The sequence below is a fragment of the Bradyrhizobium sp. Unk1 genome (genome assembly GCF_059512345.1).
Map to the genome: position 1 here is coordinate 1 of NZ_JCAMOP010000020.1, position 54,104 is coordinate 54,104.

Here is a 54,104-nt window from a genome sequence, read left to right on the forward strand (position 1 = left end):
GCGACCACGTTCAAGGCCGAGCTGAAGAAGGCCGGCGTGATCTTCATGCCGATCTCGGAGGCGATCCGCGAGCATCCTGAATTGGTGCAGAAGTATCTCGGCTCGGTGGTTCCGACCTCGGACAATTTCTACGCGACGCTGAACTCGGCGGTGTTCTCCGACGGGTCGTTCGTCTACGTGCCGCCGGGCGTGCGCTGTCCGATGGAGCTGTCGACCTATTTCCGCATCAACGAGCGCAACACCGGCCAGTTCGAGCGCACGCTGATCATCGCCGACAAGGGCTCCTACGTCTCCTATCTCGAAGGCTGCACCGCGCCGCAGCGCGACGAGAACCAGCTGCACGCGGCCGTGGTCGAACTCGTCGCGCATGACGATGCCGAGATCAAATATTCGACGGTCCAGAACTGGTACCCCGGCAATTCGGAAGGCAAGGGCGGCATCTACAATTTCGTCACCAAGCGTGGTGACTGCCGCGGCAACAATTCCAAGATCTCCTGGACCCAGGTCGAAACGGGTTCGGCGATCACCTGGAAGTATCCGAGCTGCATCCTGCGCGGCGACAATTCGCGCGGTGAGTTCTACTCGATCGCGATCTCGAACGGCTTCCAGCAGGTCGATTCGGGCACCAAGATGATCCATCTCGGCAAGAACACCTCGAGCCGGATCATCTCCAAGGGAATCGCGGCCGGCAAGTCGCAGAACACCTATCGCGGTCTCGTCACCGCGCACCGGAAAGCGACCGGCGCGCGCAATTTCACCGCCTGCGATTCCCTGCTGATCGGCGACAAATGCGGCGCGCACACCGTGCCGTATATCGAGGCCAAGAACTCGTCCGCGACGTTCGAGCACGAGGCGACGACCTCGAAAATCTCCGAGGACGTGCTGTTCTACTGCATCCAGCGCGGCCTCAGCCAGGAAGAAGCCGTCGGCCTCGTCGTCAACGGTTTCGTCAAGGACGTGCTTCAGCAACTGCCGATGGAATTCGCGGTGGAAGCACAGAAGCTGATCTCGATCTCGCTTGAAGGGTCGGTCGGCTAATCGCCGGCCCTCGCGGTGCGCTACGGCGCTCCATGCATCATTTGAATGGACTGGACACCAAGATGGCTTTGCTTGAAGTGAAGGATTTGAAGGTTCGTGTCGAGGAGCGTGAGATCCTCCACGGGCTGACGCTGACCGTGAACGAGGGCGAGGTTCACGCGATCATGGGGCCGAACGGCTCCGGCAAATCGACGCTCTCCCACGTCATCGCCGGCAAGCCCGGCTATGAGGTCACCGACGGCCAGATCCTGTTCAAGGGCGAGGACCTGCTGGAGATGGACCCCAACGAGCGCGCCGCGAAGGGCGTGTTCCTGGCGTTCCAGTATCCGGTCGAGATTCCCGGCGTCGCCACCATGACCTTCCTGCGCACCGCACTGAACGCGCAGCGCAAGGCGCGCGGCGAGAGCGAATATTCGACCCCGGACTTCCTGAGGAAGGTCCGCGAGGTCTCGAAGTCGCTGAACATCCCGCAGGACATGCTCAAGCGCGGCGTCAATGTCGGCTTCTCCGGCGGCGAGAAGAAGCGCAACGAGGTGCTGCAGATGGCGCTGTTCGAGCCGAGCCTGTGCATCCTCGACGAGATGGATTCGGGCCTCGACATCGACGCGCTGCGCATTGCGGCCGACGGCGTCAACGCGCTGCGCTCGCCCAAGCGCGCTATGGTCGTCATCACCCATTATCAGCGGCTGCTGAACTACATCGTGCCCGACGTCGTGCACGTGATGTCGAAGGGCCGTGTCGTGAAGAGCGGCGGCAAGGAATTGGCGTTGGAGCTGGAAGCGTCCGGTTACGCCCAGTTCGAGGATGCCGCGTAAGGAATTTTGCGATGAACGTTGCTGTGGCAAAGACCGGAAACGGCCGTGCGGTGAGCGATCTCTTCGCCAGCGCCGAAGGCCGTCTGCCGGGTTCGCCTTCTGTGATCGCGGTACGCCGCGAGGCGTTCGAGACCTATGAGCGTCTCGGCCTGCCGCATCGCCGGATCGAGGAATGGAAATACACCGACCTGCGTGCGCTGGTCGGCGAGGTGCTGCCGCTAGCGGCCAGCCCCGATGCGGCCGCGTTGAAGCGTGCAGCTGACGCGATAAAGGCGCATGCAATCGCAGGCGCCCGCAAGCTGGTGCTGGTCGACGGCGTGTTCGTAGCCGATCTCTCCGACGTCAAGGCGCTTGCCTCCGAGGCGGGCCTCAGGACGTTGCGGGAAGCGCTGGAGAAGGACGCAGGTCTCCTGGAGGCCGCGGCCACCGATGCCGTGATCGCACTGAATGCGGCGCTGGCAACCGACGGCGTCGTATTGTCGATCGCCGACGGCGCGCAGCTGTCCGCGCCGATCCAGATCATCCACATCGCGACCGCTTCGTCCGCGTCGGCTTTCAGCCGTTCGCAGATCGCGGTCGGGAACGGCGCTCGCGCCACTATCATCGAGAGCTTTGTGGCGGCCGGTGCCAAGGCCTACCAGGTCAACGACGCCGTCATCGTCTCGGTCGGCGACAATGCCGACGTCGCGCATATCCGCCTGTTGGACGATGCGCCCGACGCGGTGAACGTGACCTCGCAATTCGTCACGGTCGGCGCGAACACGAAACTCAATTTCTTCAACATGACGACTGGCGCTGCCGTCAGCCGCCTCCAGGGCTTCATCACGCTGGCAGGCGAGGGCAGCGATCTCTCCATCAACGGCGTGAACCTGCTCCAGAAGACCGAGCACGGCGACACCACGCTGGTGGTCGATCATGCCGTGCCGAACTGCGTCAGCCGCGAGGTCTTCCGCGCCGTGATCGACGATCGCGCCCATTCGGTGTTCCAGGGCCGTATCATCGTCCGTCCCGATGCGCAGAAGACCGACGGCAAGATGATGACCCGGGCGCTGCTGCTTTCGGACGAAGCCGAGGCCGACAACAAGCCCGAGCTCGAGATCTTCGCCGATGACGTCTCCTGCGGCCACGGCGCCACTGCCGGCGCGCTCGACGACAGCCTGCTGTTCTATCTGAAGGCGCGCGGTCTGCCGGAGAAGCAGGCCCAGGCGCTGCTGATCCAGGCTTTCGTGGGCGAAGCGATCGAGCAGATCGCCGATGACGGTTTGCGCGAGCACGTGATCGGTATCGCCGAGCGCTGGCTGGAGCGGCGCCAATGAGCATGCATCCCGCAGTCAAGAACGGTGCCTACGACGTCGCACGCGTGCGCCAGGATTTTCCGGCGCTCGCCATGCAGGTCTACGGCAAGCCGCTGGTCTATCTCGACAACGCCGCCTCGGCGCAGAAGCCGAGCGCCGTGCTCGACCGCATGACGCAGGCCTATACGTCCGAATACGCCAACGTGCATCGCGGCCTGCATTACCTCGCCAATGCCGCCACCGAGGCCTATGAGGGCGGTCGCAGCAAGGTTGCGCAGTTCATCAACGCGCAGCGGACCGAAGAGGTCATCTTCACCCGCAACGCGACGGAGGCGATCAATCTGGTCGCGTCGTCCTGGGGCGAGCCGAACGTTGGGGAAGGCGACGAGATCGTCATCTCGATCATGGAGCACCACTCCAACATCGTGCCGTGGCATTTCCTCAGGGAACGCCATGGCGCCGTGATCAAGTGGGCGCCGGTTGACGACGAGGGTAACTTCCTCATCGACGAGTTCGAGAAGCTGCTGACCGCGAAGACCAAGCTGGTCGCGATCACGCAGATGTCGAACGCGCTCGGCACCATTGTCCCGATCAAGGACGTTGTGAAGATCGCGCATGCGCGCGGCATTCCCGTGCTGGTCGACGGCAGCCAGGGGGCGGTGCATCTGCCTGTCGACGTCCAGGATCTCGGCTGCGATTTCTACGTCTTTACCGGCCACAAGGTCTACGGGCCGACCGGCATCGGCATCCTCTGGGCCAAGTACGACCACCTCGTCGCGATGCGGCCCTATAACGGCGGCGGCGAGATGATCCGCGAGGTCTCGCGCGACATCGTCACCTATGGCGATCCCCCGCACAAGTTCGAGGCGGGCACGCCCGCGATCGTCGAGGCCGTGGGCCTTGGCGCGGCCATCGACTACGTCAATTCGATCGGCAAGGAGCGCATCGCCGCCTACGAGCACGATCTCACCACCTATGCCCAGGACCGGCTGCGCGAGATCAACTCGCTGCGGCTGATCGGCACCGCCCGGGGCAAGGGCCCGGTGATCTCCTTTGAACTCAAGGGCGCCCACGCCCACGACGTCGCCACCGTGATCGACCGCCAGGGCATCGCCGTGCGCGCCGGCACCCATTGCGTGATGCCGCTTTTAGAGCGGTTCAACGTGACTGCCACCTGCCGGGCGTCGTTCGGCATGTATAATACGCGGGAAGAAGTCGATCATCTGGCACAGGCGCTGTTGAAGGCGCGGGATTTGTTCGCATGAGTGACACGGCCGAAATCAAAGCCAATCCGATGGAGACCCAGTCGGCGCTGCCGCCTGAGGAGACCGAGCGTCTCACCACCGAGATCATCGCGGGCCTCAAGACCGTGTTCGATCCGGAGATCCCGGCCGACATCTACGAGCTCGGCCTGATCTACAAGGTCGAGATCAAGGACGATCGCTCGGTCGACGTCCAGATGACGCTGACGACGCCGAACTGCCCGGCCGCCGGCGAGCTGCCGACCATGGTCGAGAACGCGGTCGCCAGCGTCCCCGGCGTCGGCGTGGTCGACGTCAAGGTTGTCTGGGAGCCGCCGTGGTCGCCGGAACGCATGAGCGACGAGGCCCGCCTCGTGCTCAACATGTGGTGACAGTCTCAGCTCGGATTGAATTCGCTTCGCAACGGACCACATGGATAACATGACCCAGGCAACACCAGCTTCGACACCAAAGCCCCGGCGGCCGCGCCCGCAGGTGATGCGGCTGACGGATGCCGCGGCCCAGCGCATCAGCGAGCTGACCCAACGCGCCGATTCCGAGATCGTGGGTCTGCGCGTCGGCGTGAAGAACGGCGGCTGCGCCGGTCAGTCCTACACTGTCGAATACGCCCATGATGTCCGCCCGACCGACGAGGTCGTCGAGGACAAGGGCGTCAAGATCCTGGTCGATCCCAAGGCCGTGCTGTTCCTGCTCGGTACCGAGATGGACTACAAGGCCGACAAGATGCAGGCCCAGTTCGTCTTCAACAACCCCAACCAGGTCTCCGCCTGCGGCTGCGGCGAGTCGGTCGAGCTGCGGCCCGCGAAGATCGACGGGTAAGCCGCTGTCGTCCCGCGAACGCGGGGACCCATACCGCGTGATCTGGCGATGACGCTCGGTATCAGTACCAAGCTTTCCTGGCTGGTAGTCTTCGCTAAACTGCTCCCTGTGGTTATGGGTCCCCGCGTTCGCGGGGACGACCTTGGGGAGACAGCTTGGCTATGGACCGCGAATTCCTGATCGACCTGTTCGCCGATTTCGGCCCCGTCGCCATCCGAAAGATGTTCTCCGGCTACGGCATCTCCGCCGACGGCATCAACTTCGCGCTCGCCTTGCGCGCGGGCCTGTTCTTCCGTGCCGACGAGGTCACCATCCCGGACTTTGAAGCGGAAGGCTCGAAGCCGTTCCAGTATTCGACCCGCGCCAAGACCGTGCTGGTGAATTCCTATTGGGAATTGCCGGCGCGCCTGTTCGACGATTCCGAGGAGCTTGCGCAATGGGCGAGGGCAGCGCTTGCCGCCGCCCAGCGCGCCAAGGTGAAGAAGCGGCCGAAGGGGAAGAAGGCGGCGGCGAAGAAGGTCGTGAAGAGGCCGCCGGCGAAGAAACAAGCAACCAAGAAGGCGGTACGTAGGGTGGGCAAAGCGAAGCGTGCCCACCGTTAGGTTCAGTCCACCGCCTTGGTCAGTCCGACCCTCATATCCTTGGCCATGAAGACGCAGGTGCCGTCGGCAAGCACGCGACCGTCGGCAATTCCGAGCACCAGCTTGCCGCGGCGGACCATGCGCATGGCGACCTCGTAGCGCACGCAGCCCGTGCCGGGCGTGATCGATCCCGTGACGTCGACCTCGCCGACGCCGATGGCGCGGCCCTTGCCCGGTGAGCCCGACCAGCCGAGCCAGTAGCCGATCATCTGCCACATCGCATCCAGGCCGAGACTTCCCGGCATCATTGCGTCACCACGATAGTGGCAGTCGAAGAACCAGTGGCCGGGGACAATATCGAGCTCGCCGACGATGTGGCCCTTGCCGAACGCGCCGCCGTCCAGGCTGATCTCGGTGATGCGATCCATCATGAGCATCGGAGGGGCCGGCAATTGCGCGTTGCCCGGGCCGAAATAGCCGCCGTCGCTCGATCTCAGCAGTTCGTCCCTGGTGTAGGACGGTTGCGGTGTGTGAAAGTCATGGGGATTGGGCAAGACGACAAATCCTCTCGACGCTCGCAGTCGGGCGGCGGGGAAGATGTCGTTCGGCGGGTTGGAATGTCAAGCGCCGGCCGTCTCTTCGGCGCACTGCTTCGGCGTCAGGCCACCCGGCTGTGCGACTCGATCGCGAACTCCGGATCGGCCTCGCAGATCACGCGGTTGCGGCCGTTGCGCTTGGCGGCATAGAGGCAGGCATCCGCACGTTCGATCAGCGCGTCGGGGTCGTCGCCCTGCTTGAGCATGGAGACGCCGACGGAGATGGTGACGCGGCCGAGTATCTCGCCGGTCGATTTCTTCTTCAATTCCTTCGCCATCACGGCGCGGCGGATGTGATCTGCAACGGTGAGGGCTTGGCGCAGCGCCGTGTTGGGCAGCAGGACCGCGAATTCCTCGCCGCCATAGCGCGCGGTGATGTCCTGTCCCTTGATGGTCTGCTTCATGGACAGGCCGACCAGCCGCAACACCTGGTCGCCGGTGAGATGGCCGTAGGAATCGTTGAACGATTTGAAATGATCGATGTCGAACAGCAGCAGCGACAGCGGCTCGCCCGAGGCGAGCGCGCTCTGCACGGCCATGCCGATCATGCGATCGAAATATTTGCGATTGCCCAATCCCGTCAGCGGATCGGTCAGGCTCTCGGCGCGGATCGCCTCCAGGCTCTGCTGGAGATTGCTGATCTCGTTCTTGGACAGGGTCAGCCGGTCTTCCAGCGCCTTGTTGGTCTCGCGCATCTCGCTGGTCGAACGCAGCAGCGTCTCGACGATCGACTTGATCTGGTCGCGGTTCTTGGCCGCCGACAGTCGCTCGGTCGCGCCCGACAGGCTGGCATCGTAGGAGCCGGTCATCCCGAGCGCCTCGCTCAGCACCGTCATCACGTCGTCGATCTCGCCGATGACGCGCGCGCCGACCTTGTCGATGCGGTCGGTGGTCTTGATGTGGGAAAGATAGGTCTCGTAGATCTGCTCGAGATCGCCTTCGGTCAGCTTGCCGTGGCGCGCAAGCGTCTCGTTGATGATCTTGTTGAGCGGTGCGTTATAGCCGGTGGCGTAGACGTACCAGATCTCGTAATTGCGGGGAATTGCGGTCTGTCGAAGCGAACGGATCTGACCGAGAGCAACTTCGGCGAACGCCATCGTGCGTTCGTGTTCGTCGAGCACCTTGACCACTGAACATACCCCACAGCGGTCGGTGCGCCATCGACCGCAGCAATGCTTTAAATTATGTTCGTAGGCTAACGGACGATCATGAACGCTCTGTAAACAGAGGTTCGCGAATGCATCAGAAAAAGTGTGAGGCGGCGCTTTTCAACCGAAGCTGAATCGCGCCGGCGCGTCAGGCGCCGGCGGGAGAACGCACTGGCCGGAGCAGAAACGCCGGAAGGTGCGAGTGATCGCCGGGCTCGGTATCGGCCTCGCGCTGGCGGCGCGGCTCGGGGCGGCCGATCGACGGCACATGCGACGCACTGGCCTGCTGGCGCGAGCCATGACGCGGTTCGGATGACGGCCTGGCTTCACGCGGAGGCCTTGGCTCGCGTGCGGGCCTCGCCTCGGGCGCGGGCCGTGCTTCGGCCGAAGGCCTTGGTTCGGAAGCGTGTCTTGTCTCGCCACGCGGTTCGCGCGGCTCGTGGCTGCGCTCACGGTCGCGACCGCCGCGCTGCGGCTTGGCGCGTCCGCCGCGCGAACGCTCGCGGCCGCGCTGCTCGCGCGGGCGCTCGGTCGCATCGCCAGCTTCAGCGTGGATCTCGTAATCGCCCTCGGCGCGCGGAATGTTCTGGCCGATCAGCTTCTCGATCGCCACCATCGACTTCTGGTCGAGCGGCGTCACGATCGAGATCGCGGTACCGGTGCGGCCAGCACGGCCGGTGCGGCCGACGCGATGGACGTAGTCGTCCGGATGATGGGGGACGTCGAAATTGAAGACGTGGCTGACCTCGGGAATGTCGAGGCCGCGGGCGGCGACGTCGGATGCGACCAGCAGCGGCAGCTCACCCTTGCGGAATTGTTCGAGCGCCGCCATGCGGGCCGGCTGGTCCATGTCGCCGTGCAAGGCGCCGACGCTGAAGCCGTGCTTCTGGAGCGATTTATGAACGATCGCGACCTCGCGCTTGCGATTACAGAAGATGATCGCGTTCTTGAGATCCTTGGCCTCGCGCAGCAGGCGGCGAAGCAATTCGCGCTTCTCATGCGCCTCGCGCCCCGCGGGCACCTGTGACTGCGTGACTGTCACGGCGGTGGTGGCGGGCTTGGAGACCTCGACCTTCTGCGGATTATGCAGGAAGGTTTCGGTGATACGCCGGATTTCCGGCGGCATGGTCGCGGTGAAGAACAGGGTCTGCCGTGTGAACGGGACCAGCTTGCAGACGCGCTCGATGTCGGGAATGAAGCCCATGTCCAGCATGCGGTCGGCTTCGTCGATGACGAGCAGCTCGACGCCGGTGAGCAGGAGGCCGCCGCGCTCGGTGTGGTCGAGCAGGCGGCCGGGGGTTGCGATCAGCACGTCGACGCCGCGCGTCAGCTTGGCATCCTGGTCGCCGAAGGAGACGCCGCCGATCAGCAGGGCGACGTTGAGCTTCTGGCCGGCGCCGTAGCGGTCGAAGTTTTCCTTCACCTGCGCCGCGAGCTCGCGGGTCGGCTCCAGGATCAGCGTGCGCGGCATGCGCGCGCGGGCGCGACCCTTTTCGAGGATGGTGAGCATCGGCAGCACGAAGGCCGCGGTCTTGCCGGTGCCGGTCTGGGCGATGCCGAGCACATCCTTGCGTGCGAGGACGTGGGGGATCGCCTGTTCCTGAATGGGGGTGGGGGTGGTGTAACCGGTGGCCGCCACTGCGGCGAGGACTTTTTCGGACAGTCCGAGATTTGAAAAGGACATTGAGCCTCTGGTCGAAACCGCCGTTCGGAATCGAGGGTAATTAAGGCTGTCGCGTTCCACCCCGAAACGGCGCGCTCTCAAAGAAGCTGGGGGTGCTGACTCACGCGAACAAAGCGCAAGGCTCAAGAATCGGTCTTCGATCTGAGCCGCGTCGCCCCGGAACATAGGCGGGAATCGGCCAAAGTCAATGGAGCGGGCGCGGGAAGACCCTAAAAAACCTGAGGTTTTTGCCCAAATAGCGGGCCCGGTTGGGCTTTTCCGCTTCCACCGTTAACCGGGCGATAGCGGCCGGAGGGACGGCTAACGCCCTTCCGGGCCCTGCGCCCGGAAATCGCCGGGGGCCATTCCGTAGGCGGCGTTGAAGACCCGGTAATAGGTCGCCAGGCTCTCGAAGCCGCAGGAGGTCGCGATGTCGGCGATCAGCCGGTCCGGCGCCTCGCGCATCAGGCGGCGGCTCTGTTTCAGGCGTTCATCGGTCACGGTCTGCGAAAAGCTCTTCGCTGCGGTTTCGAACAGCATGTGCAGGTGACGCACGGACACGCCGAGCTGGTCGGCCACCATCGCCGGCGCCAGATCGGGGTCCTGCAGGTGGCGCGCGATCAGGCGACGCGACTGCGAGAGCCGGGCGGTCCGCAGCGCGGCCTGCCCACGGCGGCTGCCGGGCCGCACGATGCCGCGCTCGATCAGGGCCAGATGGGCCAAGGCCTGGACGAGCGAGGCCTGATCCAGGGAGGCTTGATCCAAGGAGGCCTGGGCGACTGAGGTCGCATCAGTGGCACCGTCATCACCCGCGGCGGCCTCATCGAGGTCGGCGAAGCAGGCGCCGAGCAGGGGCGCCAGGCCGGGATCGCCGAACGTCCGGGGCGCAAGCTCGCGCATGCGCCTGTCCTGCGTGGAGAGGCTGCTCACGGGGATCTTCAGGATGCGCAGGTGGAAGCCGCCTGCGCCGAGCGGCGCGGTACGATAGGGCTGGTCGGTATGGCTGGTGGCAAAGCTGCCGTTGGCGATCGCAAAGTCGCTCGCGCGCATGCCGCCGAACCAGCCGCCGCTGCCGAGCTGCTGGTAGACGCAGATGCTGTCGCCGGGCGCGTAGGCGATGTCGGAGTTGCTGCGCTCGACCGTGTAGTGCGAGGCCTTCAGCTCGACGAGGCCACCGCCGCCGAGCTGGCGCAGCGAGAATTCGCCGTAGAAGTCCGCACGGCGTTCGCGCTCGAGTTCAGCGGTGACGCCGAACAGGCCCTTGGACCGGACCTCGCGCCAATAGTCGAACCGGTCATGCGACTCGACCTCGTCAGTACACCATCGATACACGGCAGCCCCCGCTTGCAGCGCAACTGCCCTAGAAAAAAGCAGATTCCGGAGGAATCTGCCATAGTGCTGATGACGGAACCCGAGGGCTATCGGTGTTGAACCGTCGACATGGCTGGACCGACTATCATCAACGGCAGAGGGTTCCCATGAATCGCTGCTCGAGGGGGTCCCGGCGGAGCGCCGTTCTACAACGGGAATTTTACGATGACGCGTCGGCTTTTCAGAATTCTGGCGGCCCTTGGCCTTGCGGCGAGCCTGAGCGGCTTTGCGCTGCCTGCACAAGCCGAGAAGCGCGTTGCGCTCGTCGTCGGCAACAACGACTACAGGAACGTCCCCAAGCTCCTCAAGGCGGTCAACGACGCCCGCACCATGGGCGATACGCTGAAGCAGCTCGGCTTCTCGGTGATGGTCGCCGAGAACCAGAGCCGGCAGCAATTCTCCGAGACGCTGCTCGCGTTCGACAGGGCGATCGAGCCCGGCGACACCGCATTCTTCTTCTACGCCGGCCACGGCTTCGAGATCGCGGGGCAGAACTACCTGCTGCCGACTGACGTGCCGGCGGCGACCGAAGGGCAGGAAGAGCTGGTGCGCGACGCTTCCATCCTGGCCGACCGCATCGTCGAGCGCCTTCAGAACAAGAAGGCGCGCACGTCGATCCTGGTGTTCGACGCCTGCCGCAACAACCCGTTCGAGCGCAAAGGCACCCGCGCGGTCGCCGGCGGCGGCGGCCTCGCGCCGATGGTGCAGCTGCCCGAAGGCGTGTTCTCGGTGTTCTCCGCAGGTCCCCGCCAGACCGCACTCGATCGTCTCTCCAACGACGACGCCAATCCCAATTCGGTGTTCACGCGCACCTTCGCCAAGGAGCTTCTCCAGCCCGGCGAGAACCTGGTGCAGGTGGCGCAGCGCACCCGCCGTCTCGTCAGCGAGACGGCCGACACCGTCAAGCACCGGCAGGTGCCGGTCTATTTCGACCAGATGGTCGACGACGTCTTCCTGAGCGGCGTTGCCAAGGACGCGACGGCCGCTGCGCGCCCGGCCGATCCGGCGCCGCAGAAGCTTGCGGCTCTCCCGCCGGTGTCGGTACCGCGCGTGCCGAAGGAGGAAACCACCAACGCGCCGATCGCCAGCTTCTCGCGGCACAATGGCGGCTGGAGCGTGGTGTTCTCCTTCGCCGACCCGACGCTCAGCATTTCCTGGCGCATGGCCGGCAATGGCGATTTCCGCGAGACCGGCTTCATCGACACGCTCGATCCGCGCACGCGCAAGCGGATGCCGAACCCGTCGATCGAATTGCCGCCGGATGCGCAGGCCGGCACCATCGAGGTCCGCTATGTCGATCAATCCGGCGACATGCAGGGGCCATTCCCGATCAGGTTCGATCCCGAGGCCGCGCTGATCCGCGACCAGCGCAAGATCCTCGACATGACCGCGACGAGCTGGCTGTCGTTCCGCGAGTTCAACGGGCTGCTCGTCTACTACACGCACCTCGTGTCCTACCGCTGCGCCATCCGCGAGGTGCGTATCGGCATCGACACCGCCGTTCCGAACCAGGTGTTGAAGATGCCGGGCTGCGACATGCGCGATCCCAGCGCGATCAGCGCCGGCATGCCGCTCTACATGAAGCTTGCCCCGGCTACGCAGTTCGTCTCGGTGGAACTGACCTATCGCGACGGCAGCGTGTCCGAAATCAAGAGTTTTCGGGCCGCGAACCGCAGCAACAACTGATCACGGGAGCCTCGGCGCCTCTAGAGCGCTGCCAGAACATGACTGATCCTTAGTCACACCCGAACGGTACCGAATTTGGCTTCGGGGTTACCCGAACCGTTGCTACGATGGCCCGAACCTCCCGGACGACAACTCACATCGCGGCCGCAATGACATCTGACCAGCCACCGGACCGAACGACGAAAGTGCGGTGTTGCATCGTCGGCGGCGGGCCGGCCGGCATGATGCTCGGCTATCTCCTGGGACGCGCCGGCATCGACGTCGTGGTGCTGGAGAAGCACGCGGATTTCTTCCGCGACTTTCGCGGCGACACCGTGCATCCTTCGACGCTCCAGGTGATGGACGAGCTCGGCCTGATCGATGGGTTCCTGAAGTTGCCGCACCAGCGCCTGCAGACGATGGACGGCCTGTTCGGCGGCACACCGGTGCGGATCGCCGATCTCCGCCGGCTTCACACCAAATACCCGTTCATCGCCTTCATGCCGCAATGGGACTTCCTGAATTTCCTGCGCGAGGCCGGCCAGCGCTTCGCCTCGCTCAAGGTGATGATGAATACGGAAGCCGTCGATCTGATCCGCCGCGGCGAGACCGTTGCCGGCGTGCGCGCGATGACGCCGGAGGGGCCGATCGACATCGAAGCCGATCTCACCATTGCCTGCGACGGCCGGCATTCGACGGTGCGCGAGCGTGCGGGGCTCCACGTCGAGGAGATCGGCGCGCCGATGGACGTGCTGTGGTTCCGCGTCGGCCGCAAGGCGGACGAGACCGAGAACCTGTTTGCGCGCGTCGAGCCCGGAAAGATGATGGTCACGTTCGACCGCGGCGACTATTGGCAGTGCGCCTATGTCATCGCGAAGGGACAATACGAGGCGGTGAAGGCGAGGGGATTGCAGGCGCTGCTCGACGACGTCGTGCGCATGGCGCCGATCCTTCGATCCGGCATTGCCGATGTGAAGAGCTTTGACGACGTCAAGCTGCTCACCGTCGCGATCAACCGCCTGGCGCGCTGGACCCGGCCGGGCCTGCTTTGCATCGGCGATGCCGCGCATGCGATGTCTCCGGTCGGCGGCGTCGGCGTCAATCTCGCCGTGCAGGATGCAGTCGCGACCGCCAATCTGCTGGCCGACAAGCTTCGGCAGGGCTGCCCTTCCGATGACGAGCTCGATGCCGTGCGGCGCAGGCGCGAGTTTCCGGTGAGGATGACGCAACGCATGCAGGTGATCGTGCAGAACAACATCATCAGCGGCGCCCTGCAGGGCGGCGATCGGCCGCTGAAGGTGCCGCTGGTCGTGCGCCTGATCACTGCGCTGCCCTGGCTCCAGGGCATTCCGGCGCGCCTGATTGCGCTCGGCGTGCGGCCCGAGCACGTGCGGTCGAACGCCGCACCGGCATCGTAGTGCAGGAGGTCGGTAGGGATAACGCGGCGTTAAATCGCGTGCCGCGCGTTGCGTGCGTGCAACAGCGCAGACGGATTCACGGCGCGCGGCTTGGCAATCCGGCATCTTAACTTTCTTGATTCAAATTTGAGTAAGACCTGCGTGTGACCGTGCACCCATCAAAGGACACGGGGTGTACCATGCGTAACAAATTGATTGCCGCCTTCGCCTGCACGACCGCTCTGGTTTCGACCGGCGCTGCTTCCGCTGCTGACCTCGGTGCGCGCTACACGAAGGCGCCCGCCTATGCGGAGCCGCTGTTCAACTGGACCGGTTTCTATGTCGGCGGCCATATCGGCGGTGCATGGACCAACGAGCAGTTCATCAACAACGGCACCGGGGCGCCGTTCGGCGATCTCTCGCCCGGCGAGGGCTTTCGTCAGCGCAAGTCGGGCATCATGGGCGGCGCCCAGATCGGCTACAACTGGCAGGCCAACAACTACGTGTTCGGCATGGAGGGCACGATCTCCGGCCTCGACAACAAGGGCTCGATCACGAACACCGTGTTTGGCGCCGGCCTCGACGATCAGTTCAGCTGGCGCGCAAACGTGCTCGCGACGGTCGTCGGTCGTGCCGGCTTTGCCGTGCAGAACAATTTGTTCTACATCAAGGGCGGCTATGCTGGCGTGAACAACCGTCTCTCGGTGGTCGACAACGTTCCGAATCCGGCGACCGGTTCGGGCGGTCAGACCCACTGGGCCAACGGCTGGACCGTCGGCGCCGGCTGGGAATACGGCATCACCCGCAATTGGATCGTCGGCCTCGAGTACAATTACGCGGCCTTCGGCAGCCAGACCTATCAGCTCGGCGGCACCTCGGGTAACTACACCTTCGATGCCAAGCCGCGCGACATCCAGTGGGCCGTCGTGCGCGCGAGCTACAAGTTCGACGCGCCGGTCATCGGCCGCTACTGAGCAACGAACGACCAATCAGCAAAAAAAGACGATCACTGCCAAATTCAAAAGCCCCGGCATCGCCGGGGCTTCTTTTTTGCGTGCAAGTTTTCTTGGGTACAAGACGGCTTCAGGCCATCACGGAGAATCCACCGTCGACGGGGATCGCGGTGCCCGTGACGAAGTTCGAGGCGGGCGAGGCGAGGAACACGGCGATGCCGGCGAAGTCGTCGATATCGCCCCAGCGACCCGCGGGCGTGCGTGCCAGCACGCGCTCGTGCAGTCCCGAGACCTGCTGCCGCGCACCGCGGGTGAGGTCGGTGTCGATCCAGCCCGGCAGGATGGCGTTGACCTGGATGTTGTCGGGCGCCCACGCATTGGCGCACGCGCGCGTGTACTGGACGATGCCGCCCTTGCTGGCCGCATAGGCTGTGGCGAAGCTCGCGCCGAAGATCGACATCATCGAGCCGATATTGATCACCTTGCCGTTGCCCGACGCCTTCAGCGCCGGATAGGCCAGCTTCGAGCACACGAAGGCGCTGGTGAGGTTGGTGTCGATCACCTTGTTCCACTCGTCGAGCTCGAGCTCGTGCGGCGGCTTGCGGATGCTCATGCCGGCATTGTTGATGAGGATGTCGATACGGCCGAGTTCCTTGACGACGCGGTCGATCATGGCCGCGACCGCCGCCTTGTCGGTGACGTCGGTGGTGACGGCAATCGCCTTCACGCCGCGCTCTCTGAGATCGGCAACGGCAGCGGCCGATTTGGTTTCGTTACGTCCGACCACGGCGATATCGGCGCCGGCATCGGCGAGTCCGTGGGCGAGGCCAAGACCGATGCCGCCATTGCCCCCTGTGACGATCGCGACTTTGCCGCGGAGATCGAACCGGTTGGATGTCATATTTGTATTCCCTGGTTTCTTCTATTGGTTGCTCTGCCAGATCAGGACCAGTCCGAAGCCGGCCATGGCTACGCCGTAGCCGGCCCATTGCAACTGGTTGACCATGAAGCTCGACCGCGGCCAGGCGACGGTGCCCGTTCCCTGTCCGATCCAGAGCAGCCCGACGGCGAGGGCAAACAGGCCTGCGATCAGCAGAAATCTGCGCATGCATTCCTCCCCGTTGGTTTGCTTCTGTCGTGGCCCACGGCATCAACGATCGCCGCTTGTCACGAAAACTTCCCGCCAGACTAGCCGTAGCTTCGGTTTGGATACAATGGCTGCGGATGCAGGGTCGCTGGGAGGATCCATGTCCGTGCGGAAGATGATCCTGGGCGGGGATCGAGAACCGGCTTGAAGAGCGTACCGATCCCTGAAGGCGAGCGTGAGCCGCCGACAGTCCGGCAACGAAAAAGCCCCGGACGATGCCGGGGCCTTGACGTCTCTGGACTTGTCTCAGGAGTTGGGTCGCTTCAGTTGAAGCGGTAGACCAGCGACGTGCTGATGGTCTGGACCCAGGGCTTGAAGGTAATTGCGGTGCCCGTCAAACCCACCGCCGGCGCGCCGAAGTTATTGCCCGGAGCAAACGTCGTGGGCCGGGAAATGCGGTCATAGTAAGCCGAACGGTATTCGGTTTTCATGAACCAGCCGGGCGCAGCAATTCCGAAAATGTCGAGGTTGTTCTCGACGCCACCGCCAACGAAAAAGCCATTGCGGTGGAAGGAGCCAGTGGTCGTCTGCGTCGCGGTACTGGCGCCCGGTCCCACACCCAGAAACGTCTGAGACGTGCCGGACCATTCCGAACCCGAGTAACCGGCGTTGACGTAGGACAGGACATTGGGCGCAACGAGATAGCCTAACCGTGCGCCGGCCGCGTAGCTGGTGCGAAGCTTTTCGCGGCCTTCGGTTTGCCAGAAGGCGGGGTCGCTCAGCGAGCCACTGATGTCACCGAACTGTCCGTCAGCAAACACGCCGGCCACCCAGCGGCCGTTGAATTGCCAATCGTAACCGGCGCCGACGGTTCCAAACCAACCGCTGCCACCCAGGCGCGTATCGCGGGTCAGAGCGGTGCCGGCAGGCCCGAAGGCACCGAACCCTCCAGCAACACCGGTGCTCTGGATGTTGCTGTCAGCGGACCACAGACCGCCGCCGCCACCGCCGAAGATGTAGAAGCCGGTCCAGCTATGGACGGGCGCGGGCGCCTGAGCCTTCACATAGGGGCGGGCCCCAAGGTCGGCCGCCGAGGCCGAACCGGTCATCGCCGCCATTGCCGTCAGCGCGAGCAAAAACTTCTTCATGATAAAACCCCCAACCTTGGTCTGTTCGGCGCGAGCGCGCTGAACTTCGAGTCATCGGATGACCAAGCTATAGGCGGTTCCAGCCAAAAAGCTGTTGCCGGTCAGGTACATATGAACTGGGAACGCAGAGCTTCAGACGACGCCTCCGGACTGGCACGACCCGCTGGGGCGCGGCGCACCGCCGCTCTCGACGTATCGAGCCTTGAGCTCCGCAAAAACAGGAAGCCGCAAACGAAAAAGCCCCGGACAATGCCGGGGCTTTGACGTCTGAATTTTAGTTCAGATCAGATCAGTACTTCGCGACGACCGGACCGGTCCAGTTGAAGCGGTAGACCAGCGAGGTCGAGATCGTCTGGTTCCAGCTGTTGGCGCGGATGTCGCGGCCAACCAGCGCGTTGCTGACGTCGAACAGTTCGTTCGAGGTCTTGGCGTTGTAGAAGGCCGAACGATACTCGGTCTTCATGAACCAGCCGGGCGAAGAGATGCCGAAGAAGTTCAGGCTGTTCTCGACGCCGCCACCAACGAACCAGCCGTTGCGGTTGTAGCTGTTGAGGTGGATACCGGCGGGCACGCCGGCCAGCGTCAGGAAGTTGGTCTGACCGAAGTGAGCGCCGGAGTAGCCGCCGTTGACGTAGGTGAGAACGTTCGGAGCAACCAGCCAGCCGAGGCGCACACCGGCGGCCCAGGAGTCTTCCAGCTTCTGGTTGCCGGTGATGCCAGCAATCGGATCCTGGATGGTGGCGCGGATGCTGCCGAACTGACCGTCAGCGAACACGCCGGCGACCCAGGTGCTGTTGAACTGCCAGTCGTAGCCGAGACCGACGGTGCCGAACCAGCCCGAACCGCCCTGACGCTGATCGATCGTCAGCGGAACCGCACCGACAGTGGTCTGGACGCGCTGGTCAGCGTTCGAGAGGCCGCCACCGCCACCGCCGAAGATGTAGAAGCCGGTCCAGTTGGCGACGGGCGCAGCAAGCGGGGCCTTCACGTAGGGACGGGCAGCCAGATCGGCCGCCGACGCCGAACCGGTCATCGCGGCAACCGCGGTCAGTGCGAGCAAAATCTTCTTCATGTTAAAATCCCCAACCTTTGGTCTGTCCGGCAGGCGCGAGCGCACTGAAGTCCGATTGATCTGATGCCCGGACTATAGCCGCTTTCCGCCGAAATGCTGTTGCCTGACAGGCACAGTCGCCGGGAAACGCCGCTCGGCAGGGATTCCGGGCGTGATCGCCGAAATCAAAAATAACTATATCATTACAATATGTTGCGCCATTTTCAGAAGATCGAATTCAGGTAACTTCTCGTTAGCAAATCCGGCTCTGTCCGAAACGGTAACAATCCTGCCTCAGCCTTGGCGTTGGTGAGTCGTTGGCCGAGTCGTTCCGCCTCAAGATGAGTCGGGCAGCGGACGCGGCCTAGTCGGGCGCCTCCGCGAGCAGCCGCAACCAAAAAGCCCCGGCCGTGGCCGGGGCTTTTTGCGTGACGTCAGAAGACTGCCTCAGACGTCCAGCAGCTCCTCGCTCGCAAACTCCGCCTTGTCCGAGATGAACGCGAAGCGCGCCTCGGCCTTGGTGCCCATCAGGCGCTCCACTGAATCCGCCGTGGTGTCGCGGTCGTCGGCGAGCAGGACCACCTTGAGCAGCGTCCGCTTGCGCGGATCCATGGTGGTTTCCTTGAGTTGCGCCGGCATCATCTCGCCGAGGCCTTTGAAGCGGTTCACTTCGACCTTGGCGTTGGCGTTGAACTCGCTCTTGAGCAGCGTCTCCTTGTGCTTGTCGTCGCGCGCGTAGACGGACTTCGAGCCATGGGTCAGCTTGTACAGCGGCGGCACCGCGAGGAAGAGGTGGCCCTCGTCGATCAGCCGCGGCATCTGCCGGTAGAAGAAGGTGATCAGGAGCGAGGCGATGTGGGCGCCGTCGACGTCGGCGTCGGTCATGATGATGATGCGCTGATAGCGCAGATCCTCTTCGCGATATTGCAAAAGCTGGCCGCAGCCGATCGCCTGCACGAGGTCGGAGAGCTGTGCGTTCGCCGTCAGCTTGTCCTTGCCGGCCGAGGCGACGTTGAGGATCTTGCCGCGTAGCGGCAGCACCGCTTGCGTCTTGCGATCACGGGCCTGCTTGGCGCTGCCGCCGGCCGAGTCACCCTCGACGATGAAGAGCTCGGAGCCCTCGGTGCCGGCATCGGTGCAATCGGCGAGCTTGCCGGGCAGGCGCAGCTTCTTGCCGGCGGTCTTGCGTGCCGTTTCCTTTTCCTGGCGACGCCGCAGCCGCTCCTCGGCGCGGTCGATCACGAAGTCGAGCAGCCGGTTGGCCATGTTCGGATTGCCCGACAGCCAGTGGTCGAACGGATCCTTCATCGCCTGTTCGACGATGCGCTGCGCTTCAGCGGTGGCGAGACGATCCTTGGTCTGGCCCTGGAATTCAGGCTCGCGCACGAACACCGACAGCATCACGGCCGCGCCCACCATCACGTCTTCCGACGTAATGGATGACGCGCGCTTGCCCTGACCGACGCGCTCGGCGTGATCCTTCAGGCCGCGCAGCAGCGCGCTGCGCAGGCCGGATTCGTGCGTGCCGCCATCGGGCGTCGGCACGGTGTTGGTGTAGGACGACAGGAAGCCGTCGGCATCCGCGGTCCAGGCGACAGCCCATTCGCAGGCGCCATGCGCGCCGTTGCGGCCCGATTTGCCCGAGAAGATGTCGGGATGCACCAGCGTGTCGGCGTGGATCGCAGCGGCGAGGTAATCCTTGAGGCCGCCGGGGAAGTGGAACGTCGCTTCCGCCGGCACGTCCTCGACGCCCTTCAAGAGCTCGGGTGCGCAGTTCCAGCGGATCTCGACGCCGCCGAACAGATAGGCCTTCGAGCGCGTCATCTTGAACAGGCGCTGCGGCTTGAACGCGGCCTTGGCGCCGAAGATGTCGGTGTCGGGCTTGAAGCGCACGCGCGTGCCGCGGCGGTTGTTGATCTTGCCGAGATCCTCGAGCTTGCCCTTCGGGTGCCCGCGCTCGAACGTCATGCGGTAGAGTTTCTGGCTGCGCGCGACCTCGACCTCGAGCAGCGAGGAGAGGGCGTTCACCACGGAGATGCCGACACCGTGCAGACCGCCGGACGTCTCGTAGACCTTGCTGTCGAACTTGCCGCCCGAATGCAGCGTGCACATGATGACTTCGAGCGCCGACTTCTTCGGAAACTTCGGATGCGGATCGATCGGGATGCCGCGGCCGTTGTCGGTGACGGTCAGGAACCCATCGGCGCTGAGCTCGACTCCGATGAAGGTCGCGTGCCCGGCCAGCGCCTCGTCCATCGAGTTGTCGATGACTTCGGCGAAGAGGTGATGCAGCGCCTTCTCATCGGTGCCGCCGATATACATGCCGGGCCGGCGGCGCACCGGTTCCAGGCCTTCGAGCACCTCGATATCGGCCGCAGTGTAGTCGGCTTCGCCGCCGGTCCCGCGCGAAGGCGCCTTGGCAGGCGCGCGCGACTTCGGCTCATCGCCGCCGAAAAAATCGTCTTTTGCTTTTGGCTTCAACTGCTTGGACATATATCTTGATACACTTTGAGGGCCGCGCTGGCGGCGAATCGGTTAGGCCGACTATGCCACGGCTGGCCTGCAAAGGTCATCGCAGGTCCGCCGGGCGGGTGTGGGTGGGAGCCAATCCCGGCGATTTTACGCCGCAGGCCCACCAATTCCCGGCAATTTGACACCTGGGCCCGGCTCAGGCCCGGCTTTGTGACTTGATGTCACACAAGTCCTTGGCTTACCAGTCCTTTTATCTGACAGGACCGTGACGGGGCGGGGAAGGCAATCTGGAATGGAGCAGTACGCGCACGCACTGGCCGATTTCGTGCGTGCTCACCAGGCCTGGGCGGCTCCGATCGTGTTCCTGCTCGCCTTCGGGGAGTCGCTGGCCTTCATCTCGCTGCTGATCCCGGCTTGGGGGGCGCTGGTTGCGATCGGCGCGCTGATCGGAGCGAGCGGCATCAGCTTCTATCCGGTCTGGATCGCCGGCGGCATCGGTGCTGCACTCGGCGACTGGGTCTCCTACTGGTTCGGCTATCGCTACAAGGAGCAGGTCGCGCAGATGTGGCCGCTCTCGCGCTACCCGGAACTGCTGCCCAGGGGCGAAGCCTTCGTGCGGAGCTGGGGCGTGCCCAGCATCTTCATCGGCCGCTTCTTTGGCCCCTTGCGCGCCTCGGTGCCGCTCGCAGCCGGCATTTTCGAGATGCCCTATTGGAGTTTTCAGGCCGCCAATTTCGTCTCGGCGCTGGTCTGGTCCGCGGCGCTGCTGCTGTTCGGCGACGTGATCGCGACGATCATGGAATGGATCTGGCGCCTGATCTGACCGGGCAGCTCGGTCGCCCGGTCAGCGCATATGGCAGAGCCTAAAGCGAAGCGTTCCAGATCGACGGAATCCAGCGATAGCCCGAACCATCCTTCTCCTTCTCGACGCGGACGAGACCGGGGAAGGCGGCATGGAAGGCCTGGATCGGCATCTTCTCGGCAATCGCCATGTCGTAGAGCCTCCGCCGCGTCTCTTGCGCCAGCGGCTTGTCGACGTCGGAGGCGATGTTCCATTCAGGGTGCTTCACGAACAGGAACGCTGCGCCGGCGGTGATGTCGACCTGCACAAGTACCTTTTCCGCGCCGGACGCAACGATGAAGGAGTTGTGTCCCGGCGTGTGGCCCGGGCTCGCCACCGAGGTGATTCCGGGCGCGACTTCCTTGCCGGACTCGTACTGCGTGACCTTGCGGCCGAGCGCATCGAACACGCGGCGGATGTTCTTGAAGTTGGCTTTGAGGATCGGATTGCCGGTCCCCTTGCTCATCTCGCCGTCATCCATCCAGAACTTCCATTCCACCGCCGGCACCATGATCTCGGCGTTGGGGAAGGCCGGCTTGTTCTCGGCCGCGAGCAGGCCGTTGATGTGGTCGCCGTGGAAGTGCGAGATGATGACGGTGTCGACTGCCGCGCGGTCGATGCTGGCCGCCGCAAGGTTATTGTGGAACTGGCCGACCTTGCCTTTGGTCTGTGTGAACTGGTCGGGCCCGAGACCGGTATCGATCAGCACGAGCTTCGGCCCGGTGTTGACGACGACCGGATTGAAGGTGTGGGTGACCTTGTCGGTCGGCAGATGGTTCTCGGCGAAGATCTTGCTGATGTCGTCCTTGCTGGCGCCGGCCGCGTAATTGTCCGTCAGGTTGACGGTGGCGACGCCGTCGCAGACCACCGTGATCTGGTGGGTGCCGACATTGTAGCGGTAGAAGCTCGCATTCTGGTTCGCGGCCGGCGGCGCGGCGGCGCTTGCGGGCGAGGTCTTCACGAAGGGCAGGAGCGCCGAGGCGGCGGCGCCGGCCAGCGTTGCGCGACGGGTGATCTCGGTCATAGCGATGTCCTGGGGCTGGGTTGCGAACGAAAGGCACGGACCGGCGGGGTTGTGGCGCGCCGGTCTTTGTCGGGAACCCCCATGCTTATGGGAAATTCCGCTGCGACCCGATGACACCAGTGCGGCATCGTGCCGTCACCCGTGCGGCAGCCGTCACGCCCCATCGATTTGGACTTGACCCTGGAACCCGCCGGCCTTATAGCCGCGCGCCATGATCAACGCCGCGACCATCCTGTTCGCCCGTCGCCGCCGCCGCTCTTTAGCGGTTTGGGCGGTCGATCGCGTTTGAGATCATCGTCTTTGCCGCTGGATCCGATCCGCGGCATTCTCTCTCCTGTCAGCGCGATCTGATCCGGCGGCCCCCCGAGGAGGCCCAGCAGGAGACCACGATGTACACGCCACCCTTTTTCAAGCAGGACCGCGCCGCGAGCCTGAAATTCGCCGAGGAGCGCGGCTTCGGCACGATGTGCGCCTTTGACGGCCACAAGCCGGTCGCCTCGCCGCTGCCGTTCTACCTGACTTACGCCGCTGACGGCACGCCGCAGGCCGCCTTTCATGTCGCCCGTCACAATCCGCTGCTAAAGCTGGCGGACGGCGCGACCTCCTGGCTGCTCGCGGTCAACGGCCCCGATGCCTATGTATCGCCCGACTGGTACGTCTCGCCGGATCAGGTGCCGACCTGGCTCTACCAGTCGGTGCATCTGAGCGGGCCGGTGCGCCTGTTGTCGGACGATCAGCTGGCGGTGCAGATCGACACGCTGAGCGACAAGTTCGAGAGCTGGCTGTTGCCGAAAGCGCCGTGGACATCGGCGAAGATGACGGCAGGCCGGCTGGAAGCGTTGAAGAAGGGAATCGTGGGGCTGGTCATGACGGTTGAAGAGGTCGAAGGCAGCTTCAAGCTCAACCAGCACAAATCGGACGCCGACTATACCGCGATCGCCAACGCGCTCGGTGCGCAACCCGCCGCCGACGCCAGGGAGATTGCACAGCTGATGCAGGACGTGAGGCCGGAGGCCTTCGCGAACGAAACCAACATGCTCGAAAGGAGCGCGCCATGAGCCTCACCGAAACCACCAAGGCCCCGACCACCGGCGCGGCCACGAAGCCCGCCACCGTCTTCGTCGACGGCGGCTCCGGCACCACCGGGCTCGGCATCAATGAGCGGCTGAAGCTCCAGAGCGACGTCACCGTGAAGACGATCGCCGACGACAAGCGCAAGGACCCCGCGGCCAAGAAGGCGCTGATGGAGGAGGTCGATCTCGTGATCCTCTGCCTGCCTGACGACGCCGCGAAGGAAACAGTGGCGCTGGTCGACAGCATGGGCACCGCAGGGCCGAAGGTGCTGGACGCTTCCACCGCGTACCGGGTCGCGCCCGACTGGGCCTACGGCTTTCCCGAGCTGACGCCGGACCAGGCCGGCAAGATCAAGGCCGCGAAGAAGGTCTCCAATCCCGGCTGCTATCCGACCGGTGCGATCGCGCTACTGCGGCCGATCGTCGATGCCGGTCTGTTGCCGCCCGATTATCCCGTCACCGTCAACGCGGTGAGCGGCTATTCCGGCGGCGGCAAGTCGATGATCGCGAGCTTCGAAGACGGCAGCGCGCCGTCCTTCGAGCTCTACGGCCTCGGCTTCGAGCACAAGCATTTGCCGGAGATGCAGCTCTATTCGAAACTGACGCGGCGGCCGATCTTCATTCCCTCGGTCGCGAACTACCGGCAGGGCATGCTGGTCTCGGTGCCGCTCCAGCTCGACGCGCTGCCCGGCAAGCCCAGCGGTGCGGACCTTCAGGCCGCGCTGGCTAAGCGTTACGCCGGCTCAAAATATGTCTCGGTGATGCCGCTCCAGAACGAGGCGACCAAGGGCGGCAAGCTCGAGCCGGAGGCGCTCAACGAGACCAACACGCTGGAGCTCCACGTCTTCGCCAGCGACAAATATCACCAGGCGGTACTGATCGCCCGGCTCGACAATCTCGGCAAGGGCGCGTCAGGCGCAGCCGTGCAGAACATGCGGCTGATGTTGGGCCTTGCCGACAATAGCTGATCGAACGTTGCTCGGGAGGCCAGCCCGGTGGACGAAGCGACGCTGCGACTTTCGACCCCGGCAAGACGATCAAATGACGCCTGAAAGGTACGCGTGATGAGCTCGAAGAAGATCGGCATTCTCGGCGCCTCCGGTTACACCGGGGCCGATGCGGTGCGCCTGTTGGCCCGGCATCCGAATGCCGAGATCGTCGCGCTCACCGCCAACACCCATGCCGGCAAGTCGATGGGCGACGTGTTTCCGCATTTTTTCATGCTGGACCTGCCGAAACTCGTGGAATGGGAAAAGGTCGACTGGAGCAAGCTCGATGCGGTGTTCTGCGGACTGCCGCACGGCACCACGCAGGAAATCATCGCCGCGGTCCTCAAGGCAAATCCCAAAATCAAGGTCCTCGACATGTCCGCCGATTTCAGGCTGCGGGACAAGAGCACCTATGCGCAATGGTACGGCCATGAGCACCGGGCGCTCGAACTGCAGGGCGAAGCGGTCTACGGTCTCACCGAATTCTATCGCGAGAAGATCACGTCGGCGCGGCTGGTCGCCTGTCCCGGCTGCTATCCCACGGCGGCGCTGCTCGCGCTGGTGCCGCTTGCGAAAGCCAAGCTGATCGACGTCGACGACATCGTCATCGACGCGAAATCGGGCGTCACCGGCGCCGGCCGCGGGCTGAAACAGAACACGTTGTTCAGCGAGGCGGGCGAGGGGCTGTCGCCCTATTCGGTCGGCACCCACCGGCACGCGCCCGAGATCGAGCAGGAGATCGGCGTCGCCGCCGGTTCCGCAGTGACGATCAACTTCACGCCGCATCTTATTCCGATGGCGCGCGGCGAACTCTGCACCTCCTACGTCAAGCTCAACGGCGCGACGCCGGACGATCTGCGAAGCGCGCTGGAGCAGGCTTATGCCAACGAGCCCTTCGTGCATGTCGCCAGGAAGGGCGTGCTGCCGCAGACCCAGAATGTGCGCGGCTCCAACTATGTGCAGATCGGCGTCGTCGCCGACCGCATCAAGAACCGGGCGATCGTGATTTCCACGCTCGACAATCTGGTGAAGGGTTCGGCCGGGCAAGCGATCCAGAACATGAACCTGATGTTCGGGCTGCCCGAGACGGCGGGGTTGGAGCAGATCGCGCTGTTTCCATGACACGAGGTACTGCGGTGGACGAAGCGACCTTGCATTTCTACCGGCAGAACCCCGAGGTCTATGCCGGCTGGGCGAAGGCCGTATCGACGCGGTTGCGGGGCTTTCTCGCCCTGCTGCCGCCGGGAGGCGCGATCCTCGAGCTCGGTTGCGGTGCCGGCAATCATTCCGCAGTGATGCTCGCCGAAGGTTTTTCAGTGCGTGCGACCGATGGCTCGCCCGAAATGGCCGAGATCGCCTCGCGCCGGCTTGGTCATCCCGTCGAGGCGATGCGGTTCGACCAGCTGGATGCGCACGAGGCCTATGACGGCGTCTGGGCGAGCGCCTGTCTGCTGCATGTGCCACGCGACGAACTCGCCGGCATCCTTGGAAAGATCCACCGTGCGCTCAAGCCATCAGGCGTGTTCTACGCCAGCTACAAGATGGGTGAGGACGATGGCCGCGACAGCCTCGGACGCTACTACAGCTACGTCTCGCGGGAGTGGCTCGAGATGACTTACGCCAGCGCAGGTTCGTGGATCACGCTGTCGTCGGACACCAACGTGATCCAGAGTTTCGACGAGACGCCAGCCAACATGCTGAACCTCGTCGTACGCAGGGCCTGATCCCTAAGAGACCCGATTTCTAGAGCACCTTGAAGATTGCCAGCGCAAGCACGGCCTGGGCGAGGAAGCCGACGGTGAAGGCGAGAGTCCGGAACACCGGGATTCCGAGCGCATAGACGATCAGATGCGCGACACGCGACCAGAAATAGACCGCGCAGGCGAGCACGGTCCATTTCGAGGAATAGTCGATCGCGTTCAGGATCAGCACCAGCGGCGCGAAGAGCACGAGGTTTTCGACGGCGTTGTCATGCGCGAACATCAGGCGGTTCGCCCACTCCGCCTGCGGCTTGTCGCCGCGCGAGGGATTGGCCAAGGCGCCACTGAGCCCCCGAACCTGGCAGCGGTTGATGGTGTAGGGAATCCAGAGGATCCCGGTCAGGATCACCGTCAGTGTCAGCCAGAACAATTCGCGCGTCATAACCCGGTCCCCTCTGTCGTCGCTGTGTTGAACGCGAGATTATACAAGCGCGCAGGATTGCGCCATGCGCAAAGAAATCCCGCTAGGCGCGAACCCTGACATAGCTGCCGGGCGCGTCCTCGATCGCGGGCAGGGCCTCGCTGCCGACTACGCGCGCCGGGACTTCCTCGGGATCGAGCCCGCCCAGCCATTCGCGCCAGTCCGGCCACCACGAGCCCTTGTGCTCCACCGCGCCCTTCATCCATTCGGCGACGTTGACGTCCTTGACGTTGTCGTTGGTCCAGTACTGGTACTTGTTCGAGGCGGGCGGGTTGACCACGCCGGCGATGTGGCCCGAGCCGGACAGGACGTATTTCACCGGGCCGCCGAAGAACTGCGAGCCGTACAGCACCGATTCGGCCGGCGCGATGTGGTCCTCGCGGGTGGCGAGGTTGTAGACCGGCACCTTGACCTTGGAGAGGTCGAGCAGCGTGTTGTCGAGCACCATGGTGCCGGTGGAGAGCCGGTTCTCCAGGTAGCAGTTGCGCAGGTAATAGGAATGGTTCGACGCGGTCATGCGCGTCGCATCCGAATTCCAGTGCAAGAGGTCGAACGCGCTCGGCTGCTGGCCCTTCAGATAGTTGCTGACGACATAGGACCAGATCAGATCGTTGGAGCGCAGCATGTTGAAGGCCATCGCCATCTTCGAGCCTTCGAGCACGCCGGCGGCCTTCATGTCCTGCTCGAGGGCTGCGATCTGCTCCTCGTCGACGAACACGAGGAGATCACCGGCATGGGTGAAGTCGACCTGCGCCGCGAAGAATGTCGCCGAGGCCACGCGCTGGCGGCGCTTCTCGGCGAGCCAGGCCAGCGTGGTCGCGAGCATGGTGCCGCCGACGCAATAGCCGGCGGTGTGCACCTTCAACTCGCCGGTGACCTTCTCGATCACGTCCATCGCCGTGAGCGGGCCTTCCTTCATGTAGTCTTCCCAGCTCTTGGTGCCGAGCCGCTTGTCGGGATTGACCCATGAGATCACGAACACGGTGATGCCCTGGTCGACGCACCACTTGATGTAGGATTTCTCCGGCTTGAGATCGAGGATGTAGAACTTGTTGATCCAGGGCGGCACGATCAGGAGCGGCGTGCGCAGCACGTTCTCCGTGGTCGGCGAATACTGGATGAGCTGCATCATCTCGTTCTGGTAGATCACCTTGCCCGGCGTCGTCGCCATGTTGACGCCGACGACGAGGTTGTCCGGATTGGACTGGCGGATCTTCAGCATGCCCTTGCCGGCCGCGATGTCCTCGGCCAGCATCTTCAGGCCGCGTGCGAGATTTTCGCCGCTGCTCGCCACCGTCTCGCGCAGCACTTCCGGATTGGTCAGCACGAAGTTCGACGGCGAGATCGCATTGGTGACCTGCTGGACGTAGAACTCCGCCTTGCGGCGGGTCTGCGGATCGAGCTCGGCGTCCTGCACCAGCTCTTGCGCCCATTTGGCTGTGAGCAGATAGAGCTGCATCACGAAATCGAAGAACTGGTTCGACTTCCATTCCGGATCGGCAAAGCGCTTGTCGCGCGGCGAGGGCGCGATCGCGGGTGAAGCGTCCTGGCCAGCCATGCGGCGTGCCGCCGAGCCCCAGAGGTCGAGATAATCCTTGGCGAGCTTGGTCTGCAGATCCGACGCGCGGGACGTATCCGCCAGCCAGTATTCGGCGACCGACGTGAAGGTCTTGACCACTTCCGTCAGCTCGGCCGGCGGGCGATCCTGCACCTCGCCGCTCTCGCGTGGCTTCAGATACGCGGCGAGCGCCTTGCCGCCGCTCTCCATCGCCCGCGCGACATTCATCGCGAAGGCTTCCGCATCGAACTTCGTTTCGGATTTGGTTGTGTCGGTCGTGGCGCTACTCATGAGCAGAACAGTAACGATTCATTCCGTATTCGTCACCGCGAAGCTCGCATGTTTGGCGTTAAACAAGCTCCAACATGTGCTGCACTGCGACAAAGCCCCTTGGTTTTGTCACAATCAGCGTGCACCTCTTCCACCGTGGGCCTTGGCAGTATTCTCGCTCGTACCATTTGTGGGCAGCAATGGTTTGAGCTTGGGCAGGTTGTCGGGTTAAGCTCCGGCAGCCTTGCGTTGGGATGAGTAGGGGATTTCCCAAGTGTTGGCGTTGAGGGACCTGCAAAAGTCGCTGCCGATCTGTGGCGCGCTGCTGATGGCGGCGCTTGCCTTGGGCGGCTGCTCGAGTCAGCTGGCTGACTATACGCCCACCGACGCGCAGGCCCATCCCAGGGAGCCCGGCTCCTACCTTCCGGTGCACGATCTGCCGCCGGATCGTGATCAGGCGATCATCCCGCCGGACCAGCGCGCCAAGATCGAAGCCGAGCTGGCCGCCGCGCGCGAGCGCCAATCGGTTGCCGCAAAAGACGCCAAGTAACGCGGCGTAATCGCTGGCGCCCCCGCCATGCCGTGCTAAAAGACCTCAGTTCAGCCGAGAGTCAGGGCGAACGACCTCAGCTCCTGCCGTCGAATATTGCTCTAAGCGTTTGATTTTGAGTGATTTTCGCGAGGGGGCGAGAGCTTTCCCGAGCGGCTGTCATGGCCGGTCGATTCTGTCCTGACCGGATGCCCGGAGCCCAGAGAGCCATGGAAGAGTTTTACCGCATCCGCCGCCTTCCGCCTTACGTGTTCGAGCAGGTCAACCGGGCCAAGGCGGCCGCGCGGAATGCCGGCGCCGACATCATCGACCTCGGCATGGGCAATCCGGACCTGCCGGCGCCGGCGCATGTGCTGGAGAAGCTGAAGGAGACGCTGGGCAAGCCGCGCACCGACCGCTACTCGGCCTCCCGCGGCATCCCCGGGCTGCGCCGGGCCCAGGCCGCTTATTACGCCCGCCGCTTCGGCGTGAAGCTCAACCCCGACACCCAGGTCGTCGCGACACTCGGTTCGAAGGAGGGCTTTGCCAATGTGGCGCAGGCGATCACCGCGCCCGGCGACGTCATCCTCTGTCCGAACCCGAGCTACCCGATTCACGCCTTCGGCTTCCTGATGGCGGGCGGCGTTATCCGCTCGGTGCCCTCGGAGCCGACGCCGCAATTCTTCGAGGCGGTGGAACGGGCGATCGTGCATTCGATCCCGAAGCCGCTCGCGCTCGTCGTCTGCTACCCCTCGAACCCGACCGCCTATGTCGCGAGCCTCGACTTCTACAAGGACCTCGTCGCGTTCGCGAAGAAGCACGAGATCCTGATCCTGTCCGATCTCGCCTATGCCGAAGTCTATTTCGACGAGAACAACCCGCCGCCCTCGGTGCTCCAGGTGCCTGGCGCGATCGACGTCACGGTCGAGTTCACCTCGATGTCGAAGACCTATTCGATGGCGGGCTGGCGCATGGGCTTTGCGGTCGGCAACGAGCGCGTGATCGCCGCGCTCGCCCGCGTCAAATCCTACCTCGACTACGGCGCCTTCACGCCGGTGCAGGTCGCGGCGACCGCCGCGCTGAACGGCCCCGACGATTGCATCAAGGAGATGCGCGACACCTACCGCAAGCGCCGCGACGCGCTTGTGGAATCATTCGGCCGTGCCGGCTGGGAGATCCCGCCGCCGGAAGCGTCCATGTTCGCATGGGTGCCGCTGCCGGAGGCCTTCCGCAGCGTCGGCAGCATGCAGTTCGCAACCCTGATGGTGGAGAAATCCGGCGTCGCGGTCTCGCCCGGCGTCGGCTTCGGCGAGCACGGTGAAGGATATGTCCGCATCGCCATGGTGGAAAACGAGCAACGGATCAGGCAGGCCGCGCGCGGCGTGCGCCGCTTCCTTGAAAGCGGCATCGAAACGTTGCACAACGTCGTTCCGCTCGCCAATCGGCGTTAAGTTTCTCTTCGGCAGGTTTTCTAAAGCATCATGGTTGCACCCCTGAAAGTGGGCATAGCGGGGCTCGGCACCGTGGGCGCCGAAGTTGTCCGTTTAATCGAGACCCAGGCCCGCGTGCTCGCGGGCCGCAGCGGCCGCGGCATTCGCGTCGTCGCCGTCACCGCGCGTTCGAAGGCGAAGAAGCGCGGCGTCGACCTGCGCGGCGTCGAATGGGCCAGGGACCCCATGGCACTGGCCACGCATCCCGGCATCGACTGCTTCGTCGAGCTGATGGGCGGCGCCGGTGATCCCGCTCTCTCTGCGGTCGAAGCGGCACTGAATGCGGGCAAGTCGGTCGTCACCGCCAACAAGGCGCTGCTCGCCAAGCACGGCCTGAAGCTTGCCAAGGCCGCCGAAAAGCACGGCGGCGCGCTGAATTTCGAGGCAGCGGTCGGCGCCGCGATCCCTGTCATCAAAACGTTACGCGAAGGGCTTGCCGGAACCGGGGTCACCCGCGTCTACGGCATCCTTAACGGCACCTGCAATTACATCCTGACGCGGATGGAGCAGGAGGGGCTGTCGTTCGCCGAATGCCTCAAGGATGCGCAGCGGCTCGGCTACGCCGAGGCCAATCCGTCCTTCGACGTCGATGGCCATGACACCGCGCAAAAACTTGCCATTCTCGCCAGCCTCGCTTTCGGCACGAAAGTTGCTCAAAGCGCGGTGTATGTCGAAGGTATCTCATCCATCGCGCCGGAAGATCTGCGCGCGGCCGACGATCTCGGTTACCGGCTCAAGCTGCTCGGTGTTGCGGTTCGCACCGCCAAGGGGATCGAGCAGCGCGTGCACCCGACCATGGTTCCAAAATCCTCCTCGATCGCGCAGGTGATGGGTGTCACCAATGCGGTCACGATCGATGGCGAGGGCATCCCTCCGATCACGCTGGTCGGCCCCGGCGCCGGCGGTGCTGCGACCGCATCCGCCGTCGTCGCCGACATCGCCGACGTTGCGCGCGGCATCCGCGCCAATCCGTTCGGCCGGCCGATCTCGCATCTGCGCGACACCAAGAAGGCGCCGATGGAGCGGCATGAGGGCGGCTACTATATCCGCCTGCTGGCGCGGGATTTCCCGGGCACTGCGGCCGCGATCGCGACCCGGCTCGCGGAGCAGAAGATTTCGATCGAGTCGATCGTGCAGCGTCATCCCAATGGCGGCGCTGCGCCGGCGAACGGCAAGGCGGTGCCCGTGCCCGTCATCCTGATCACCTATGCGACGCATGAGGACGCCGTGCGCCGCGCGCTCTCCGCCGTGCAGAAGGACAAGGTGATCAGCGGACGGCCGCAGGTGATCCGGATCGAGAAGAACTGAGCATGCCCCGGAAAAATGTGAAGCGGTTTTCCGGAAAGGTCATGCTCAAACAATAAGACGCGGTTCGAACGAACTGTGGGTGTTACGAGTTGATGCGGACGGAGATTTCCGTCCAAAACTGTTCCGAAGGAGTTAGCCGATGTCGACCCATATTTCAGTCCCGCCGCACGCGTTGCTCGAGCGCATTCTCACGCTGGAGATCGTGCGGGTGACGGAGCGGGCGGCGGTGTCTTCGGCGCGGCTGCGCGGGCACGGCAACGAAAAGGCGGCCGACCAGGCCGCCGTGGACGCCATGCGGCGCGAGCTCAACAAGCTGCCGATCGAGGGCACCATCGTGATCGGAGAGGGCGAGCGCGACGAAGCGCCGATGCTGTTCATCGGCGAGAAGGTCGGCATGAACGCCGGCCCGCAGGTCGACATCGCGGTCGACCCGCTCGAAGGCACCACGCTGTGCGCCAAGAACATGCCGGGCTCGATTGCCACCATGGCGATGGCCGACGGCGGCACGCTGCTGCACGCGCCCGACGTCTACATGCAGAAGCTTGCGATCGGGCCGGGCTACGACAAGGGCGTCGTCGATCTCGATGCGACGCCGGCTGACAACGTCCGCCGCCTCGCCAAGGCCAAGGGCGTCCAGCCGGATGGCATCACCGTTCTCGTGCTCGACCGTCCGCGCCATGCCAGCATCATCGAGAGCGTGCGCTCGACCGGCGCCGCCGTCCGCCTCATCACCGACGGCGACGTTGCCGGCGTGATCCACTGTGCCGACCCTGACAACACCGGCGTCGACATGTATCTCGGCACCGGCGGCGCGCCGGAAGGCGTGCTCGCGGCCGTGGCGCTGCGCTGCATCGGTGGCCAGATGCAGTGCCGCCTGATCCTGGATTCCGACGAGAAGCGCGAGCGCGCCGCCAAGATGGGCGTCAACGATCCCAAGATGATCTACGGCATCGAGGACATGGCGCGCGGCGACTGCCTTTTCGCCGCCACCGGCGTCACCACCGGCTCGCTGCTGTCGGGCGTCAAGTTCCGCAAGGACGGCGTGATCGAGACCGAGACGGTCGTGATGCGCTCCGTCACCGGCACCGTGCGCTACATCAAGGCCGAGCATCGTGAGTTGGCGAAGTTCCATCTGGACTGACGCCCTCCGTCATTCCGGGGCTCGGGAAGCGAGAACCCGGAATCTTGCGCAACAACTTCTGGATTCCGGGCTCGATGTGGAGCTGTCATCGGGCTGGCCGAAGGCCGGCCCCGGTGCCATCGCCCCGGAATGACAACAAGAACAATCAGGGGAAGCGCCCATGTCCGATCTCTCCGCCGTCAAAGCCCTCGTGTTCGACGTGTTCGGCACCGTAGTCGACTGGCGCACCAGCCTGATCACCGACTTCATGTGGTGGGCGAAGGGCCGCGGGATCAGCGCCGACTGGACCGCTCTGGTCGACGGCTGGCGCGGCATGTACATGGCCTCGATGGACGACGTGCGCAAACATCCCGAGCGCGGCTATGTCATGCTCGACGATCTGCACCGCCGCTCGCTGGAAAAGCTGGTCGCGCAATTCTCGATCAAGGGCCTCACCGACGCCGATCTCGACTATCTCACCAAGGGCTGGCACCGCCTCAATCCCTGGCCCGACAGCGTCGCCGGCCTGACCCGCCTCAAGACCAAATTCGTGATCTCGCCGCTGTCGAACGGCAACGTCGCGCTGCTCACCAACATGGCGAAATTCGCAGGCCTGCCGTGGGACCTCATCATGTCGGCCGAGCTGTTCGAGCACTACAAGCCCGATCCCGAGACCTATCTCGGCGCCGCGCGCCTGCTCGGCCTCAAGCCGGAGCAGGTGATGATGGTCGCCGCCCACAACGGCGATCTCGCCGCCGCCCAGAAGAACGGGCTGAAGACCGCGTTCGTGGCGCGGCCGACCGAATACGGTCCGCTCCAGAAGGTCGATTTCGAGGCGACCGGCAATTGGGACATCGTCGCCAAGGATTTTGGCGGGGTCGCCGACAGGCTCGGGTGCTGAGCGGCACTCCTTCAATTTGACATCCTTCAAGACAGCGCCTTTCATATCGACAATGTCGATGTGTGAGGTGCGCCCCTGGATACCGAGCTCGCGCGTACATTCCTGACCGTGGTCGCGACCGGCAATTTCATCACGGCCGCCGAGCGCCTTCACGTCAGCCAGTCCACCGTCAGCACGCGGATCCACAGCCTCGAAGAACTGCTCGGTTGCACGCTGTTCGTACGCAACAAGGCCGGTGCCGCGCTGACGGCGGCCGGGCGACAGTTCCAGCGCCACGCTTCGACGCTTGTTCGCACCGTCGAGCAGGCCCGCCACGACGTCGGCGTCCCCAAGGGATTTAGCGGGGCGCTGGTGGTCGGAGGCCGCATCGGCCTGTGGGAGGAGTTCCTGCTGCTTTGGGTACCGCGCATGCAGGAGGCCAATCCGCAAATCTCCATCCGCGCCGAGAGCGCGCTCGAGCCGGAATTGATGCAGGGGCTGGTCGAGGGCCGCATCGACATCGGCGTGATGTACACCCCGCAAAGCCGCCCCGGCCTCAAGGTCGAGTTGCTGATCGAGGAGCAGCTCGTGCTGGTCTCGACCAATCCCAGGAGCGATCCGGAGCCGCAGGACGGCTACGTCTATGTCGACTGGGGGCCCGAATTCTACGCCCGGCACAGTGCCGTCTTTCCCAATTTCGCCGGGCCTGCGCTGACCGCCAACATCGGCTGGCTCGGGCTGCAGCACGTTCTCGCCAACGGCGGCTCCGGCTATTTTGCGCACCGGATCGTCGAGCCGCTGCTGAAGGCGCGGCGGCTGCACTTGGTGGTGGGAGCGCCGAAATTCTCGATGCCGGCCTATGTCGTCTATTCGGTCGACCAGCCCGACGACCACGTGCAGAGCGCGATAGCGATCATGCGCGATCTCGCGGTCGAACAGAGCCGGCGCGTGACGGAAACGCCGGCGCGCGGCGCCCGCAAGCGCCGCTGACGGCTGGTTTACGCCCCCGAGGGATTGTTGCTCGCCGCGGCCGCGGCCGCGATTTCGCCAGCGCGGTGCACCGGCGCGATTGCCGCCATCGTTTGTGCCAACCGATAGGTGACCCAGCGGAGCAGCAGGTGGAAGAATGACGCTTCGCCCTGTGATGTCGTAATCATGATCACTCCTGGTGTGCGTGAGGCGTCTGCAGGAAGCGGCCTTCGCGGGCAACCGGCGATGCCACGCTGCCCAAGCTACGCAGAAGAGTGATTTTGACAAACGAATAATATTGGCGGTTACAATCGAATTATTCGATATTAGGAAACGCAGAAATTGTATTGTGTATTTGGCCAATGGTCCGGTCGGCATGCGCCGCCCGGACCCGATTTGAAGAACGACATTGGCTTGGACGGCTAATGTCACTTCGCCGCGATCGCACTCGCTGCCTTACGGATCACGTCCAAAACCACATCCGGCTTCGACAGCATGGGGACGTGGGACGACGGCACTTCGGTCACGGTGGCGTTCATGCGCTTCGAGACGAAGTGCTGCAGATCGGGGTGAACCGTCTGGTCCTTGCTGGCGAGGATGTACCAGCTCGGTTTCGCGTTCCACGCGGTGCCATCGGCCTTCTGGGTAAGGAGATCCGCAACCGGCGCCCCTTGCGTCGCGTAGACCAGCTTCTGCTCGGCCTCGGGCAGGTCGCCGGCAAAGTGCGTCAGGCCGCTTGGCTTGAGCCAGACACGGCCCGCCGGCGCGTCGATGTGGCCAAACACCTGCGTCGTCGGAAATTTTGCAATCTGGCTCTGCGAGGTTTCATCGGCATCGGGCGCGAGCGCTGCGATGTAGACCAGCGCGGCCACCCGCGGATCGGTGCCGGCGTGCGTGATCAGCGTGCCACCATAGGAATGGCCGACGAGGACCACGGGTCCGGGAACACGGCCAAAACACGCCGTCACGCAGGCGACATCTGTTGCGAGTGAATCGAGCCCGTGCTGGCTCGCCATGACCTCATGGCCTTCGGCTTGCAGCGTCGGGATCAGCTTGCCGAAGCACGATCCGTCGGCCCAAAGGCCGTGTGCGAAAACGATGCTGGGTTTGGTCATGATGGTCTCCGTTGGCTGCGCAAGGGCGAGCGGACTTGCTCGCAGAGCGTGAAGCAGGGACGCTTCACGTCTAACGCGCTACCGATTCAGCCGACAGAGGGCGGCGAGGATAATCGGGCGAAAGTGAAATCGGACGGTTCGGATGTTCGAGGCGGTTATCGCGGCGAAGCGGCGCGAAGGCCAGAGGCGGAATGAATGAATGCTCGCCGGGCGAGCCCGCCTCACGCGATCCGCAGTGCCGGGTCGTTTCCTTCCGTTTCGGCAAAGCCCGCCTGCAAGACCTCTTCGCGCTTGTGGCGCAGATGCGCGCGCAGGATGTGGGAGAGGCCGGCGCCGTCGCGCCGCTGCAGCGCGTTCAGGATCGCCTCGTGCTCCTTCACGGCGAACGCCCAGCGCTGCGGTGTCATCGGCGTGACGTAGCGCGCGCGGCGGATGCGCGCGGTCACGGAGGCATAGAGCCCGGTCAGCGCGGGATTTTCGGCTGCGGCGACGATGGCCTCGTGAATGGCGCGGTTGCCGCGATAATACTGGATCAGATCGCCCTCGCGATAATGCCGAACCATGTCGTCATGCGCGGCGGCGATTTCGCCGATCCCGGCGTCGCTGATGCGCTCGCAGGCGAGCTCGCCGGCGAGCGCCTCGAGACCCTGGCAGACCTCGAACAGGTCGCGCATGTCCTTGTCAGTCAGCTTTGCCGCGCGCGAGCCGCGATGGGGCAGGAGCTGCACGAGCCCTTCGGCGGCGAGCACCTTGAGCGCCTCGCGCAGCGGCGTGCGCGAGATCTGGAGTCGGTCGCACAGCTCGCGCTCGGGAATCCGCGCGCCCGGCGGGATTTCACCGTCGAGCAGGATGGCGCGGATGCGGCCGACAACCTCCTCGTGAAGCATGGGCAAACGCTCCAGTTTGAATGCAAAAATGAAGTTATACGCCACTATTCGGAAGTTCCAGCTTGAAAATTGCAAATTTTGCATTCAAAAATGCAAAAAACAGAAGGACACGAGGAAATGGACCATGCCGCGGAGACGGACGACCTCGTTTTTGAATGCAAGGACAGTATCGGGTGGATCACTTTCAACCGCCCGCAGGCGCGCAATGCCTTCACCTTCGCCATGTACGAGCGGCTGGCGGCGATCTGCGAAGAGGTCAACGACGATCATTCGATCAAGGTGCTGGTGCTGCGCGGGGCCGGCGACAAGGCCTTTGCCTCGGGCACCGACATCAATCAGTTCCGCGAATTCAAGACGCCTCAGGACGCCATCGACTACGAGAACCGGATCGATCGCGTGCTCACGACCCTCGAGCAGTGCCGCGTGCCCACGATCGCGGCGATCAACGGGTTCTGCACGGGCGGCGGCGCCGGCATTGCCGCGGCCTGCGACCTGCGCATCGGCACCAGCAGCACGAAAATCGGATTTCCCATCGCTCGGACCCTCGGCAATTGCCTGTCGATGTCCAATGTCAGCCGTCTCACCGCGCTGATCGGCGCTGCGCGCGTCAAGGATCTGATCTTCACCGCGCGCCTCGTTGACGCCGCCGAAGCCGCCAGCGTCGGGCTGCTCGGCGAGGTCGTCGATGACATCGCAGCGCTCGACCAGCGAGCCGATGAACTTGCCCGGCTCTTGGCCAGCCACGCGCCGCTGACATTGACCGCGACCAAGCAGGCCGTGGCCCGCCTGCAAAGGCGGCTGACGCGGGACGAGGGGGAAGACCTCATCCTGATGTGTTACACGAGCCAGGATTTTCGCGAAGGGCTCGATGCTTTCCTCAACAAGCGCGCGCCGCAATGGCGCGGCCAATAGGACGCCCCGATGCAAAGCGATCGAGCACAAACCAACTCCGGCCGTCCGGGGCCGCTTGCCGGCCTCAAGGTCATCGATCTCACCCATGTCATGGCGGGGCCGACCTGCACCCTGATGCTCGCTGACATGGGCGCCGACGTCATCAAGATCGAGAAATCGCCGAACGGCGACGACACTCGCCATTCGGTGCCGCCGAAGATCGGCGAGGAGGCGGCCTCCTTCCTGATGATGAACCGCAACAAGCGCGGCATCGTGCTGGACCTCAAGACCGAAGGTGGTAAAGCGGTGCTGCGACGGCTGATCGCGGGCGCTGACGTACTGGTCGAGAACTTTGCGCCAGGGGCCATGGAACGCCTGGGCTTCGGCTACGAAGACCTGCACAAGCAGCATCCGACGTTGATCTACTGCTCGCTGTCGGGCTTCGGCCGCACCGGCCCCTACAAGCATCGCCGCGGTTTTGACCTCGTCGCGCAGGCCATGAGCGGCATCATGAGCTTTACCGGCGAACGCCCGGATGGGCCGCCGGTCAAATGCGGCCCGCCGCTGTCCGACATCACCGCCGGCCTGCTCGCGAGCATGGGTATCCTCGCCGCCTATACGCACCGCCTCAAGACCGGCGAGGGGCAGTGGGTCGAGACGTCGCTCTATGAGGCGGCGCTGGTGCAGACCTACTGGCAGTCCACGATCGCGCTGGCCGCAGGCACGGCGCCGCGCGCGATGGGCTCGGCCCATCCGCTCAACGCGCCATACCAGGCTTTTGAAGCTTCGGACGGCTGGCTCGTGGTCGGTGGTGCCAACAAGAAGCATTGGCTGTTGATGTTGGAAGCACTCGGTGCGAGCGAACTGGCCGCCGATCCGCGCTTCGCCAACGGCTCCGACCGCATGGCGAACCTGAAGGAGCTCGAGGCGGTCCTGGGCGAGCGTTTCCGCACCAAATCGCGGGCTCATTGGCTGGCAGCACTGGACGAAAAGGGCGTGCCGTGCGGACCCGTGCACGACATGCTGGAGGCGCTCAGCGATCCCCAGACGCTGGCGCGCGAGATGGTCGTCGAGGTCGAGCACTCCACGCTCGGCCCCGTGAAGACGATCGGGCTTCCCGTCAAGTTTTCGGAGACCCCAGGCAAAGTGCTGTCGGGCGCGCCGGTCTATGGTGAGCACACAAGCGAGGTTTTGGCCGAGCACGGGTTCGACCAGAAGCAGATCGAAGCGCTCGAGAAAGAAGGCGCAATCGTTCTGGGCTTAGCGAGGCGCGAGGAACGCGTCGCCTGACCGGACGTCGGTAGAACAAAAAAACATAAAAGCTGGAGGAAATCATGGGTGGGACGTCAAGGCTTCTGCTATCCGCGGCTGCGGCCGTACTCGCCGGCACCATGCCGGCGCTCGCCGCCTGGCAACCGCAAAAGCCGATCGAGTTCGTGGCCACGGCAGGGCCGGGCGGCGGCACCGACAATCTCGCCCGCGCTGTGCAGAACATCATCACCAAGTACAAGCTGACGGAGCAGCCGATCGTCGTCGTCAACAAGGGCGGCGGCAGCGGCGCGGAAGGCTATGTCTACGGCAAGGCTTCCGCCGGCGATCCCTACAAGGTGATCTTCGGCACCTCGAACGCCTGGCAGCAGCCGCTCGTCTCCAAGGTCGCCTTCAACTACACCGATCTCACCCCGATCGCGGCGATGGCGCAGGACGAGTTCCTGCTCTGGGTCAAGCAGGATGCGCCGTACAAGACGGCGGGTGACTATCTGAAGGCGGCCGCATCCGGCGAATTCAAGATGGGCGGCGCGCAGTCAAAGGACACCGACGAGGTGCTGACCCGCATGATCGAGAAGGCCGGTCACGTCAAGCTGACCTACATCCCGTTCAAGAGCGGCGCGGAGACCGCGGTGCAGCTCGCCGGCGGACACCTCGATTCCCACGTCAACAATCCCAGCGAAAGCCTCGGGCAATGGCGCGGTGGGACGCAGCGCCCGCTTTGCGTGTTCAGCCCGAAGCGGCTGGCGCCGGGCGCCAAGGTCACGGCGACCGAAGGCTGGGGCGACGTTCCAACCTGCGTCGAGCAGGGTCTCGACATCAAGCAATACGAACAGCCGCGCACGGTGTGGCTGCCCGGCAAGGTCACTCCGGAGCAGGCCGCGTTCTACGTCGACTTGATGAAGAAGGTGCAGGCGACGCCGGAATGGAAGGACTACATCGAGAAGACCTCCCAGGTCGACACGTTCCTGACCGGGGCCGAGTTCGACAAGTTCATCAAGGAGGACCTCGAGCACGTCAAACAGGTCGCGGGCGAGCAGGGCTGGCTGGTCAAGTAAAGCGGAAGGTCCCGCACCATGATATCGCGCCGCGCTCTTGAACTTGCGACCGCCGTCCTCACCGGGAGCTTTGGTGCGGCCGTCGTCGTCTCCAGCCTCGACAACGGCATCGGCTGGTCGAGCGCGGGCGTCGACGCCGGCACGTTCCCGTTCCTGACCGGCATCATCATCGTGCTCGGAAGCCTCTACAATCTGGTGCGGGGCGTGCTGCCGGCTGCGACGCTTGCAAATGTCCCCATCGCGATCACGCCGATCGAGCTGCGCCGGCTTGCCGGCCTGTTCGTGCCGGCCGCGATCTTCGTTGCCGCGATCCCGCTGGCCGGGATGTACATCGCCTCGGCCCTGTATGTCTTCGCGGTGCTGGCGATGCCCCGGCATCAATCCGTGCCACGTGCGCTGGCGATGGCGGCGGCCACGACGCTCGCCCTCTACGTCGTGTTCGAGCGCATGTTCCAGGTCAGTCTGCCGCATGGCGCGCTGGCCGCCGCATTCGGCTTCTGAGGGCGGGGCCGATGGATAATCTCGGAGAACTCCTGCACGGCTTCACCATCGCGGTCACCGTGCCGCATCTGGCCCTGATGGTCGTCGGCGTGTTGCTCGGCATTCTCGTCGGCGTGCTGCCGGGGCTGGGTGCGCCGAACGGGGTGTCGCTGCTGCTGCCGCTGACGTTCGGCATGCAGCCGGTGTCGGCGATCATCCTGCTCTCCAGCATGTACTGGGGGGCCCTGTTCGGCGGCTCGGTCACCTCGATCCTGTTCAACATTCCGGGCGAGCCATCGTCGGTCGCGACCACCTTCGACGGCTATCCCATGGCTCGTGATGGCCGGCCGACGACGGCGCTCGCCACTGCCTTCGGCTCGGCGGCGTTCGGCGCGCTGATCGGCGTCATCCTGATCACCTTCCTCGCATCCTGGGTGGCGCAGGTCGCGCTCGCCTTCGGGCCGCCGGAATATTTCGCGGTCTATTTCCTCGCCTTTGCGAGCTTCGTCGGCATGGGCGGCGCGGCGCCCATCAAGACCGTCGTGGCGCTGGCGATCGGCTTCGCGATCGCCGCGATCGGAATCGACACCGTCTCCGGCAGCGTCCGCCTCACCATGGGCATCGACGAGCTGGTGAAGGGCGTGAACTTCGTCGTCGCGGTGATGGGCCTGTTCGGCATCGGCGAGCTGCTGGTCGCGGTCGAAGAGGAGTTTCATGCCCGCGCGGTCTCCTCGAAGATCGATTGGCGCGAGGTGTTTCGTGCTGTCGGCCGACTGCCGCGGCACAGCGTTGCATTGTTGCGGAGTGCCGCGATCGGATGCTGGATGGGGATCACGCCGGGCGGCCCGACCGCGGCGTCCTTCATGAGCTACGGCATCGCCCGCCGCTTCTCGCGCCGTGGCCGGTACTTCGGCACGGGTGAGGTCGAAGGCATCATCTCGCCGGAGACGGCCGATCATGCCGCCGGCACCAGCGCGCTGCTGCCGATGCTCTCGCTCGGCATTCCCGGTTCGGCGACCGCCGCCGTCATGATGGGCGGGCTGATGATCTGGGGCCTCAATCCCGGGCCGATGCTGTTCGTCGACCAGAAGGACTTTGTCTGGGGGCTGATTGCCTCGATGTATGTCGGCAACATCGTCGCCGTCGCGCTGGTTCTGCTGACCGTCCCCGTATTCGCGGCCTTGATGCGGATTCCCTTCGTGGTGATCGCGCCCCTGATCGTGATCATCTGCGTCGTTGGTGCCTATTCGGTGTCGAACTCCTATCTCGACGTGGTCATGATGCTCGGCTTCGGGATCGTCGGCTATCTCTTCAAGAAGCTGTTCTATCCGCTGGCGCCGCTGGTGCTCGCGATCGTCATCGGCGACAAGGCCGAGGATGCGTTCCGGCAATCGATGCTGATGTCGAAGGGATCGCTCGGGATCTTCTTTGCGAACAAGCTGGTGACGTGCCTGATCGTGGCCGGCATCGCACTGCTGCTGCTTCCGCTCGCATTGCAGCTCGCGCGCCCCTGGCGCAAACCCATATCCCCAACGGCTGAGACGACGGCCCAGGAGAAGGTGATCATATGACTGCAAAGCCGCTCATTGCGCTGGCGATGGGAGATCCCGCCGGCATCAGCCCGGAGTTGACCGCCAAGCTCGTGGCGCAGGACGACATCCGCGCCCGCAGCCGTCTCGTCGTGATCGGCGACCGCCGCATCTTCGACGAAGGCGCGCGCGTCGCCGGCATCAAGCCGGAGCTGAAGACAGTGGAGCAGGGAGCCGACTTTCGCGCGACGGAGGGCGATGCGCTGTTCGTCGATCTCGGGCATCTCGATCTTAAAGAGGTCGAACCGAAAACCGCGACCCTTTCCGGCGGCAGCTTCGCGCTCGCCAACTACAAGCATGCGCTCGAACTCGGTCGCGACGGCCGCGTCGATGCCGTCTGCTTCACCCCCTTCAACAAGCAGGCGATGCGGCTCGCCCGCGCCGAATATGACGACGAGATCGCATTTTCAGCCGAGGTGGTCGGGCTCAAGACGGCGGCGAGCGAATTCAACGTTCTGGATCAGCTCTGGAACGCACGGGTCACCTCCCACATTCCGCTCAAGGACGTCGCCGCGCGGCTGTCCAGCGATCGCATCCATCGCGCGCTCAAGCTGACCGACGCCTGCATGCGCAATGCCGGCTTCGCGCGACCGCGCATCGCGGTCGCGGGTCTCAATCCACATGCCGGCGATGGCGGCAATTTTGGCCGCGAAGAGATCGATGTCATCGCGCCCGTGGTCGCGGCCGGCCAGCGCGAGGGCATCGCTGCCGAGGGGCCGTTCCCGGCCGACACCGTGTTTCTGCGCGCCAAGGGCGGCGCCTTCGATGCGGTGCTGACGATGTATCACGACCAGGGCCAGATCGCGATGAAGCTGATGGGCTTCGATCGCGGCGTCACCTTGCTCGGTGGCTTCCCATTCCCGATCTGCACGCCCGCGCACGGCACCGCCTACGACATCGCAGGGCGAGGCATCGCGTCGATCGGCGCCAGCCGCGCCGCGTTGTTGCTCGCCGCGGAGATGGCCGCGCGCCGCGCTGCGTGACGGCCAGTGCTACTTCGTGATCGGCGTGACCAGCTCCTTGTCTGCTGAATCCACGACGAAGACGGCCAGCAGCTTCGCAGGTTCGGTATCGCTGGCATTCGCACTTATGGCGTGACGGTCGCCGGGCTTTTCGAAGAAATTCTCTCCTTTGCGATAGACCTTGGCGGGGTCGTCATTGACCTGACTGCGGATCGCTCCTTCCAGGATGGTCGCATAGATGAATGCGGAGCGCGGATGCATGTGGGCCGGCGAGGAGCCGCCGGGACCATACTCGACCAGCACGCCCTTCATGCTCTTGCCTGGGACGTTCGGCAGCGCCTGGTCGAACACGACCGTCACTTTGGCCAGAGGTGCCGGTTCGGCCGCATGGCCCGTCAGGACTGATGCGGCATAAACCGCCGTTGCGATCAGCAATCTGCGCATGGGATTTCCTTCATTGCAGTGGTTGTCGTGATGGAAGGTCCGGCGGACCCTCAGAGCCTTGCGAGCCATGTTGCGAGCGACGTTTTTCCAAGCCGCGCCTCGCCGAGCGGGTTCAGCGATGTGTCGTCGATGGGGGCGCCGTAGTACGGTGCCTTCGGGTCTCCCACCACCGGTCGGGCGTCGCCGGACGCCTTCAGGCGCCGCGCAATGAATTCATTGAAGGGGGCCTTCTCGGGTCCTGCGATATCGATGGTGCCGTTGAGCGGCCGGCCCATGGCGACCTCCGCGAGGCGATCAGCTACGTCTTCGGCGGCGATCGGCTGAAACAGTGCGGACGGGACGACGATCTTTCCTTCGACCACAGCCGTATCGGCGATGGCGCCGAGGAATTCGAAGAACTGGGTGGCACGAACGATGGAGTAGGGGACGGAAGACGATTTGATGATGGTCTCCTGGGCGAGCTTGGCCCGAAAATAGCCGTTGTCGGGCGACCGTTCGGTCCCCACGATCGACAGCGCCACGTGATGATTCACGGCTGCTGCCGCCTCTGCCGCGATGAGGTTTGTGCTCGAGCGCTGGAAGAAATCGAGCACGGCGGCGGGCTCCCAGGACGGCGCGTTGGCGACGTCGACGACAACATCCGCGCCAGCCAGCGCTGCTGCGAGGCCTTCCCCGGTCACGGCGTTCACGCCTGATTTCGGCGAGGCTGCAACGGCCTCGTGGCCGTGTTGGTTCAACTTCGTCACGAGCTTGGATCCGATCAATCCGGTCCCGCCGATCACGACGATCTTCATGGCATGTCTCCTCGGCATGTGACGAGCGTGAGTGATCCAGGTCCGTGAACCGATCACGTCACGTCGCCCAACGTGATGCGAAGCGCAGCTTAGCCGAGCAATGCGGCGAGCTCTTGCCTGTAACCGGCCTGCTTTGCCGGAAAATGCTTCAGAGACTCGTTGCGACGGGGGGACGCCGCGCCTGCCGCGGTCGGATCGAAGCCCAACGCAAAAGTTTGCTGCATCTGCTCTGCTCGTGCGGAGGCGGCTAAATTGCACCGAGATCAATGTTCTTATTGTACTGAGATATGTACCGGTTCATATTGCGCCGCACCGACCCTCAAATGCACCGAGAGGTGGTCGCGCTCGACAAAGCGGAGCAACAGAATGAGCATGAATTATCTTGATGTGTTTCTGGCATTCCTCGGAATGACCTTTGGCCTGCCTTCAGTGCTGCCCGGCCTCTTTTTCCAGCGGAAGGCCGAGCCGCCTCGAACCTCGCAAGCGACGTCGACCGACGCCGGCCCACCAGCAACCGATGACGACGTCAGGACTACCTGAGCCGAGTCTCGCCCGCGATGTTTCGACGTGACGCGGCGCCGAGGCGCGAGCGTGACGATCATGGAGATGCGCAGATGGATTTGACGGTCGCCACGGTGATCATCGCCTTTTCCGGCGTCTTCCTGATCTGCTTCATGAAGGGCGCATTCGGCGGCGGCTTCTCCATCGTCGGCATTCCGTTGCTGTCGTGCGTGATGGATCCGGTCACGGCGGGCGGCCTGCTCGCGCCGCTCTTCATCGCCATGGACCTGTTCGCGCTGCGCTACTGGAAGCCCTCGACATGGTCGAAGCCGGACCTGGTGCTGCTGTTGCCCGGGCTCGTGATCGGCATTGCCCTCGGCTACCTCTTGTTCCGTGTATTGGACCATCGCGCCGTCGCGATCGTGATGGCAGTCGTGACGTTGAGCTTCGTTGGCATATGGCTCGTGCGTGATCCGAAGGTGGTAATTCGTCCGCGCTCCTCGCCGAAGGCGGTTGCTGCCGGTCTTGCCTCGGGTGTCACGACCATGGTAGCGCATTCCGGCGGACCGCCGCTGGCGATGTACCTCCTGCCGCTTGGCCTCAGCAAGGAGGTCTACGCGGGAACGACGAGCCTGTTCTTCACCGTCGGCAACGCGATCAAGGCGGTACCTTGGCTGTTGCTGGTGCGGCCGGCGGGCAACGTCTGGATCGTGATGGCGGCGTGCCTCCTTGCCATTCCCAGCGGCGTCTGGCTCGGCTGGCGGCTGCACGGAAAGCTGGACCAGCGGCAGATCTACCGGGCGTGCCATGGCTTGCTGGCCGTGACGGCGTTGAAGCTGTTGTGGGACGGCGTGTCTGGTTATCTCGGATAGGCCGCAAGTCGCTCCGCATCACGGCACGACCATCATTCGACGGTCACGCTGCCCCGCTCACAGATCACGCGATGATGTCGTCATGCTCCGCAGACGATCACGCCGTACCAGCCGAGGCCGCGATAAGTCTCGTAGCCTGGGGTCGCATGGAACGCGACCAGCGCGCCCGTGCGGTCGTGATAGAATCCGGAGCGCTGGCCGTTAAGCGAGATCGAGATGCGCTCGCTCAAAATTCCCTGGCCGTCGGAAGCCGCGATGACACGCAGATTGGAGTCGACCAGCAACACGCGCGCCTTGTCGCTGTCGCCGACGCGCACGCCCTGCACGATGGCGCGGGCCTGTGCCTCCCAGTCGAAATGGATGGCGAGCACGCCGATCGGCGCGCCGTTGGCCTGGCCGCCGGCGCGGACGCTGGCACAATAGGTCGCGACCTGCGCATTGCCGAGCAGCGGCTGGTTCTCGACGTCACCGGCGACATAGTCGTCGCCGGAGCGCAAGGTTCGCGCCTCGCGAAACCACTTTGTGTGGGCGACGTTCTGGCCGACGACGCGAAAGCGGTCGGAGCGGCCGTTGGCGATGACATTGCCGTCGAGATCGCAGAGCCAGAGGTCGAGATAGACGGTGTAGGCGCCGAGGATCACGCCGAGGCGCTGCGAGGCATGGGAGACGGCTACGGCGCTCGGCGAGGCCGCGCAATCGACCACGGCGGAGTCGGTTGCCCACCAGCGCACGTCGCAGGTGCGTTCATAGAGATTGCGATCGATCAGCTCGATGGCGTTGAGCGACAGGTCGACCATGCGCTCGCCGCGCGAGCGCTGGCTCATGCGGTCGATCGAGGCGACGAGATCGCCGGTGCGCTTCGTCAGCTGGCTCTCGAGCTCGCGCGCGATGGTTTCGACCTGCTGGCCGACGCCGCGCACCTCCTGCGCCACCACAGCGAAGCCCGCGCCCTGCGCGCCGGCGCGCGAGCTCTCGATCAGCGCGTTGAGCGCCAGCATTTTCATCTGGTTGGTGATCTGCTGGATCGCCTTGGTCTTGTCGACCGCGATCTGGTTGACCTCCGCGGTGAGGCGATTGATCAGCGCGGAGATGTCGGAATCATCATCTGCGGGTTCGGAGGCGATCGGCTTGGCTTTCAGACCCAGCGCAGCAGACATCGGGGACTTCCCTTGGCAATGAGGCCAGATCTGCAACGAACCCGGAACAACAAATTACAGATCGAATACGAGTCTTTTTCGAAGATTCCGCCTAACGCCTGCTTAATTTGCTGTTCCACGGAATGCCCAAATGATAGTCAGTCCGCGCAGCAAAGCGGCAATCCACCGCTTTGTGCGCGGCGGACATTGCAAATCCCGGGGGATTCCAGGTCAATCGTCATTGCCGGCCGATCGCCGCAACGCCCAGTCCGAATCCCGGGTTCCTCAAGCCAGTCTCGACTCATGACGCCGCCCGCAACCGCCTTGCCCGTCGAAGTGCCCCAGGCGTTTCTGGGCGTCGCGCGCTCACTCACCGACAAGCTCTGGCTCGACCGGCTGGATGCGCGCGGAGCGGCCAAGGCGCTCGCCATCGTGCAGCGGCACCAGCTGCCGGAGTTGCTGGCGCGGGTGCTGGCGGGCCGCGGCATCGACATCGATGGCGTCAGCGACTTCCTGGATCCGACCATCCGCAAGCTGTTGCCGGACCCGTACACTGTGACCGAGATGGAGGCCGCCGCGAAGCGGATCGCGGACGCAGCGGGGCGCGGCGAGAAGGTTGCGATCTTCGGCGATTACGACGTCGACGGCGCCACCTCGGCGGCGCTGCTGGCCTGGCATCTGCGCCATTGCGGGCTCGATCCGCTGATCCATATTCCCGACCGAATTTTCGAAGGCTACGGCCCGAACACGGAAGCGATCCGCGCGCTGGCCGCGAAGGGCGCCACGCTGCTCGTCACGGTCGATTGCGGTACCACCAGCATCGAGCCGCTCGCGGAAGCCAAGCGCCTCGGCATGTCCGTCGTCGTGATCGATCATCACCAGGCCGGCACGGAGCTGCCGGAGGTCGATGCGCTGGTCAATCCGAACCGGCTCGACGATCTCTCGGGCCTTGGCCATCTCGCCGCCGTCGGCCTCGTGCTGGTGACGCTGGTCGCCGTCAACCGCGAGCTGCGCCAGCGCGGCTTCTGGACGAGCGAGATGCCCGAGCCCGATCTGCTCGGCATGCTGCATCACGTCGCGCTCGGCACGGTTGCGGATGTCGCGCCGCTGATCGGGCTCAATCGTGCTTTCGTCGCAAAAGGCCTGATCGCGATGCGGCGGCGCGACCATGTCGGCCACACCGCGCTGATGGACGTGGCGCGGCTCAACGGCCCGCCGGAGGCCTGGCATCTCGGCTTCATGCTGGGGCCGCGCGTCAATGCCGGCGGCCGCATCGGCCGCGCCGATCTTGGCGTGCGGCTCTTGCTCGAAGGCGACAGCGTCGAGGCGGCGCGGATTGCGGCCGAGCTCGATCGCCTCAACAGCGAGCGCCGCGTCATCGAGCAGGCGGCCGAAGCCCAGGCCGAAGCCGAGGCGCTGGCCTCGATCGGGCTCGAGGACAAGATTGGCGTCATCGTCACGGCCTCCGAAGGCTGGCATCCCGGCGTGGTCGGCCTCGTCGCGTCCCGCCTGAAGGAGAAGTTTTCGCGGCCGGCCTTTGCGATTGCACTGGAGCCCGGCGGCATCGGCACCGGCTCGGGCCGCTCCATCGCCGGCGTCGATCTCGGCAAGGCTGTGCGGCAGGCGGTGACTGACGGCATCTTGCTGAAGGGCGGCGGCCACGCGATGGCCGCGGGCGTGACGCTGCGGAAGGAGAAGCTCGCCGAATTCCGCGCCTATCTCGAAAATGCGCTGGCGCGGGACGTTGCCGAGGCGCGCCATGTCAACGAGCTCTATGTCGACGGCGCGGTGTCCGCGCGCGCCGTGACAACGGAGCTTGCGACCACGCTCAACCGCGCCGGTCCGTTCGGCAGTGGCAACCCGGAAGTCGTGCTGGCGCTGCCATCGCATCAGCTCGTCTATGCCGATGAGGTCGGACAGGCGCATTTGAGGCTGCGCTTCAAGTCGGGCGACGGCTCGATCGTCAACGGCATCGCATTCCGCTCGGTCGGCCAGAAGCTTGGCAATGCGCTTCTTGCCAATCGCGGTCAGCAATTGCATGTCGCGGGATCGTTGTCGGTCGACCGGTATCAGGGCGCCGAGCGCGTGCAATTCCGCGTCGTCGACGTCGCGCTACCGGACCAGGGGCCATCCGTGATTAGATAACGGCCCTAAACAACAAAAAAGAAAGGGAGTGAATATGGCAGGGCAGGTTGAGGGCAAGGTCGCGTTGGTCACAGGCGGCGCCTCCGGCATTGGCGAGGCCATCGTCGAGCTGTTCGCGCGCGAGGGCGCTACCGTCGTCATCACCGACATCGACGAACTGCGCGGGCCCGAACTCGCCAAGCGCGTGACAAAAGCCGGCGGCAAGGCGATCTTCCTGGAGCAGGACGTCACCAGCGAGGAGCGCTGGATCGAGATCGTCGCCGAGATCGCCAAGCGCTACGGCCGGCTCGACATCATGGTCTCCAATGCCGGCATCGGCATTGCCGTGCCCTCGATCGTCGATATGACGCTCGCTGACTGGCACAAGCAGAACGCCATCAATCTCGACGGCGTGTTTCTGTCGGTGAAGCATTGCCTGCCGCCGATGCGCAAGACCGGCGGCGGCTCGATCGTGATGATGTCGTCGCTTGCAGGCCTGCGCGGCTCGCCGGGCCTCTCGGCCTATTCGCTGACCAAGGGCGGCGTGCGGCTGTTCGCAAAGTCGATCGCGATGGAGTGCGCGGCCGCCGGCGACGGCATCCGCGTCAACTCCGTTCATCCCGGCATCATCGACACGCCGATCTGGGGCAAGATCCCGACCGGTGCAGCTGGTGCCGGCCAGAACGCGCCGATCGATCCCGAGGAGCGCGCCCGGCTTGTCACGCCGCTCGCCCGTGCCGGGCAGGCCGCGGAGATCGCCTCCGGCGTGCTGTATCTGGCCTCCGATGCCTCGCGTTACGTCACCGGCAGCGAGCTCGTGATCGACGGCGGCATGAACGCCGGCGGCGTGCCGCGGCGGCAATAAGCCGCCGCGCAAGACGCGAAGGGCAGGGTGGCGCCCGCAGGGGCTGACGCAGAGGCGTCGGCCCTGTACAACGCGGGCCTCTTCCGGCCGAAAGAGGTTTCCTTCGCCATGGCGCACAGCCTTCAATCTTCCTCATCCGCACCTGCGCCGTTCCGCTCGAACCGGCCTGATCTCGCCACCGACGCGATCCGCACCGCGCGCGAGGACCTCGCAGCCTGCTTCCGCATGGCCGCGCGCAATGGTTTTGAGGAGGGCATCTGCAACCATTTCTCGGCCGTGGTGCCCGGCCATGACGATCTCTTCCTGGTCAATCCATACGGCTACGCCTTCCGCGAGCTGACGGCGTCAAAGCTCCTGATCTGCGATTTCCACGGCAACGTGCTCGACGGCGATGGCGCACCCGAGGCAACCGCGTTCTACATCCACGCCGAGATGCACAAGCGCCTGCCGCGCGCGAGGGTCGCCTTCCACACCCACATGCCCTACGCCACGGCGTTGTCGATGACCGAGGGTGATCCCCTGATCTGGGCCGGCCAGACCGCGCTGAAATTCTACGGCCGCACCGCGGTGGATCGCGATTACAACGGCCTTGCCCTCGACAACCGCGAAGGCGCGCGGATCGCATCCGCCGTCGGCGATGCCGACATCGTCTTCATGAAGCATCATGGCGTGATGGTGCTGGCGCCGACCATCGCGGAGGCCTGGGACGATCTCTATTATCTCGAGCGCGCCGCCGAGGTGCAGGTGCTGGCGATGTCGACGGGACGAAAGGTGCTGCCGGTCGATCCCGCGATCGCGGCGGAAACCTACAGGCAGATGCGCGACGGCGATTCCGAATCCGCGCGATTGCATCTCGCTGCGGTTCGGAGGCAGCTTGACGCGGAAGAGCCGCAGTACCGGCACTAGGGTTGTTGCCGTAGCCCGGATGGAGCGAAGCGCAATCCGGGGCCGTCAACCACGGATGCGGCGCTCCCGGATTACGCTGCGCTTCATCCGGGCTACGGGCTCGCGGCCTACGACCCCTGCCGCAACTTCGCCAGCACCTTCAGCCCGCCATAGCCATCGGCGGGCGTGATCCCCGCGCGCTGCTGGAAATCCTTGATCGCCTTCATGGTGTCGTTGCCGACACGGCCGTCGGTGCCGCCGGTGTCGAACCCGGCCTTGGTGAGCCGCGTCTGCATTTCCTGCACCTCGGCGAGCGTCAGCGCGCGCTCTGAGCCGGGGAAGGGCTGGATGAAGGGCGGCGCGCCGAGGCAGCGGTCGCCGAGATGGCAGATTGCGAGCGCATAGTTCATCGAGGGATTGTAGCTCTTCACCGAATAGAAATTCGGTCCCAGCAGGAACGTCGGCCCACCCGCAACCGGCGTCCACATCTGCGCGGATGCATTCGGTTGCGGAAACGGCTGGCCGTCGGCGCGGGTGACGCCAGCCGATGCCCACGCCGCGTAGGTGCGGTTGCCGCTCGCCTCTCCGGACGCGCGGACCTCGTAGCCCCAATGCTCGCCACGGCGCCACTTGCCGCGATTGACCAGATACTTTGCCGTTGAACCCAGTGCATCGTCGGGCTTGCCGAACGGCGACACCTTGCCGTCACCGTCATAGTCGATGCCGACATTGAGCCAGACTTCCGGCATCCATTGCGAATGGCCCATCGCGCCGGCCCAGGACCCCTGCATCTGCTCCGGCGTGCTCCAGCCCTTGTCGACGATGCGCAGCGCGTTGATCAGCTCGGTCTCCCAATAGGCTTTTCGCCGCGGCTCGTTCCAGGCGAGCGCGGCGAGCGAGGGGAATACCGGCGTCATGTGGTTTTGTTGCACTAGCGGATCGCCGTAGGCCGACTCCACGCCCCACAGCGCCAGCAGGGTGCCGCGCTCGACGCCGAAATCGCGCTCGATGCGCGCGAGCAGCGCCTCGTTGTTTTTCAGCGCGATCTTGCCGTTGATGATGCGCCAGTCCGAGACGCGGCGGTTGATGTATTGCCAGACCTGCTCGTGGAATTCGGGCTGGTTGCGCATCTGCTTGAACACGCTCATGTCGGGCTCGACCCGCGCCATCGCGCGCTGCCAGGTCGCGGCCGAAATGCCCTTCGCCATGGCGCGTGCACGAAAACCCTCGCGCCATTCGTCGAAGCCCGGAGGCGCGGCGAGAACCTGCGTAGGGAATGTGATGAATGCGGCTGCGCCGAGCGTGGATCGAAGCAGGGCGCGGCGGCTGTGATTGGCCGAGGAATCAGCTTGTTTCATGGACCCATTCTAGCGGGAAACACGGCTGCTGTGGGCCGGTTCCTGGAACACCGGGAACAGGCTCGGGCCCGCGTTCCGCCGGAACAAAGTGTCGCAGTCCCGCATTCCCTCCGCACACACTGGAGGATGAAGATGAAAAGATATCTGTTTGCCGCCGCCATGGTCACGGCCATCGCCGCCCCTGCATTCGCCGATGAAGTCGGCGTTCACGTCGGCCCGGTCGGTGCCGGCGTGACGGTCGGACAGTCCCACGAATATCGTGAGCGGGACCGCGATCGCGATCGCACCACGGTCATCAAGGAGCGCGAGCCAGCCGACCGCACCACGGTGATCAAGAAGGAAGATGAATTCGGCAATCGCAGCAAGACCGTGATTCATCACGACAACGACTGACGGAGCTGGGCCCCGGCCGATCGCCGGGGCCCGCCTTCTGCACGCAGTCTGCTCATCGAGAATTCGGGGTGGAATGAAGATACGGGCACATGCGGAAAGCCATGTCGTCGAACTCGACGACGGATCGCGATGGCGGATCTATCCCGCCGATCTCGCGACCACGTTGAGCTGGAAGCCCGAAACCGATTTGCGTATCGAGCCGAGCGGGGATCGGACGAGTTCGCATGTGCTGGTGAATGCTGCCGATCAGAGCCGCGTGCGCGTGAGCGCGGCGGGCGATGCCTGGCCCGACGGCGAGGTTAAGAAAGCGTTGAAGGGCGGCTGAGCGTCCCTGCGCTCGCCAGGATATCCACAATTTTAAGCCTGTCGCTTTACGGTCGGTTTGCTTCCGTCTGCGTAAGAATGCGCGCATGCGGGAGCTGTTGGACATCATCCGTACAAATCCTTGGCCGTTCGGCGCCGGGCTGTTTGTCGTGATCCTGATGATCATCGCCGAGAACTTCGGTCGTGGCATTCAGGGCGACGGCGCCGTCAGCGATTTCTCGGATACCGATGGAGGCGACGGCGGCTGCGGTGGTGACGGAGGCGGCGGCGACTAGGGCCGGTTAATCCTCCTGCAAATCGGCGGCGATGCCGGCGAGCCAGCGCCGGATCGCGGCTTCTGCCTTGGCGTCCAGATTTGCGGCAAGGCGCTTCTCCAGCGCGATCACGCGCTCCCTGCAAGCCTTCAACAGCGTCGTTCCCCGCTGCGTCAGCGCCCATTGCTGGATCCGGCCGTGGACCGGATGAGGCGTCATCACGATCGCACCGTCGCGAGCGAGGTTGCGAATGATCACGCCGACCGTCTGCGGGGTCAGGAAAGTCAGCCGGGCGACGTCGGCGCCGGAGAGACCCGGATAGGCGTTCAGCATGGTCAGCACGGCAAATTGCGGCGACGTCACGCCGAGGTCGGCGAGCGTCCGTTCCATCGTCAGGCGGACCGCGGCGTGGGCCTGTCGCAGCAGATAGCCGAGATAACCTTGCTCGCCGCGCTTGCCTTCTCCGGGCGCGGGCACCCGAACGGCAACGATTTCGGCAGGCGCGGTCGGCTTCCGCGAGGCCTTCGATTTCGTGATGGCAGCGGTCTTGCGCGTCATGTAAGAGCTCTTATAATATGTAAGTGGTCTTACAATACACGAGGTGAACGCCAATGTCACACGCCCGCAGCGAATACGAGGATTTCAAGAAGATCGCGCCCGATGCGTATGAGCTTGTGCTGGCGCTCGGCCAGGTGGCGGCCAAGGCGGGCCTCGACAAGCAGCTGCTCGAGCTGGTCAAGCTGCGCGCCTCGCAGATCAACGGCTGCGCCTTCTGCGTGCAGCACCACGTCCTGTTGTCGGAGCGGATCGGTGTGCCCGTGGACAAGCTCAATCTGGTCGCGGTCTGGCGCGAGGCGCCGGTCTTTTCCGCGCGCGAGCGCGCCGCGCTGGCCTGGGCGGAGGCGCTGACCTTCCTGCCCGATGGCGTCAGTGAAGAGGTCTATGCGGACGCTTCCGGCGAATTCTCCGAGACCGAGCTGATGTACCTGACCTCGGCGGTCGCCTCGATCAACGTCTGGAACCGCTTTGGCGCCGCGTATCGCTGGACGCCGGCGAAGCGGCCGGTCGCAGCCAGCGCTGCGGCATCTTGATTGCAACAACGAGAAAACAAGGGGAGGTTGTCATGACTGCAATGAGTTTGGCCCATGCGCAGCGTCCGGTGCCATCGCGCTCGATGGCGCTGGCCGTCGTCGGCGGGCTCGCCTGCGCGCTTGCGATCGGCAAGGCGTTGCCGGTGACGATGGACACCATATCCGGCGCGTTGGCGCCGCTTTGCGCGACCGCGGCGGAGAGTTCGCCGCTCGACAAGG

57 protein-coding genes (1 of these 57 running past the window's edge) are annotated in these 54,104 nt (G+C 64.5%); 37 read left to right on the forward strand and 20 right to left on the reverse strand.

Features of this window, described 5'->3' with window-relative positions; genetic code table 11:
* The 7 genes from sufB to AC5ZFO_RS24750 form a co-directional block, all read left to right on the forward strand.
* Window positions 1-1,038 (forward strand): Fe-S cluster assembly protein SufB (sufB, locus tag AC5ZFO_RS24720; protein ID WP_496122749.1); only part of this gene is annotated, 1,038 nt, incomplete at its 5' end.
* A 62-nt stretch (window positions 1,039-1,100) separates the two neighbouring features.
* Window positions 1,101-1,853: a Fe-S cluster assembly ATPase SufC gene (gene sufC / locus AC5ZFO_RS24725; RefSeq protein ID WP_212483961.1), complete on the forward strand. Its 753-nt coding sequence runs from the start codon at window positions 1,101-1,103 to the stop codon at window positions 1,851-1,853.
* 11 nt (window positions 1,854-1,864) lie between these two features.
* Complete coding sequence (sufD, locus tag AC5ZFO_RS24730) at window positions 1,865-3,169, forward strand: Fe-S cluster assembly protein SufD (RefSeq protein WP_282519459.1); 1,305 nt, start codon at window positions 1,865-1,867, stop codon at window positions 3,167-3,169.
* Window positions 3,166-4,413, forward strand: coding sequence for a cysteine desulfurase (locus AC5ZFO_RS24735; RefSeq protein WP_282519458.1), 1,248 nt, complete (start codon window positions 3,166-3,168; stop codon window positions 4,411-4,413). The genes sufD and AC5ZFO_RS24735 overlap by 4 nt, the downstream gene beginning before the upstream one ends.
* Window positions 4,410-4,781, forward strand: coding sequence for an SUF system Fe-S cluster assembly protein (locus tag AC5ZFO_RS24740; protein WP_008558582.1), 372 nt, complete (start codon window positions 4,410-4,412; stop codon window positions 4,779-4,781). Before AC5ZFO_RS24735 ends, AC5ZFO_RS24740 begins: the two co-directional genes overlap by 4 nt.
* A 40-nt stretch (window positions 4,782-4,821) precedes the next feature.
* Window positions 4,822-5,229, forward strand: coding sequence for a HesB/IscA family protein (locus AC5ZFO_RS24745; protein WP_404979717.1), 408 nt, complete (start codon window positions 4,822-4,824; stop codon window positions 5,227-5,229).
* Window positions 5,230-5,390: 161 nt separating this feature from the next.
* Window positions 5,391-5,831, forward strand: a complete 441-nt coding sequence (locus AC5ZFO_RS24750; RefSeq protein WP_282519593.1) for a TfoX/Sxy family protein — start codon at window positions 5,391-5,393, stop codon at window positions 5,829-5,831.
* Window positions 5,832-5,833: 2 nt separating this feature from the next.
* Here AC5ZFO_RS24750 and fabA read toward each other — a convergent pair whose 3' ends face one another.
* The 4 genes from fabA to AC5ZFO_RS24770 all read right to left on the reverse strand — a co-directional run bounded on the left by fabA (window position 5,834) and on the right by AC5ZFO_RS24770 (window position 10,549).
* A complete protein-coding gene (gene fabA, locus AC5ZFO_RS24755; RefSeq protein WP_282519457.1) occupies window positions 5,834-6,364 on the reverse strand; it encodes a bifunctional 3-hydroxydecanoyl-ACP dehydratase/trans-2-decenoyl-ACP isomerase in 531 nt (176 codons plus the stop codon).
* A gap of 104 nt (window positions 6,365-6,468) precedes the next feature.
* Window positions 6,469-7,536, reverse strand: coding sequence for a GGDEF domain-containing protein (locus tag AC5ZFO_RS24760; RefSeq protein ID WP_282519456.1), 1,068 nt, complete (start codon window positions 7,534-7,536; stop codon window positions 6,469-6,471).
* A 166-nt stretch (window positions 7,537-7,702) separates the two neighbouring features.
* A complete protein-coding gene (locus AC5ZFO_RS24765) occupies window positions 7,703-9,238 on the reverse strand; it encodes a DEAD/DEAH box helicase (RefSeq protein ID WP_282519455.1) in 1,536 nt (511 codons plus the stop codon).
* 300 nt (window positions 9,239-9,538) lie between these two features.
* Window positions 9,539-10,549: a helix-turn-helix transcriptional regulator gene (locus AC5ZFO_RS24770; RefSeq protein WP_282519454.1), complete on the reverse strand. Its 1,011-nt coding sequence runs from the start codon at window positions 10,547-10,549 to the stop codon at window positions 9,539-9,541.
* 204 nt (window positions 10,550-10,753) lie between these two features.
* Here AC5ZFO_RS24770 and AC5ZFO_RS24775 point away from each other — a divergent pair, with 204 nt between their 5' ends.
* The 3 genes from AC5ZFO_RS24775 to AC5ZFO_RS24785 all read left to right on the forward strand — a co-directional run bounded on the left by AC5ZFO_RS24775 (window position 10,754) and on the right by AC5ZFO_RS24785 (window position 14,624).
* Window positions 10,754-12,274 carry a caspase family protein gene (locus tag AC5ZFO_RS24775; protein ID WP_496122750.1) on the forward strand — a complete coding sequence of 507 codons (1,521 nt, stop codon included), beginning with the start codon at window positions 10,754-10,756 and terminating at the stop codon, window positions 12,272-12,274.
* Window positions 12,275-12,423: 149 nt separating this feature from the next.
* Window positions 12,424-13,671: an FAD-dependent oxidoreductase gene (locus AC5ZFO_RS24780; protein WP_282519452.1), complete on the forward strand. Its 1,248-nt coding sequence runs from the start codon at window positions 12,424-12,426 to the stop codon at window positions 13,669-13,671.
* Between the two features lie 179 nt (window positions 13,672-13,850).
* Window positions 13,851-14,624 (forward strand): outer membrane protein, encoded by a 774-nt coding sequence (locus tag AC5ZFO_RS24785; protein WP_282519451.1) that lies wholly within the window; start codon window positions 13,851-13,853, stop codon window positions 14,622-14,624.
* Between the two features lie 109 nt (window positions 14,625-14,733).
* Here the strand turns inward: AC5ZFO_RS24785 and AC5ZFO_RS24790 are convergent, their stop codons facing one another.
* The 5 genes from AC5ZFO_RS24790 to parE form a co-directional block, all read right to left on the reverse strand.
* Window positions 14,734-15,504, reverse strand: coding sequence for an SDR family NAD(P)-dependent oxidoreductase (locus tag AC5ZFO_RS24790; protein WP_496122751.1), 771 nt, complete (start codon window positions 15,502-15,504; stop codon window positions 14,734-14,736).
* A 21-nt stretch (window positions 15,505-15,525) separates the two neighbouring features.
* The gene (locus tag AC5ZFO_RS24795; RefSeq protein WP_248883202.1) at window positions 15,526-15,711 is read right to left on the reverse strand and encodes a hypothetical protein; all 186 of its coding nucleotides are present in this window, start codon (window positions 15,709-15,711) and stop codon (window positions 15,526-15,528) included.
* Window positions 15,712-16,013: 302 nt separating this feature from the next.
* The gene (locus AC5ZFO_RS24800; RefSeq protein ID WP_282519449.1) at window positions 16,014-16,838 is read right to left on the reverse strand and encodes an outer membrane protein; all 825 of its coding nucleotides are present in this window, start codon (window positions 16,836-16,838) and stop codon (window positions 16,014-16,016) included.
* A gap of 289 nt (window positions 16,839-17,127) precedes the next feature.
* Window positions 17,128-17,910 (reverse strand): outer membrane protein, encoded by a 783-nt coding sequence (locus AC5ZFO_RS24805; protein WP_282519448.1) that lies wholly within the window; start codon window positions 17,908-17,910, stop codon window positions 17,128-17,130.
* Window positions 17,911-18,336: 426 nt separating this feature from the next.
* The gene (gene parE / locus AC5ZFO_RS24810; protein ID WP_282519447.1) at window positions 18,337-20,382 is read right to left on the reverse strand and encodes a DNA topoisomerase IV subunit B; all 2,046 of its coding nucleotides are present in this window, start codon (window positions 20,380-20,382) and stop codon (window positions 18,337-18,339) included.
* A 271-nt stretch (window positions 20,383-20,653) separates the two neighbouring features.
* On the opposite strand from parE, the gene AC5ZFO_RS24815 reads away from it, so the two are divergent.
* Entirely contained in the window at window positions 20,654-21,184 is a 531-nt protein-coding gene (locus AC5ZFO_RS24815) for a DedA family protein (protein WP_282519446.1), read from the forward strand.
* A 40-nt stretch (window positions 21,185-21,224) separates the two neighbouring features.
* On the opposite strand, the gene AC5ZFO_RS24820 is transcribed toward AC5ZFO_RS24815, so the two are convergent.
* Window positions 21,225-22,226 carry an MBL fold metallo-hydrolase gene (locus AC5ZFO_RS24820; protein ID WP_496122752.1) on the reverse strand — a complete coding sequence of 334 codons (1,002 nt, stop codon included), beginning with the start codon at window positions 22,224-22,226 and terminating at the stop codon, window positions 21,225-21,227.
* Window positions 22,227-22,615: 389 nt separating this feature from the next.
* Here AC5ZFO_RS24820 and AC5ZFO_RS24825 point away from each other — a divergent pair, with 389 nt between their 5' ends.
* The 4 genes from AC5ZFO_RS24825 to AC5ZFO_RS24840 all read left to right on the forward strand — a co-directional run bounded on the left by AC5ZFO_RS24825 (window position 22,616) and on the right by AC5ZFO_RS24840 (window position 26,012).
* Window positions 22,616-23,284, forward strand: a complete 669-nt coding sequence (locus AC5ZFO_RS24825; protein WP_282519444.1) for an FMN-binding negative transcriptional regulator — start codon at window positions 22,616-22,618, stop codon at window positions 23,282-23,284.
* Window positions 23,281-24,267 (forward strand): N-acetyl-gamma-glutamyl-phosphate reductase, encoded by a 987-nt coding sequence (argC, locus tag AC5ZFO_RS24830; protein ID WP_282519443.1) that lies wholly within the window; start codon window positions 23,281-23,283, stop codon window positions 24,265-24,267. Before AC5ZFO_RS24825 ends, argC (AC5ZFO_RS24830) begins: the two co-directional genes overlap by 4 nt.
* A 96-nt stretch (window positions 24,268-24,363) precedes the next feature.
* Window positions 24,364-25,410 (forward strand): N-acetyl-gamma-glutamyl-phosphate reductase, encoded by a 1,047-nt coding sequence (gene argC, locus AC5ZFO_RS24835; protein WP_063983503.1) that lies wholly within the window; start codon window positions 24,364-24,366, stop codon window positions 25,408-25,410.
* A 14-nt stretch (window positions 25,411-25,424) separates the two neighbouring features.
* Window positions 25,425-26,012, forward strand: coding sequence for a class I SAM-dependent methyltransferase (locus AC5ZFO_RS24840; RefSeq protein ID WP_496122753.1), 588 nt, complete (start codon window positions 25,425-25,427; stop codon window positions 26,010-26,012).
* A gap of 19 nt (window positions 26,013-26,031) precedes the next feature.
* Here the strand turns inward: AC5ZFO_RS24840 and AC5ZFO_RS24845 are convergent, their stop codons facing one another.
* The gene (locus tag AC5ZFO_RS24845) at window positions 26,032-26,430 is read right to left on the reverse strand and encodes an MAPEG family protein (RefSeq protein WP_071914281.1); all 399 of its coding nucleotides are present in this window, start codon (window positions 26,428-26,430) and stop codon (window positions 26,032-26,034) included.
* Window positions 26,431-26,512: 82 nt separating this feature from the next.
* Window positions 26,513-28,318: a PHA/PHB synthase family protein gene (locus tag AC5ZFO_RS24850; RefSeq protein WP_282519441.1), complete on the reverse strand. Its 1,806-nt coding sequence runs from the start codon at window positions 28,316-28,318 to the stop codon at window positions 26,513-26,515.
* Window positions 28,319-28,571: 253 nt separating this feature from the next.
* Here AC5ZFO_RS24850 and AC5ZFO_RS24855 point away from each other — a divergent pair, with 253 nt between their 5' ends.
* The 6 genes from AC5ZFO_RS24855 to AC5ZFO_RS24880 all read left to right on the forward strand — a co-directional run bounded on the left by AC5ZFO_RS24855 (window position 28,572) and on the right by AC5ZFO_RS24880 (window position 34,614).
* The gene (locus AC5ZFO_RS24855; protein WP_135213523.1) at window positions 28,572-28,847 is read left to right on the forward strand and encodes a hypothetical protein; all 276 of its coding nucleotides are present in this window, start codon (window positions 28,572-28,574) and stop codon (window positions 28,845-28,847) included.
* 209 nt (window positions 28,848-29,056) lie between these two features.
* The gene (locus AC5ZFO_RS24860) at window positions 29,057-30,277 is read left to right on the forward strand and encodes an LL-diaminopimelate aminotransferase (RefSeq protein ID WP_282519440.1); all 1,221 of its coding nucleotides are present in this window, start codon (window positions 29,057-29,059) and stop codon (window positions 30,275-30,277) included.
* Window positions 30,278-30,307: 30 nt separating this feature from the next.
* Window positions 30,308-31,624 (forward strand): homoserine dehydrogenase, encoded by a 1,317-nt coding sequence (locus AC5ZFO_RS24865; protein ID WP_282519439.1) that lies wholly within the window; start codon window positions 30,308-30,310, stop codon window positions 31,622-31,624.
* Between the two features lie 139 nt (window positions 31,625-31,763).
* Window positions 31,764-32,765: a class II fructose-bisphosphatase gene (gene glpX, locus AC5ZFO_RS24870; protein ID WP_282519438.1), complete on the forward strand. Its 1,002-nt coding sequence runs from the start codon at window positions 31,764-31,766 to the stop codon at window positions 32,763-32,765.
* A gap of 160 nt (window positions 32,766-32,925) precedes the next feature.
* Window positions 32,926-33,645 (forward strand): haloacid dehalogenase type II, encoded by a 720-nt coding sequence (locus AC5ZFO_RS24875; protein ID WP_282519437.1) that lies wholly within the window; start codon window positions 32,926-32,928, stop codon window positions 33,643-33,645.
* 75 nt (window positions 33,646-33,720) lie between these two features.
* A complete protein-coding gene (locus AC5ZFO_RS24880) occupies window positions 33,721-34,614 on the forward strand; it encodes a LysR family transcriptional regulator (RefSeq protein WP_282519592.1) in 894 nt (297 codons plus the stop codon).
* A gap of 8 nt (window positions 34,615-34,622) precedes the next feature.
* Here the strand turns inward: AC5ZFO_RS24880 and AC5ZFO_RS24885 are convergent, their stop codons facing one another.
* The 3 genes from AC5ZFO_RS24885 to AC5ZFO_RS24895 form a co-directional block, all read right to left on the reverse strand.
* Window positions 34,623-34,781, reverse strand: coding sequence for a hypothetical protein (locus AC5ZFO_RS24885; protein WP_282519436.1), 159 nt, complete (start codon window positions 34,779-34,781; stop codon window positions 34,623-34,625).
* Between the two features lie 240 nt (window positions 34,782-35,021).
* On the reverse strand, window positions 35,022-35,708 hold the full coding sequence (locus AC5ZFO_RS24890; RefSeq protein WP_282519435.1) for an alpha/beta fold hydrolase: 687 nt from the start codon (window positions 35,706-35,708) through the stop codon (window positions 35,022-35,024).
* Window positions 35,709-35,929: 221 nt separating this feature from the next.
* Window positions 35,930-36,595 carry a GntR family transcriptional regulator gene (locus AC5ZFO_RS24895; RefSeq protein ID WP_282519434.1) on the reverse strand — a complete coding sequence of 222 codons (666 nt, stop codon included), beginning with the start codon at window positions 36,593-36,595 and terminating at the stop codon, window positions 35,930-35,932.
* A 117-nt stretch (window positions 36,596-36,712) separates the two neighbouring features.
* Here AC5ZFO_RS24895 and AC5ZFO_RS24900 point away from each other — a divergent pair, with 117 nt between their 5' ends.
* From AC5ZFO_RS24900 to AC5ZFO_RS24925, 6 genes are read left to right on the forward strand one after another with little or no spacing between them, the layout of a single operon-like run.
* Window positions 36,713-37,507 (forward strand): enoyl-CoA hydratase/isomerase family protein, encoded by a 795-nt coding sequence (locus AC5ZFO_RS24900; protein ID WP_496122754.1) that lies wholly within the window; start codon window positions 36,713-36,715, stop codon window positions 37,505-37,507.
* 9 nt (window positions 37,508-37,516) lie between these two features.
* On the forward strand, window positions 37,517-38,776 hold the full coding sequence (locus AC5ZFO_RS24905; RefSeq protein WP_282519432.1) for a CaiB/BaiF CoA transferase family protein: 1,260 nt from the start codon (window positions 37,517-37,519) through the stop codon (window positions 38,774-38,776).
* 44 nt (window positions 38,777-38,820) lie between these two features.
* Window positions 38,821-39,813 carry a Bug family tripartite tricarboxylate transporter substrate binding protein gene (locus tag AC5ZFO_RS24910; RefSeq protein ID WP_282519431.1) on the forward strand — a complete coding sequence of 331 codons (993 nt, stop codon included), beginning with the start codon at window positions 38,821-38,823 and terminating at the stop codon, window positions 39,811-39,813.
* A gap of 18 nt (window positions 39,814-39,831) precedes the next feature.
* A complete protein-coding gene (locus AC5ZFO_RS24915; RefSeq protein WP_282519430.1) occupies window positions 39,832-40,314 on the forward strand; it encodes a tripartite tricarboxylate transporter TctB family protein in 483 nt (160 codons plus the stop codon).
* A gap of 11 nt (window positions 40,315-40,325) precedes the next feature.
* Window positions 40,326-41,864, forward strand: coding sequence for a tripartite tricarboxylate transporter permease (locus tag AC5ZFO_RS24920; protein ID WP_282519429.1), 1,539 nt, complete (start codon window positions 40,326-40,328; stop codon window positions 41,862-41,864).
* Window positions 41,861-42,865, forward strand: coding sequence for a 4-hydroxythreonine-4-phosphate dehydrogenase PdxA (locus AC5ZFO_RS24925; RefSeq protein ID WP_282519428.1), 1,005 nt, complete (start codon window positions 41,861-41,863; stop codon window positions 42,863-42,865). The genes AC5ZFO_RS24920 and AC5ZFO_RS24925 overlap by 4 nt, the downstream gene beginning before the upstream one ends.
* A 9-nt stretch (window positions 42,866-42,874) precedes the next feature.
* Here the strand turns inward: AC5ZFO_RS24925 and AC5ZFO_RS24930 are convergent, their stop codons facing one another.
* Both AC5ZFO_RS24930 and AC5ZFO_RS24935 read right to left on the reverse strand, forming a co-directional pair.
* Window positions 42,875-43,288: a cupin domain-containing protein gene (locus AC5ZFO_RS24930; RefSeq protein WP_282519427.1), complete on the reverse strand. Its 414-nt coding sequence runs from the start codon at window positions 43,286-43,288 to the stop codon at window positions 42,875-42,877.
* A 50-nt stretch (window positions 43,289-43,338) separates the two neighbouring features.
* Window positions 43,339-44,082 (reverse strand): SDR family oxidoreductase, encoded by a 744-nt coding sequence (locus tag AC5ZFO_RS24935; RefSeq protein ID WP_282519426.1) that lies wholly within the window; start codon window positions 44,080-44,082, stop codon window positions 43,339-43,341.
* Window positions 44,083-44,448: 366 nt separating this feature from the next.
* Between AC5ZFO_RS24935 and AC5ZFO_RS24940 the strand changes: the two genes are divergently transcribed.
* The gene (locus AC5ZFO_RS24940) at window positions 44,449-44,622 is read left to right on the forward strand and encodes a hypothetical protein (RefSeq protein ID WP_282519425.1); all 174 of its coding nucleotides are present in this window, start codon (window positions 44,449-44,451) and stop codon (window positions 44,620-44,622) included.
* A gap of 74 nt (window positions 44,623-44,696) precedes the next feature.
* Window positions 44,697-45,455 carry a sulfite exporter TauE/SafE family protein gene (locus AC5ZFO_RS24945; RefSeq protein WP_282519424.1) on the forward strand — a complete coding sequence of 253 codons (759 nt, stop codon included), beginning with the start codon at window positions 44,697-44,699 and terminating at the stop codon, window positions 45,453-45,455.
* 80 nt (window positions 45,456-45,535) lie between these two features.
* Here the strand turns inward: AC5ZFO_RS24945 and AC5ZFO_RS24950 are convergent, their stop codons facing one another.
* Window positions 45,536-46,612, reverse strand: coding sequence for a methyl-accepting chemotaxis protein (locus tag AC5ZFO_RS24950; RefSeq protein WP_282519423.1), 1,077 nt, complete (start codon window positions 46,610-46,612; stop codon window positions 45,536-45,538).
* A 282-nt stretch (window positions 46,613-46,894) separates the two neighbouring features.
* Here AC5ZFO_RS24950 and recJ point away from each other — a divergent pair, with 282 nt between their 5' ends.
* From recJ to AC5ZFO_RS24965, 3 genes are all read left to right on the forward strand, one after another.
* The gene (recJ, locus tag AC5ZFO_RS24955) at window positions 46,895-48,736 is read left to right on the forward strand and encodes a single-stranded-DNA-specific exonuclease RecJ (RefSeq protein WP_282519422.1); all 1,842 of its coding nucleotides are present in this window, start codon (window positions 46,895-46,897) and stop codon (window positions 48,734-48,736) included.
* A gap of 34 nt (window positions 48,737-48,770) precedes the next feature.
* Window positions 48,771-49,580: an SDR family NAD(P)-dependent oxidoreductase gene (locus AC5ZFO_RS24960; protein ID WP_282519421.1), complete on the forward strand. Its 810-nt coding sequence runs from the start codon at window positions 48,771-48,773 to the stop codon at window positions 49,578-49,580.
* 108 nt (window positions 49,581-49,688) lie between these two features.
* Window positions 49,689-50,486, forward strand: coding sequence for an aldolase (locus tag AC5ZFO_RS24965; RefSeq protein ID WP_282519420.1), 798 nt, complete (start codon window positions 49,689-49,691; stop codon window positions 50,484-50,486).
* A gap of 107 nt (window positions 50,487-50,593) precedes the next feature.
* Here the strand turns inward: AC5ZFO_RS24965 and AC5ZFO_RS24970 are convergent, their stop codons facing one another.
* Entirely contained in the window at window positions 50,594-51,823 is a 1,230-nt protein-coding gene (locus AC5ZFO_RS24970; RefSeq protein ID WP_282519419.1) for a lytic murein transglycosylase, read from the reverse strand.
* A 132-nt stretch (window positions 51,824-51,955) separates the two neighbouring features.
* Here AC5ZFO_RS24970 and AC5ZFO_RS24975 point away from each other — a divergent pair, with 132 nt between their 5' ends.
* The 3 genes from AC5ZFO_RS24975 (at window position 51,956) to AC5ZFO_RS24985 (ending at window position 52,815) form a co-directional block, all read left to right on the forward strand.
* Entirely contained in the window at window positions 51,956-52,216 is a 261-nt protein-coding gene (locus tag AC5ZFO_RS24975; RefSeq protein ID WP_254138445.1) for a hypothetical protein, read from the forward strand.
* A gap of 73 nt (window positions 52,217-52,289) precedes the next feature.
* Complete coding sequence (locus AC5ZFO_RS24980; RefSeq protein ID WP_282519418.1) at window positions 52,290-52,541, forward strand: hypothetical protein; 252 nt, start codon at window positions 52,290-52,292, stop codon at window positions 52,539-52,541.
* Window positions 52,542-52,626: 85 nt separating this feature from the next.
* Entirely contained in the window at window positions 52,627-52,815 is a 189-nt protein-coding gene (locus AC5ZFO_RS24985) for a hypothetical protein (protein WP_282519417.1), read from the forward strand.
* A gap of 6 nt (window positions 52,816-52,821) precedes the next feature.
* Here the strand turns inward: AC5ZFO_RS24985 and AC5ZFO_RS24990 are convergent, their stop codons facing one another.
* Complete coding sequence (locus AC5ZFO_RS24990; RefSeq protein WP_282519416.1) at window positions 52,822-53,352, reverse strand: MarR family winged helix-turn-helix transcriptional regulator; 531 nt, start codon at window positions 53,350-53,352, stop codon at window positions 52,822-52,824.
* 53 nt (window positions 53,353-53,405) lie between these two features.
* On the opposite strand from AC5ZFO_RS24990, the gene AC5ZFO_RS24995 reads away from it, so the two are divergent.
* Window positions 53,406-53,885, forward strand: coding sequence for a carboxymuconolactone decarboxylase family protein (locus AC5ZFO_RS24995; protein WP_282519415.1), 480 nt, complete (start codon window positions 53,406-53,408; stop codon window positions 53,883-53,885).
* 32 nt (window positions 53,886-53,917) lie between these two features.
* A protein-coding gene (locus AC5ZFO_RS25000) for a cupin domain-containing protein (RefSeq protein ID WP_282519414.1) crosses the window boundary here: on the forward strand, window positions 53,918-54,104 show its 5' portion. Its footprint extends 317 nt past the window's final position; 187 of the gene's 504 nt are visible here — the first part of the coding sequence; it begins with the start codon at window positions 53,918-53,920; the stop codon falls past the right edge of the window.

What these genes read in the sequence shown, in the direction of transcription:
- argC (WP_282519443.1), top strand. Translation starts at nt 23,281, where the DNA reads ATGAGCCTCACCGAAACCACCAAGGCCCCGACCACCGGCGCGGCCACG.
- AC5ZFO_RS24985 (WP_282519417.1), top strand. Translation starts at nt 52,627, where the DNA reads ATGCGGGAGCTGTTGGACATCATCCGTACAAATCCTTGGCCGTTCGGC.
- AC5ZFO_RS24915 (WP_282519430.1), top strand. Translation starts at nt 39,832, where the DNA reads ATGATATCGCGCCGCGCTCTTGAACTTGCGACCGCCGTCCTCACCGGG.
- AC5ZFO_RS24845 (WP_071914281.1), bottom strand. Translation starts at nt 26,430, where the DNA reads ATGACGCGCGAATTGTTCTGGCTGACACTGACGGTGATCCTGACCGGG.
- AC5ZFO_RS24800 (WP_282519449.1), bottom strand. Translation starts at nt 16,838, where the DNA reads ATGAAGAAGTTTTTGCTCGCGCTGACGGCAATGGCGGCGATGACCGGT.
- glpX (WP_282519438.1), top strand. Translation starts at nt 31,764, where the DNA reads ATGTCGACCCATATTTCAGTCCCGCCGCACGCGTTGCTCGAGCGCATT.
- AC5ZFO_RS24885 (WP_282519436.1), bottom strand. Translation starts at nt 34,781, where the DNA reads ATGATTACGACATCACAGGGCGAAGCGTCATTCTTCCACCTGCTGCTC.
- AC5ZFO_RS24850 (WP_282519441.1), bottom strand. Translation starts at nt 28,318, where the DNA reads ATGAGTAGCGCCACGACCGACACAACCAAATCCGAAACGAAGTTCGAT.
- AC5ZFO_RS24775 (WP_496122750.1), top strand. Translation starts at nt 10,754, where the DNA reads ATGACGCGTCGGCTTTTCAGAATTCTGGCGGCCCTTGGCCTTGCGGCG.
- AC5ZFO_RS24900 (WP_496122754.1), top strand. Translation starts at nt 36,713, where the DNA reads ATGGACCATGCCGCGGAGACGGACGACCTCGTTTTTGAATGCAAGGAC.
- parE (WP_282519447.1), bottom strand. Translation starts at nt 20,382, where the DNA reads ATGTCCAAGCAGTTGAAGCCAAAAGCAAAAGACGATTTTTTCGGCGGC.
- sufD (WP_282519459.1), top strand. Translation starts at nt 1,865, where the DNA reads ATGAACGTTGCTGTGGCAAAGACCGGAAACGGCCGTGCGGTGAGCGAT.
- AC5ZFO_RS24950 (WP_282519423.1), bottom strand. Translation starts at nt 46,612, where the DNA reads ATGTCTGCTGCGCTGGGTCTGAAAGCCAAGCCGATCGCCTCCGAACCC.
- AC5ZFO_RS24905 (WP_282519432.1), top strand. Translation starts at nt 37,517, where the DNA reads ATGCAAAGCGATCGAGCACAAACCAACTCCGGCCGTCCGGGGCCGCTT.
- AC5ZFO_RS24875 (WP_282519437.1), top strand. Translation starts at nt 32,926, where the DNA reads ATGTCCGATCTCTCCGCCGTCAAAGCCCTCGTGTTCGACGTGTTCGGC.
- AC5ZFO_RS24965 (WP_282519420.1), top strand. Translation starts at nt 49,689, where the DNA reads ATGGCGCACAGCCTTCAATCTTCCTCATCCGCACCTGCGCCGTTCCGC.
- AC5ZFO_RS24910 (WP_282519431.1), top strand. Translation starts at nt 38,821, where the DNA reads ATGGGTGGGACGTCAAGGCTTCTGCTATCCGCGGCTGCGGCCGTACTC.
- AC5ZFO_RS24815 (WP_282519446.1), top strand. Translation starts at nt 20,654, where the DNA reads ATGGAGCAGTACGCGCACGCACTGGCCGATTTCGTGCGTGCTCACCAG.
- AC5ZFO_RS24765 (WP_282519455.1), bottom strand. Translation starts at nt 9,238, where the DNA reads ATGTCCTTTTCAAATCTCGGACTGTCCGAAAAAGTCCTCGCCGCAGTG.
- AC5ZFO_RS24820 (WP_496122752.1), bottom strand. Translation starts at nt 22,226, where the DNA reads ATGACCGAGATCACCCGTCGCGCAACGCTGGCCGGCGCCGCCGCCTCG.
- AC5ZFO_RS24960 (WP_282519421.1), top strand. Translation starts at nt 48,771, where the DNA reads ATGGCAGGGCAGGTTGAGGGCAAGGTCGCGTTGGTCACAGGCGGCGCC.
- AC5ZFO_RS24735 (WP_282519458.1), top strand. Translation starts at nt 3,166, where the DNA reads ATGAGCATGCATCCCGCAGTCAAGAACGGTGCCTACGACGTCGCACGC.
- AC5ZFO_RS24795 (WP_248883202.1), bottom strand. Translation starts at nt 15,711, where the DNA reads ATGCGCAGATTTCTGCTGATCGCAGGCCTGTTTGCCCTCGCCGTCGGG.
- AC5ZFO_RS24990 (WP_282519416.1), bottom strand. Translation starts at nt 53,352, where the DNA reads ATGACGCGCAAGACCGCTGCCATCACGAAATCGAAGGCCTCGCGGAAG.
- AC5ZFO_RS24780 (WP_282519452.1), top strand. Translation starts at nt 12,424, where the DNA reads ATGACATCTGACCAGCCACCGGACCGAACGACGAAAGTGCGGTGTTGC.
- recJ (WP_282519422.1), top strand. Translation starts at nt 46,895, where the DNA reads ATGACGCCGCCCGCAACCGCCTTGCCCGTCGAAGTGCCCCAGGCGTTT.
- AC5ZFO_RS24860 (WP_282519440.1), top strand. Translation starts at nt 29,057, where the DNA reads ATGGAAGAGTTTTACCGCATCCGCCGCCTTCCGCCTTACGTGTTCGAG.
- AC5ZFO_RS24980 (WP_282519418.1), top strand. Translation starts at nt 52,290, where the DNA reads ATGAAGATACGGGCACATGCGGAAAGCCATGTCGTCGAACTCGACGAC.
- AC5ZFO_RS24995 (WP_282519415.1), top strand. Translation starts at nt 53,406, where the DNA reads ATGTCACACGCCCGCAGCGAATACGAGGATTTCAAGAAGATCGCGCCC.
- AC5ZFO_RS24895 (WP_282519434.1), bottom strand. Translation starts at nt 36,595, where the DNA reads ATGCTTCACGAGGAGGTTGTCGGCCGCATCCGCGCCATCCTGCTCGAC.
- AC5ZFO_RS24920 (WP_282519429.1), top strand. Translation starts at nt 40,326, where the DNA reads ATGGATAATCTCGGAGAACTCCTGCACGGCTTCACCATCGCGGTCACC.
- AC5ZFO_RS24935 (WP_282519426.1), bottom strand. Translation starts at nt 44,082, where the DNA reads ATGAAGATCGTCGTGATCGGCGGGACCGGATTGATCGGATCCAAGCTC.
- AC5ZFO_RS24940 (WP_282519425.1), top strand. Translation starts at nt 44,449, where the DNA reads ATGAGCATGAATTATCTTGATGTGTTTCTGGCATTCCTCGGAATGACC.
- AC5ZFO_RS24890 (WP_282519435.1), bottom strand. Translation starts at nt 35,708, where the DNA reads ATGACCAAACCCAGCATCGTTTTCGCACACGGCCTTTGGGCCGACGGA.
- AC5ZFO_RS24930 (WP_282519427.1), bottom strand. Translation starts at nt 43,288, where the DNA reads ATGCGCAGATTGCTGATCGCAACGGCGGTTTATGCCGCATCAGTCCTG.
- AC5ZFO_RS24975 (WP_254138445.1), top strand. Translation starts at nt 51,956, where the DNA reads ATGAAAAGATATCTGTTTGCCGCCGCCATGGTCACGGCCATCGCCGCC.
- AC5ZFO_RS24805 (WP_282519448.1), bottom strand. Translation starts at nt 17,910, where the DNA reads ATGAAGAAGATTTTGCTCGCACTGACCGCGGTTGCCGCGATGACCGGT.
- AC5ZFO_RS24970 (WP_282519419.1), bottom strand. Translation starts at nt 51,823, where the DNA reads ATGAAACAAGCTGATTCCTCGGCCAATCACAGCCGCCGCGCCCTGCTT.
- AC5ZFO_RS24825 (WP_282519444.1), top strand. Translation starts at nt 22,616, where the DNA reads ATGTACACGCCACCCTTTTTCAAGCAGGACCGCGCCGCGAGCCTGAAA.
- AC5ZFO_RS24790 (WP_496122751.1), bottom strand. Translation starts at nt 15,504, where the DNA reads ATGACATCCAACCGGTTCGATCTCCGCGGCAAAGTCGCGATCGTCACA.
- AC5ZFO_RS24925 (WP_282519428.1), top strand. Translation starts at nt 41,861, where the DNA reads ATGACTGCAAAGCCGCTCATTGCGCTGGCGATGGGAGATCCCGCCGGC.
- AC5ZFO_RS24750 (WP_282519593.1), top strand. Translation starts at nt 5,391, where the DNA reads ATGGACCGCGAATTCCTGATCGACCTGTTCGCCGATTTCGGCCCCGTC.
- argC (WP_063983503.1), top strand. Translation starts at nt 24,364, where the DNA reads ATGAGCTCGAAGAAGATCGGCATTCTCGGCGCCTCCGGTTACACCGGG.
- AC5ZFO_RS24740 (WP_008558582.1), top strand. Translation starts at nt 4,410, where the DNA reads ATGAGTGACACGGCCGAAATCAAAGCCAATCCGATGGAGACCCAGTCG.
- AC5ZFO_RS24745 (WP_404979717.1), top strand. Translation starts at nt 4,822, where the DNA reads ATGGATAACATGACCCAGGCAACACCAGCTTCGACACCAAAGCCCCGG.
- AC5ZFO_RS24785 (WP_282519451.1), top strand. Translation starts at nt 13,851, where the DNA reads ATGCGTAACAAATTGATTGCCGCCTTCGCCTGCACGACCGCTCTGGTT.
- AC5ZFO_RS24945 (WP_282519424.1), top strand. Translation starts at nt 44,697, where the DNA reads ATGGATTTGACGGTCGCCACGGTGATCATCGCCTTTTCCGGCGTCTTC.
- sufC (WP_212483961.1), top strand. Translation starts at nt 1,101, where the DNA reads ATGGCTTTGCTTGAAGTGAAGGATTTGAAGGTTCGTGTCGAGGAGCGT.
- AC5ZFO_RS24865 (WP_282519439.1), top strand. Translation starts at nt 30,308, where the DNA reads ATGGTTGCACCCCTGAAAGTGGGCATAGCGGGGCTCGGCACCGTGGGC.